At 41.6% G+C, this 57671-nt stretch carries 49 protein-coding genes and 1 pseudogene (1 of these 50 cut by a window edge); 45 read left to right on the plus strand and 5 right to left on the minus strand.

The genetic code is table 11. The annotated features are described in order from the left end of the window. Positions 1-54: 54 nt before the first annotated feature. From ATL39_RS02475 to ATL39_RS02485, 3 genes are all read right to left on the minus strand, one after another. Positions 55-1200, minus strand: coding sequence for a mandelate racemase/muconate lactonizing enzyme family protein (locus ATL39_RS02475; RefSeq protein ID WP_120191703.1), 1146 nt, complete (start codon positions 1198-1200; stop codon positions 55-57). Between the two features lie 69 nt (positions 1201-1269). Beyond that, positions 1270-2325, minus strand: coding sequence for an Ldh family oxidoreductase (locus ATL39_RS02480; RefSeq protein ID WP_120191704.1), 1056 nt, complete (start codon positions 2323-2325; stop codon positions 1270-1272). A 21-nt stretch (positions 2326-2346) separates the two neighbouring features. After that, positions 2347-3009: a GntR family transcriptional regulator gene (locus ATL39_RS02485; protein WP_170146813.1), complete on the minus strand. Its 663-nt coding sequence runs from the start codon at positions 3007-3009 to the stop codon at positions 2347-2349. Positions 3010-3294: 285 nt separating this feature from the next. Between ATL39_RS02485 and ATL39_RS02490 the strand changes: the two genes are divergently transcribed. Next, positions 3295-3624, plus strand: a complete 330-nt coding sequence (locus ATL39_RS02490) for a DUF3870 domain-containing protein (RefSeq protein ID WP_120191706.1) — start codon at positions 3295-3297, stop codon at positions 3622-3624. A 263-nt stretch (positions 3625-3887) separates the two neighbouring features. Next, positions 3888-4823, plus strand: coding sequence for a glutarate dioxygenase GlaH (gene glaH / locus ATL39_RS02495; protein ID WP_120191707.1), 936 nt, complete (start codon positions 3888-3890; stop codon positions 4821-4823). An 83-nt stretch (positions 4824-4906) separates the two neighbouring features. On the opposite strand, the gene ATL39_RS02500 is transcribed toward glaH, so the two are convergent. Continuing rightward, on the minus strand, positions 4907-6724 hold the full coding sequence (locus ATL39_RS02500; RefSeq protein ID WP_170146814.1) for a putative bifunctional diguanylate cyclase/phosphodiesterase: 1818 nt from the start codon (positions 6722-6724) through the stop codon (positions 4907-4909). 262 nt (positions 6725-6986) lie between these two features. Here ATL39_RS02500 and ATL39_RS02505 point away from each other — a divergent pair, with 262 nt between their 5' ends. From ATL39_RS02505 to arfA, 43 genes and pseudogenes are all read left to right on the plus strand, one after another. Continuing rightward, positions 6987-8378 (plus strand): aldehyde dehydrogenase, encoded by a 1392-nt coding sequence (locus tag ATL39_RS02505; protein ID WP_120191709.1) that lies wholly within the window; start codon positions 6987-6989, stop codon positions 8376-8378. 305 nt (positions 8379-8683) lie between these two features. Then, on the plus strand, positions 8684-9457 hold the full coding sequence (locus ATL39_RS02510; protein WP_120191710.1) for a tyrosine-protein phosphatase: 774 nt from the start codon (positions 8684-8686) through the stop codon (positions 9455-9457). A 199-nt stretch (positions 9458-9656) separates the two neighbouring features. Continuing rightward, the gene (locus ATL39_RS02515) at positions 9657-10292 is read left to right on the plus strand and encodes a sugar transferase (protein WP_120191711.1); all 636 of its coding nucleotides are present in this window, start codon (positions 9657-9659) and stop codon (positions 10290-10292) included. Positions 10293-10313: 21 nt separating this feature from the next. Continuing rightward, positions 10314-12098 carry a heparinase II/III family protein gene (locus tag ATL39_RS02520; protein ID WP_170146815.1) on the plus strand — a complete coding sequence of 595 codons (1785 nt, stop codon included), beginning with the start codon at positions 10314-10316 and terminating at the stop codon, positions 12096-12098. After that, on the plus strand, positions 12095-13312 hold the full coding sequence (locus ATL39_RS02525) for a glycosyltransferase family 4 protein (protein WP_120191713.1): 1218 nt from the start codon (positions 12095-12097) through the stop codon (positions 13310-13312). Before ATL39_RS02520 ends, ATL39_RS02525 begins: the two co-directional genes overlap by 4 nt. Before the next feature lie 11 nt (positions 13313-13323). Continuing rightward, positions 13324-14178, plus strand: coding sequence for an SDR family oxidoreductase (locus ATL39_RS02530; RefSeq protein ID WP_120191714.1), 855 nt, complete (start codon positions 13324-13326; stop codon positions 14176-14178). Beyond that, on the plus strand, positions 14162-15418 hold the full coding sequence (locus ATL39_RS02535; protein ID WP_245960895.1) for a nucleotide sugar dehydrogenase: 1257 nt from the start codon (positions 14162-14164) through the stop codon (positions 15416-15418). Before ATL39_RS02530 ends, ATL39_RS02535 begins: the two co-directional genes overlap by 17 nt. Before the next feature lie 42 nt (positions 15419-15460). Further along, entirely contained in the window at positions 15461-16591 is a 1131-nt protein-coding gene (locus tag ATL39_RS02540) for a glycosyltransferase (protein ID WP_170146816.1), read from the plus strand. Between the two features lie 87 nt (positions 16592-16678). Continuing rightward, the gene (wecB, locus tag ATL39_RS02545; protein ID WP_120191716.1) at positions 16679-17785 is read left to right on the plus strand and encodes a non-hydrolyzing UDP-N-acetylglucosamine 2-epimerase; all 1107 of its coding nucleotides are present in this window, start codon (positions 16679-16681) and stop codon (positions 17783-17785) included. 139 nt (positions 17786-17924) lie between these two features. Then, positions 17925-18506, plus strand: a complete 582-nt coding sequence (locus ATL39_RS02550) for an acyltransferase (protein ID WP_120191717.1) — start codon at positions 17925-17927, stop codon at positions 18504-18506. 123 nt (positions 18507-18629) lie between these two features. Further along, on the plus strand, positions 18630-19931 hold the full coding sequence (locus ATL39_RS02555; RefSeq protein ID WP_170146817.1) for an oligosaccharide flippase family protein: 1302 nt from the start codon (positions 18630-18632) through the stop codon (positions 19929-19931). Positions 19932-19984: 53 nt separating this feature from the next. Next, the gene (locus ATL39_RS02560; RefSeq protein ID WP_120191719.1) at positions 19985-21163 is read left to right on the plus strand and encodes a polysaccharide pyruvyl transferase family protein; all 1179 of its coding nucleotides are present in this window, start codon (positions 19985-19987) and stop codon (positions 21161-21163) included. Continuing rightward, positions 21160-22545 (plus strand): hypothetical protein, encoded by a 1386-nt coding sequence (locus ATL39_RS02565; protein ID WP_120191720.1) that lies wholly within the window; start codon positions 21160-21162, stop codon positions 22543-22545. The genes ATL39_RS02560 and ATL39_RS02565 overlap by 4 nt, the downstream gene beginning before the upstream one ends. Positions 22546-22597: 52 nt before the next feature. Next, positions 22598-23680: a glycosyltransferase gene (locus tag ATL39_RS02570; RefSeq protein WP_120191721.1), complete on the plus strand. Its 1083-nt coding sequence runs from the start codon at positions 22598-22600 to the stop codon at positions 23678-23680. Positions 23681-24391: 711 nt separating this feature from the next. Further along, positions 24392-25153 (plus strand): YveK family protein, encoded by a 762-nt coding sequence (locus tag ATL39_RS02575; protein WP_120191722.1) that lies wholly within the window; start codon positions 24392-24394, stop codon positions 25151-25153. A 139-nt stretch (positions 25154-25292) separates the two neighbouring features. Beyond that, on the plus strand, positions 25293-27068 hold the full coding sequence (locus ATL39_RS02580; RefSeq protein WP_342768754.1) for a polysaccharide biosynthesis protein: 1776 nt from the start codon (positions 25293-25295) through the stop codon (positions 27066-27068). 81 nt (positions 27069-27149) lie between these two features. Next, the gene (locus tag ATL39_RS02585; protein WP_120191724.1) at positions 27150-28472 is read left to right on the plus strand and encodes a UDP-glucose dehydrogenase family protein; all 1323 of its coding nucleotides are present in this window, start codon (positions 27150-27152) and stop codon (positions 28470-28472) included. Positions 28473-29031: 559 nt separating this feature from the next. Then, positions 29032-30186: pseudogene (locus ATL39_RS02600) on the plus strand (oligosaccharide flippase family protein). Positions 30187-30621: 435 nt separating this feature from the next. Then, positions 30622-32007, plus strand: coding sequence for a sugar phosphate nucleotidyltransferase (locus ATL39_RS02605; RefSeq protein ID WP_120191728.1), 1386 nt, complete (start codon positions 30622-30624; stop codon positions 32005-32007). A 200-nt stretch (positions 32008-32207) separates the two neighbouring features. Further along, positions 32208-32786, plus strand: a complete 579-nt coding sequence (locus tag ATL39_RS02610; RefSeq protein ID WP_120191729.1) for a CpsB/CapC family capsule biosynthesis tyrosine phosphatase — start codon at positions 32208-32210, stop codon at positions 32784-32786. Positions 32787-32945: 159 nt separating this feature from the next. Further along, the gene (locus ATL39_RS02615; RefSeq protein WP_120191730.1) at positions 32946-33587 is read left to right on the plus strand and encodes a CpsB/CapC family capsule biosynthesis tyrosine phosphatase; all 642 of its coding nucleotides are present in this window, start codon (positions 32946-32948) and stop codon (positions 33585-33587) included. A 291-nt stretch (positions 33588-33878) separates the two neighbouring features. Then, entirely contained in the window at positions 33879-34490 is a 612-nt protein-coding gene (locus ATL39_RS02620) for a CpsB/CapC family capsule biosynthesis tyrosine phosphatase (protein WP_120191731.1), read from the plus strand. Between the two features lie 87 nt (positions 34491-34577). Next, the gene (locus ATL39_RS02625; RefSeq protein ID WP_120191732.1) at positions 34578-34916 is read left to right on the plus strand and encodes a hypothetical protein; all 339 of its coding nucleotides are present in this window, start codon (positions 34578-34580) and stop codon (positions 34914-34916) included. Positions 34917-35273: 357 nt separating this feature from the next. After that, positions 35274-35900 carry a CpsB/CapC family capsule biosynthesis tyrosine phosphatase gene (locus tag ATL39_RS02630; RefSeq protein WP_120191733.1) on the plus strand — a complete coding sequence of 209 codons (627 nt, stop codon included), beginning with the start codon at positions 35274-35276 and terminating at the stop codon, positions 35898-35900. A gap of 117 nt (positions 35901-36017) precedes the next feature. Next, complete coding sequence (locus ATL39_RS02635; RefSeq protein ID WP_120191734.1) at positions 36018-36542, plus strand: 5' nucleotidase, NT5C type; 525 nt, start codon at positions 36018-36020, stop codon at positions 36540-36542. A 190-nt stretch (positions 36543-36732) separates the two neighbouring features. Beyond that, positions 36733-38115, plus strand: a complete 1383-nt coding sequence (locus ATL39_RS02640) for an MATE family efflux transporter (RefSeq protein ID WP_245960896.1) — start codon at positions 36733-36735, stop codon at positions 38113-38115. A 165-nt stretch (positions 38116-38280) separates the two neighbouring features. After that, the gene (locus ATL39_RS02645; protein WP_120191735.1) at positions 38281-38943 is read left to right on the plus strand and encodes a GntR family transcriptional regulator; all 663 of its coding nucleotides are present in this window, start codon (positions 38281-38283) and stop codon (positions 38941-38943) included. Positions 38944-38968: 25 nt separating this feature from the next. Further along, positions 38969-40183 carry a glucuronate isomerase gene (locus tag ATL39_RS02650; protein WP_120191736.1) on the plus strand — a complete coding sequence of 405 codons (1215 nt, stop codon included), beginning with the start codon at positions 38969-38971 and terminating at the stop codon, positions 40181-40183. Positions 40184-40205: 22 nt separating this feature from the next. After that, entirely contained in the window at positions 40206-41219 is a 1014-nt protein-coding gene (locus tag ATL39_RS02655) for a C4-dicarboxylate TRAP transporter substrate-binding protein (protein WP_120191737.1), read from the plus strand. A 22-nt stretch (positions 41220-41241) separates the two neighbouring features. After that, positions 41242-41763: a TRAP transporter small permease gene (locus ATL39_RS02660; RefSeq protein ID WP_120191738.1), complete on the plus strand. Its 522-nt coding sequence runs from the start codon at positions 41242-41244 to the stop codon at positions 41761-41763. Continuing rightward, positions 41760-43040 (plus strand): TRAP transporter large permease, encoded by a 1281-nt coding sequence (locus ATL39_RS02665; protein ID WP_120191739.1) that lies wholly within the window; start codon positions 41760-41762, stop codon positions 43038-43040. The genes ATL39_RS02660 and ATL39_RS02665 overlap by 4 nt, the downstream gene beginning before the upstream one ends. Positions 43041-43109: 69 nt before the next feature. Continuing rightward, positions 43110-44177 (plus strand): mannonate dehydratase, encoded by a 1068-nt coding sequence (gene uxuA, locus ATL39_RS02670; RefSeq protein WP_120191740.1) that lies wholly within the window; start codon positions 43110-43112, stop codon positions 44175-44177. Next, positions 44174-45025, plus strand: a complete 852-nt coding sequence (locus ATL39_RS02675; protein WP_120191741.1) for an SDR family oxidoreductase — start codon at positions 44174-44176, stop codon at positions 45023-45025. The genes uxuA and ATL39_RS02675 overlap by 4 nt, the downstream gene beginning before the upstream one ends. A gap of 24 nt (positions 45026-45049) precedes the next feature. Then, positions 45050-46045, plus strand: a complete 996-nt coding sequence (locus ATL39_RS02680; protein ID WP_120191742.1) for a sugar kinase — start codon at positions 45050-45052, stop codon at positions 46043-46045. A 19-nt stretch (positions 46046-46064) separates the two neighbouring features. Next, positions 46065-46682, plus strand: coding sequence for a bifunctional 2-keto-4-hydroxyglutarate aldolase/2-keto-3-deoxy-6-phosphogluconate aldolase (locus tag ATL39_RS02685; protein ID WP_120191743.1), 618 nt, complete (start codon positions 46065-46067; stop codon positions 46680-46682). Positions 46683-46776: 94 nt separating this feature from the next. Beyond that, positions 46777-47028, plus strand: coding sequence for a type II toxin-antitoxin system Phd/YefM family antitoxin (locus ATL39_RS02690; protein WP_120191744.1), 252 nt, complete (start codon positions 46777-46779; stop codon positions 47026-47028). Continuing rightward, positions 47021-47287, plus strand: coding sequence for a Txe/YoeB family addiction module toxin (locus tag ATL39_RS02695; RefSeq protein WP_120191745.1), 267 nt, complete (start codon positions 47021-47023; stop codon positions 47285-47287). Before ATL39_RS02690 ends, ATL39_RS02695 begins: the two co-directional genes overlap by 8 nt. Before the next feature lie 135 nt (positions 47288-47422). Beyond that, on the plus strand, positions 47423-49702 hold the full coding sequence (locus tag ATL39_RS02700; RefSeq protein ID WP_120191746.1) for a glycoside hydrolase family 3 C-terminal domain-containing protein: 2280 nt from the start codon (positions 47423-47425) through the stop codon (positions 49700-49702). Positions 49703-49922: 220 nt separating this feature from the next. Then, on the plus strand, positions 49923-51509 hold the full coding sequence (locus ATL39_RS02705) for an L-lactate permease (protein WP_120192002.1): 1587 nt from the start codon (positions 49923-49925) through the stop codon (positions 51507-51509). 318 nt (positions 51510-51827) lie between these two features. Beyond that, a complete protein-coding gene (locus ATL39_RS02710) occupies positions 51828-52730 on the plus strand; it encodes a macrolide 2'-phosphotransferase (protein WP_120191747.1) in 903 nt (300 codons plus the stop codon). A 94-nt stretch (positions 52731-52824) separates the two neighbouring features. Then, on the plus strand, positions 52825-54057 hold the full coding sequence (locus tag ATL39_RS02715; RefSeq protein WP_120191748.1) for a hypothetical protein: 1233 nt from the start codon (positions 52825-52827) through the stop codon (positions 54055-54057). Positions 54058-54182: 125 nt separating this feature from the next. Further along, on the plus strand, positions 54183-55895 hold the full coding sequence (locus ATL39_RS02720; RefSeq protein ID WP_120191749.1) for a SulP family inorganic anion transporter: 1713 nt from the start codon (positions 54183-54185) through the stop codon (positions 55893-55895). Positions 55896-56104: 209 nt separating this feature from the next. Then, positions 56105-57616: an arabinosylfuranosidase ArfA gene (gene arfA, locus ATL39_RS02725; RefSeq protein ID WP_120191750.1), complete on the plus strand. Its 1512-nt coding sequence runs from the start codon at positions 56105-56107 to the stop codon at positions 57614-57616. Positions 57617-57664: 48 nt separating this feature from the next. Here arfA and ATL39_RS02730 read toward each other — a convergent pair whose 3' ends face one another. Next, positions 57665-57671, minus strand: the 3' end of a protein-coding gene (locus tag ATL39_RS02730; RefSeq protein WP_120191751.1) for an STAS domain-containing protein. It continues 827 nt past the right edge of the window; only the last 7 of its 834 coding nucleotides appear in the window; the start codon falls outside the window, past its right edge; its stop codon occupies positions 57665-57667.

Genomic DNA, 57671 nt, shown 5'->3' on the forward strand with positions numbered 1-57671 from the left:
GCTTTTATAAAAGGAAAACAAGCGAAGATCAAAGAGAGGCCAGGACGATTGTGGTTAGACGCTGGTGCTCATCGCGTGCTCAATCGTTTCTTCTTCCACGAGATACTCCTGGATGGCTTCTTCGTTCCATTCAATGCCAAGGCCGCTGCCTTCCGGCGGCACGAGGGTGCCATGCGAAGTGACGCTTCTCGGGTTGTTAATAATAAGATCGAAGTTTTTCACGTTCGTGCCGATAAACTTCTCGAGCACGGTGACTTCTCTCGTGGCGCAGGCAAGGTGAACGTGAATGTCCCAGTGGTAGTGGGGCGCAATCGACACGCCCTGCGCACCGGCAAGAGCGGCAATTTTCAGCCATTCCGACACCCCGCCGCACTGGGTGGCGTCCGGCTGCACGTAATCAAGCGATCCGCGGCGCATGAATTCCTGGAACTCCCAGCGGGTGGCGCCGACTTCACCGGAGGCGAGCGGAATCGATGTCTGCTGTTTGAGACGGGCAAAACCTTCCATCATATCAATCGGCAGCGGCTCTTCAAAGAAGGCAATGTCATACTGCTCGACCTTGCGGCAGAAGCTCAGACACTCATTCACATCAAGAAAGGACGCGTTGGCATCGATCATCAGCTTGACGTCGGGTCCGATAATATTGCGGACGACCTTCACCCGTTCCGCTTCTTCCTCCGAAGAAAGCCGGCCGACTTTCATTTTCATCGCTTTAAATCCCTGCTTCACATAGCCGCGGACTTCCTCTTCCAGCTTGGAGAATACCTCCAGCCCGTCATAGTAGTAGCCGCCGGACGCGTAGCACGGCACTTCCTCACGGTAGGCCCCGAGCAGCTTGTAGAGCGGCATGCCGGCAAGCTTGGCCTGATGGTCCCAGAGTGCAATATCCACCGCTGAGAGCGCATGCATCAGGCTGCCTCTTCGTCCGGCCCGGACCGTCTGCCAGTAGAGCTTTTCCCAGATTTTTGCGATGTCGCGCGGGTCCTCGCCGATAATCATCGGCGCCAGCAGCTCATCCACCGCTGCCTTAGCGGCTTTTCCGCTCACGTCCTGCAGGCAGAAGCCGATGCCCTCGACTCCGGCGTCCGAGTGGACGCGTACCAGCAGGTGGTCGCGGTGCGTTAACGTTTTGATCGAAAAGCCGACCGGCCGTTCGAGTGGAATCTGTACCCATTGTGTGACTACTTTTGTAATTTTCATCCTGTCTCTCCTTTTTTGATAGCGCTATCATTTATAAGAAAAAAATAAAATCTTCTGCTTCCAGCCTGATCAGTCCAGCGGATCGACGCCCAGTTCCAGCGCCAGCTCTCTCAGCTCGGCAGCGAGAACCGGGGAGAGCTCCACGCCTTCTGCCTGATGCTTCTGCAGCTTGGCATGCTCCAGTTCGCCCGGCAGAAGCACCCGCTCGATGCCTTCCTGGGTGGAGACGCTCTGGACTTCGGCAGCCAGCTGATCGATACGGTCGTGGAACACGTCCATATCCTCAAACAGGTCGGGGCGGAACGCGAGAAAGAAGTGGCCGTTGTTCTGCTTTTTCTCAAAATCATGGTACAGATCGCCCATGTGCGGGCCGGTTGCGGCACCGCTCAGCGCCGTGGAGAGCATTTCTACGAGAAACGCAATCCCGTATCCTTTCGGACCGCCGACAGGGAGAAGCAGGCCGTCCAGCGCTTCCGCCGGATTGGTCGTCGGTTCTCCGTCTTTCGTAATCGCCCAGCCGAGCGGAATCGACTCCCCGTTGTTTTTGGCGGCAATGATTTTTCCCTTCGCGACAGCGCTTGTCGCCATATCAAACACAATGTTGGGGCTGTCCCTGCGCGGCACGGCGTAGGAAAAGGGGTTCGTGCCGAAGTACTTTTCCAAGCCGCCCCACGGCGCAACAGCGGAAGGGGAGTTCGTAAAGGCGAGCGAAATGCACCCTTGATCGGCTGCGTAATTCGTATAATCGGCAAGCATCCCGCAGTGGTTGGAATTGGTTACGGCTACCATGCCGACGCCGGACTGCTTTGCCTTCTGAACGGCAAGCTTGATACTCTCCGACGCAATAGGAATGCCGAGGCCGTTCCCGCCGTTGACCGTTGCGCTGACAGGCGTTTCCCGTTCAATCGTGAAGCCGTCCTTTTTTTCGACGACTCCTTTAAGTAAGCGCTTAATATAAATGCCGGTGCGAATCACCCCGTGTGACGTGACGCCCCTCATATGCGCGGTAACTAAATGCCGCGATACGAGCGAAGCGGAGTGCTCCTCCACGCCGGCGGAAGTGAACAGTTGCTGCAGAAATGGCTGCAGCTGCTGTTCGGTGTAGCGGACCTGAACGGTTTCCATTATCCTGTCTCCTTTCCGGACCTACAAATTAATATTTTGAATCAGGTCGATCTTGTTTCGTTCAATATGGTATTCCACCATTTTTTTCAAAAGGGTGGCTTCGCCGGAACGGGCGGCGGCTAAAATCTGGCGGTGCTCCATTTTGGCTTTGTCGGTGTAGCGGGTCAAAATCATCGGGCTCTTAATCGCGAGGTAGTGATTGCGGAGAATTTCCGTATTGTGAAGCACCCGCTTCCACGGACATTTCTCCATGAGCTTCTTGTGAAACAGCTGATTGAGGGAGGAATAATGGTCAAAGGTTTCTCCTGTCAAAGGCATCGTTTCCATTTCGGTGAGAATCGCATCCATCTCTTCAAAATCGCTCTCCTCCAGATAAGGCAGAGCCTTTTCCACCGCGATGCTCTCATTCATCGAGCGGAGGGTGTAGATCTCCTCAATATCATTGATAGAAATCGGATACACAATCGCGCCGCGCCGGGGCTCGTTTTTGACGAGGCCTTCAAACTCCAGGCGCTTCAGCGCTTCCCGGATCGGCATCCGGCTCACCTGCAGGCGCTTGGCCCAGTCCTCCTGCACGATACGGTCGCCGCGCTGGAATTCCCCGTCCAGAATGGCGGTCCGCAGCGTTTCCGTGACGAGGTCTTCGCTCGTCTGATTCGTTTTTTTCGTGTCGGTACGTTCCATCGCTTGCCCTTCTCTCTTTAGGTACATCTTTAAATGGGATCCAATATATGATTGTATAGTATCATAAAATAATCCATTTAGTAAGTATAATCTTGATAAATAAAGATATTTTCTATTTTAATTTTCAGATATTTGTTATAATTTATTTATATTGGATCCAATATAAGGTGACCGGATCCTTTTAGAAAAAAATAAGTTGCTCTGAGTGCGTATTCGCCCTACGATAAAAAAGGAACACCAGGGCTGGCTTGATCAGCCTGAATAACAGCTGGGAGGATGAACGACATGAACGGAAAAAACATTATTTTTATTGCAGGCCACTCCAGGCTGCCGGAAGGGATGGCTGCGCAGAGCATGTTCCAGACGCTCACGGTGACCGCTGAAATTGACCGGCAGTATGGGGTGATTCTGCAGTGTTCCTGCACCCTTGCTACTGAACATGGCAGAGAATTTATTAACCAGCTGTTCCGGGGCTACAGCCTGAAAAACGGAATCGAAGAGCCGATCAAGGCGATTCAGTACAGCTATTCCGGCAAAGCCAAGAATGCGATCATTGCGGCATTAAAAGACTTATACACGCAGTTTAATGAGCTGCAGAAACGAGAAAGCAAATAAGTTGCAGCCGTACCGGGTTGACAGAAAAGGAAATACCCGCTATATTATTGGTAACGCTTACCTTGCTTAGGAGCAATCCTTACCAAATCGTAAGTGCATGATAAAAACCAATAAAAGCTGTTTAATAAGGCGTGGACTCCTCCTTTAAGGGAAGAGCCGGTCCGCCTGTTAGAGCCAGCCGTTCACATGAGCTTTTTTACGTGTGCACCGGCTGGCTTTTTGTATGCGCTGGAACTGCATCACCCAATTTAAAGGAGGAATATATGATGAGTATTACAGAAAAGAACGTTACGGATTTTGCCCAGGAAACGAAGCATGTAAATATTAAGAAGCACCCGCAGAACGACCGGATGTACCACATTGATATTAAGGAAGCGGCACTCGATTCCTTTTTCGACAAGGTGAAACAGGTGGAAGTGCAGGAACTGGAATACGTTCCCTACATGCGTTTTATCGCGGCCAATGCGCTCCAGGAAGTGCTCGGGGAAGGATTCACGAAAACGGTACAGTCCATCCTCATGGACCGCAGAACGGGCGGCTTTACGATCGGGCTGAATGAAGAGCGCAAGAACACGGATGAATTTGTACTGTTTTCCACCGCGCTTACGCATTTAATCGGGGAGTGCAATTTTGATGCTATGTCGGGGAAATACTATGCCCGTTTTACCGTGAAGCATACGGATGCGAGTGACTCCTACCTGCGCCAGGCCTACCGCCTGTTTACGATGCACACGGACGGTACGTTTGTGGGTGACCAGACCGACTGGCTGCTGATGATGAAGATGCATGAAGAAAATGCTGTCGGCGGCGAGTCCCGTCTGCTTCACCTGGACGACTGGGCCGAGCTCGATCATTATGCCAACCACCCATTCGCGCAGAAGGAAATTCTGTATAAGTCACCGGCCAGTAAGAACGTGAGTGAAGAAATTAACCGCAAGACGTTCTTCCTGCACAACGGCGAGCCGTGCATCTGCTTTATTGACCAGTTTGCCAACCCGGCCTCGATTGCGGAAGCCAAGTATCTCCGCGATATGTCCGCATCGCTCGAAGCAGATAAAAGCGTGACCGAGCTGAACCTGCCGGTCGGCCACCTCGTGATGGTCAACAACCTGTTCTGGCTGCATGGACGTGCCGCGTTCGAAGAAAACAAAGACCTCGACCGTGAGCTTCTCCGCCAGAGAGGAAGATTTCAGGAATAACATCTCTCGGAGTCGCCGTCTGATACTTTCTTTAAAATAATATGTCATACAAAAAGCCGCCCATCTGGACGGCTTTTTGTCGTTTACATCCCTGCGCCAATCGGCACGTCTTTCGGGATCTGATAATTCCGGAGAGTGCCTTTTAATGCATCGGCGGCAAGGGGGCGTGCGAAATAGTAGCCCTGGTAAATGAGACAGTTAAGCTCTTTGAGCATATGTACCTGCTCGATTGTTTCCACGCCTTCTGCCACCACGTCGAGACCGGTCTGTTCGGCCAGGTAGACGACCGTATGAACGACGTTCAGGGCGGAAGGGCTGACGGCAATATCATCAATAAAGGATTTATCAATCTTCAGCCGGTCAAGCGGCAGGGAATACAGGCGGCTCAGGGAAGAATAGCCGGTGCCGAAGTCATCAAGGGCAATCGTCACGCCAATTTCCTGCAGCTTTTCCAGCACGCCGGTGAGCCGGCTGCTTTCCTGCATGATCGATTCAGTAAGTTCGATTTCCAGGCAGGCTGCATTCACCTGATAGCGGTGAAGAAGCAATTCCAGACGTTCGGCGAAATCGGGCCGCTCGAGCTGAATGAGCGAGACGTTCACTGCGATCTGCTGCAGCGGCGTGTCGTTTGCCTTCAGCTGATGGAACTCGCGCAGGGCTTCTTCGATTACCCACCAGCCGATTGGTACAATTGTTTCTGTCTCTTCGGCAATCGGTATAAATTCGAGCGGCGATATCAGTCCAAGTTCCGGGTGGTTCCAGCGCAGAAGTGCTTCCGCACTCACGATGCTGCGATCCGCCAGATTTACCTGCGGCTGATAGTGCAGCTCCAGCTCCTGCTTACTTAAAGCCATTGGCAGGTCGGCTTCGAGTTGAAACATTCGTTCAATCTGGCTCATCATCGATGCATCAAAATAAGATACCGATGTATCCTTGATTTGCTTGGCCTGCCGCTTGGCAACGTACGCATGCTGCAGAAGCATTTCTGCGTTCTTTCCATCCTGCGGGTAAAAGCAGGTGCCGATGGAAAGTGGGGCAAACAGCTGCAGGCCGTTCACTGAAAAGGGCTGCTTGAGCTTTTGGCGCAGCTGCTCCCAGATGCCGGCAAGCGCCACATCCTCATCCGGCAGAATCAGCGCAAAAACGCAGTCGCTCCAGCGGGCAAGAAAAGCACCCTTTGGCAGGACGGTCTGCAGGCGGTCCGTCATATCAAGCAGTAGTCTCTCCGATGGCTTTCGGCCAAGTGCTTCGGCCAGACGTGGAAAAGAATCAATCGACAGAAACGAAACGGAAAAAGCGAATGTCTTGATCGCTGTCTGCTCCTCCAGATAGGCAAGAAAGGCCGTACGGTTTGGCAGGCCGGTAAGGACGTCTTTATCACCGTGCCACGTCGTTTCTACGGTAACCGGCTTGAACTCATCGAACCGAAGCGTCGCCGTATAGAAGTGGTTATGCGGCTGCAGGGTAAGCAGCAGATTAATCGATCGGCCGTCTTTATGCCGGGCTTTCAGCGGCAGAAGCATTTCCTGCCTGCAGCGGTCCAGCGCATTCTGAATCAGGCGGCGGTCACCGGGGACTAATCTGGCGGAGGGCTGCTGGAGCATCTCTTCTTTGGAATAGCCAAGCAGCTCCTCGGAGGCCCGGTTCCATGATAGTATCGTGCCGCGGCCGTCCAGTATAAGTACCGCATCGGTTGTGCGGTCCATCGCCTGTTCGTAGAGGTCATGCAGGGAAAGCATCCACTTTTTGTGGCGCAGCTGCAGCCACTCCCTGCTGAGAAGCGCGGTTACGCCGGTCAGCAGGGCGGTTAATGCCAGAATACATATGAGAAACAGCCACGGCCGTGCCAATACCTCCTGAAACAGGCCGGTGCCCGTGGAATAAATCAGTTCAACTGTCATACGCTTCGCCCCATATTCTATGTAGAAAATATAATCTTTTTCCATTATATCGTCAGAAGCGGCAGCGCGTGAACTGTTTTTGGAACATTATTCCTTTTATTATAAAAATAGAAGCCGGTCCCCCATGTTGTACTAGTTTCTTCTATTATATAGTGCTCATAAATAGAAAGCGCTCTCTTGAAAATGAAGACTCAAGGTGGTCTGGTTAATGAATCCTTCTTTCGGGTACTAGTACAAAAACAGCAAAAGGAGGCATGCGTTTATGCAGACGATGGAAAAAACGGACGTCCAGGCGATTCTTGATGCCCAGCAGGCGTACTTTTATACAGGGGAAACGAAAAGCACGGATTTTCGACTGCGCCAGCTGAACACTCTCGAACAGGCGATTAAAGCGTATGAAGACCGTATTATCGAAGCAATGAAAGCCGATCTCGGAAAGCCCGCATTTGAGGCTTATCTCACTGAAATCGGCGTGCTCTTGATGAGCCTGAAAGACATGAAGAAAAAACTCCCGAAATGGGCAGAACCGAAAAAAGTGAAAGGCACGATCATGCAGACGGGCTCGAAAAGTATGATCTACCCCGAGCCATACGGCACCGTGCTCGTCATCGGTCCGTTCAACTATCCATTTCAGCTGTTAATCGAGCCGCTTCTCGGCGTCATGGCATCCGGCAACACCGCCGTACTGAAACCCTCAGAATTCACACCGAACGTCGCCGCCGTGGTGCGCGACATGATTGCTGAATACTTTGATCCGGCCTATATCACCGTTGTAGAAGGGGAAAAAGAAACCACCTCCGCGCTCATCCATGCGCCGTTTGACTATATGTTCTTTACCGGCAGCACCCCGGTCGGCAAAATTGTCATGGAAGCCGCCGCCAAGAACCTCACGCCGGTAACACTGGAGCTCGGCGGCAAAAGCCCGGCCATCGTGGATGAAGATGCAGACCTGGATAAAGCAGCCGAGAAAATTATCTGGGGCAAGTGCATGAACAACGGGCAGACGTGCATCGCGCCGGACTATGTACTCGTCGCCGAAGAAATGCAGACCGCGCTTGTGGCCCGGCTGAAAACGAAGATCCGTGACTTCTACGGAGAAAACCCGCAGGTAAGCCCAGATCTGGGGCGCGTCGTGAATGACAAACACTGGCAGCGCCTCGAGAAGCTGCTCGACCCGGAAAAGGTCGTCCACGGTGGACGCAGCGATCAAACAGATCTATATATTGAGCCGACATTGATGACCGGCGTGACGATGGCAGACGCGGTGATGCAGGAGGAAGTGTTCGGACCGATTCTGCCGATCCTGACTTACCGCAACCTGCACGACGCGGTAAATATCGTTCGTTCCTTCGACAAGCCGCTCGCGCTGTACCTGTTTACGAACAATCCGACCGTAGAGGAGCACATTCTCAGCACGCTCTCCTTTGGCGGCGGCAGCGTGAATGATACGATTCTGCATCTCGCCAACCCGAACCTGCCGTTCGGCGGTGTTGGAAACTCAGGTATCGGCGCCTATCACGGGAAGGCAAGCTTTGATACGTTTACCCACTACAAGAGCATTTTGAAAAACAAAAGCTCGTTTTCTCCATCCGTTATGTATCCGCCGTATAAAGAAAGCCGGCTGAATGCGGTCCGGAAATGGTTCTCCAAATAAACAGAAAAGCTGCCTTTACATAAGGCAGCTTTTTTCTGTAAAATCCCATGCCTGCAGGGTATTTGGGATGGATTATCTGAATGTTTCGTTAGATTTGTGAAAAAATAGAAGGTATTAAGTAGCTGGTAATAGTGAAAAAAATGCAGTTACTAGTACAAGTGGCACTTTAAACTGGGTAAAAAGTAGACTATAGTGAATATCAAGCATTTTTGATGCACATTCAAATTCATCTAAACCAAAAACAATAACGGATACTATCATTATGACACAGCACATCTCTACCATATTTAGAGGGGGTCATACGCATGATTGATATTCATACGCACGTACTGGCCGGACTCGACAACGGGCCGGAAACAATAGAACAGAGCATCGCGCTCGTTCAGCAGGCAGAAGCGTCAGGCATTCGTACGATCATAGCGACACCTCATCACAATGACGGAACCAGCTATCATACCGGTGCTGCCGTGCAGCAGCAGGTGAAGGAGCTGAACCGTCGCCTGAAGCAGGAGAACATTCAGGTGGACGTGAAAGCCGGACATGAAATCCGTTTAAACGGAGATACAATGGCCGAATTGACGGAACACCATGCTATTCCTTTATGCGATAGCCGCTATGTGCTTTTGGAATTTCCGGAGCATAGCGTACCGCTTCTCAGCAAAAATGTTCTGTATGACCTGCAGGTGAAAGGCTACCGGCCGATTATTGCCAATCCGGAAAAGGTAATGGAGTTCATCAGTGATCCAGACCAGCTGTACACGCTCGCCACTAACGGCGCGTTAATGCAGCTGAACGCAGGCGCTGTGATCGGAACGCACGGCAGAGACCTGCAGCAGTTCTGCTTTTCTCTATTGGAAGCTGACCTGGCTCATTTTATCGCAACAAGCGCAAGCGATGTGAAAAGCAACCCTTTTATTCTCAAAGAAGCCTATGAACTGATTGAAGAAGAATTCGGCCGCAGCGCCGTGGACACCTTTAAAACAAATGCCCTCGCCGTGATCGAAAACGAAACGGTGCTGGTCGATAAGCCCGAACATATCAACCGGAAGAAGCGCAGAAGACGCTTTGGTTTGATATAATCCCCCAGACAGCCTGGACAGGAGAACATACCGTTCTGCCCCTGTCCGGGTTGTCCGTGCGTGAAAAAAGAACGGCCTATTTCCATATACATCTTGAATAAAGAACAAGAAAATGGGACAATAGCTTGGTGTTTGGATGCAAGAAAAGGAAAATAATTGAAGAATTATACATAAATTCACCAAGGAGTGGGAGAACCTGATGTACGTTAAAATCAAAAGGCTGATTGATGTAAGCCTCTCTTTCTGTGCACTGGCCGTACTATGGCCGTATATACTACTGCTTGCCGTCATGATCAAAAAAGATTCCAAAGGACCTGTCTTCTTTAAACAAAAGCGGGTCGGTCTCCACAAAGAGCATTTCTACATATTGAAATTCAGAACGATGCGTTCAGATACCCCTAAAGACATGCCAACCCATATGCTCCAGGATCCGGAAGCGTTTATTACGAAGAGCGGAAAGTTCCTTCGCAGAACCAGTCTGGACGAACTCCCACAGATTATTAACATACTAAAAGGCGACATGAGCATCATCGGTCCAAGGCCTGCGCTCTGGAATCAGTATGACCTGATTGAAGAACGTGATAAATATGGCGCAAATGACGTGCCGCCGGGGTTGACCGGCTGGGCGCAGATTAACGGCCGTGATGAGCTGCCGATTGACATTAAAGCCGGCCTCGACGGCGAATACGTAAAGAGAATGGGACTATTAATGGATATTCGCTGTTTTCTTGGCACTATTAACAGCGTATTAAAAAGTGACGGTGTTGTCGAAGGCAAAACGAAAGATTTAGAAATTGAGGAAGAAATTACTAGTAATAGTGAAGAAACACGATAGAAGATGAAGAGGTGCTTTCAAATGGATAATAAAATAACACTATATATAAACACTATAAAGCATCTCAAATCTTCACAGATTTATTACAGATTATCTAATAGATTGAAGCGAGAGATGTATAAGAAAAACCTATTGGCGGTGAAGGTACCTAAAGAATTGAAAACCCAAGATTCCTATGATTATCTTCTTCCTGAATTAGACTTTAGCAAAGAGTATTTAGAAAGATTTGATGCTGAAGATATCTTGAACAATCGATTTACATTTATAAACATTACGAATGAAGTTGAACTCTCAAGAGTCTGGAATAATCAAGAATTACAGCACTTATGGAGATATAATTTACATTATTTCGAGTACTTGTACAAACTTGCTAATGAATACTCGAAAGAAGATAATTTAAACCAATATTACAAAAAATATAAGACGTTGATTGATAGTTGGATAAAAAATAATCAATTTGCCTATGGTGATGGATGGCATCCTTATACAATTTCATTAAGAATCACTAATTGGATTTCAACGTATCAAATATTCAAAGAGAGAGTCCTGAATGATAAGGATTTCGATAAAAGGCTTAAGGACTCATTATATTTACAGTATAAATATTTGGAAAACAATTTGGAAAAAGATGTTTTGGGGAATCATTACTTTGAGAATATAAAAGCTCTTATAATCGGAAGTATCTTCTTTGAAGATAAAAGGGTAAAAGAAAAGTTCAAAAAAGAATTATTAGAACAACTAGATGAACAAATTTTGGAAGATGGAATGCACTTTGAGTTAAGTCCCATGTATCACAAAATAATTTTAGAAGATTTGATTAAAATAACCTTTTGGTTAAAAGGTGAGCCTATATACAATAAACTGATTCATGTAATTCAAAAGATGGTAGATGCAACATTTAGTATTGAAGAAGGCGTTGGCAAAACCCCGGCGTTTAATGATAGTACTGATGGAATCAGTAAGAATTACATAAGTCTTTTTGAAGCATGCAAAATTCATTTTGATATAATTCCCCAAAAAAAATTCACTTTTGAGAAAAGTGGTTTTTATATCATTGAAGATAACAATAAAAAGTTGGTATTTAACACGAGTGATGTTTGTCCTACTTATTTACCTGCTCATGCTCACTGCGATGCTTTGAGTTTCGAACTTTCAATTGATGGCTTACCATTGATTGTTAATGCCGGTACATATAGGTATGAAAATGGTGAATGGAGAGATTATTTTAGAAGTACAAAAGCTCATAATACAGTTTTTATATCAGATCAAGAGCAATCTCAATTTTGGGGAAGTTTTAGAGTTGCTAAGCGAATTAAAAAGGTAAGAAGAAAACAATTTGTTTATAAAGGTATTCATTTTTATATAGGTGAATATGTTGCTTATCAAGGAGCAAAACACAAAAGGTATATCGGGCACTTGGATGAAAATACAATTATTGTTTTAGATTATGTAAAAGCAGAATCTATAAGCAAAATTAATAGCTTGTTGCATTTTATTCCTAACACTAAACTAAATATTGATAATAAAACTGTTCATGTTGTAAATGATGAAAAGTCTATTGATATAACTGCAATAGGAACGAGTGGAATTGAAATTGAGAAAGGCTGGTATTCTAAGCAATTTAATCTCAAAGAGGAAAATGAACATTTAGTTCTTCGGAAAAATGAGGACTCAAAATTTTATGGTTATCTAATAGGAATAAGTTCTGACAAAAAAGAAGTAATTCAATTAAAAGATGACCTTAAGATCATCATTAATGGTAAAGAGAAAATCATCAACTTTGATGAGTTGGGAGAATTATTATGAGGATAGTTGTTATATGTCATTATTTCCCTCCTGAAATAGGAGCACCGCCAGCAAGAATATATGAAATGGCCAAACATTGGGTTGAACTGGGGAATGAAGTGCATGTTGTAACTTGTTTTCCTAATCATCCAACAGGAATTATTCCTAAAGAATATAGGGGCAAGAAATACAGTCATGAAGAAATGAACGGGATCCATGTCCATAGGAATTATGTATATGCAACTCCTAATAGAGGATTTATAAAAAAAACGTTAGGACATATTTCTTTTATGTTCTCATCAGTTTTGTTTTCTATGAAGAAAATTAAAAAACCTGATGTGATTATTACGAGTTCACCTACCTTTTTCTCAATTATATCAGGCTATTGGTATAGTATAAGAAAAAAGGTACCTTTTGTTCTTGAGATTAGAGATTTGTGGCCAGCTGCAATGATTGAATTAGGAGTTATGAAAAAAGGTGTAATAACTAACATATTGGAAAAAATGGAACTGTTTTTTTATCACAAAAGCAAGAAGTTAATAATGGTAACGAAAGCTTTCAAAGAAAATGTTGTGAATAGAGGAGTTGATGGTGATAAAGTTCATGTTATTACAAATGGAGTGAATCAAGAATTGTTTTATCCAAAGAAAAAAGACGACACACTTATTCAAGAACATGAGCTGAAAGATAAGTTTATTATTTCTTATGCAGGAGCTCATGGGATTTCACAGAATTTAAGTGTCATTCTAGATGTTGCTAAAGAATTAAAAGATCAAAAAGATATTCAGTTTTTATTCATCGGAGAAGGTGCAGAGAAAGAAAAATTAGAAGAAATGGTTATTGAACAAAATATTAGCAACGTTAAATTTATTGGTTCACAGCCAAAAGAGTCAATGTCTTCTTTTTATAGTAGCTCTGATCTATGTTTAATTCCATTGAGAAATATAGAGCTATTCAAGGCATTTATTCCATCTAAAATGTTCGAGATCATGGCATGTGGTGTTCCTATTGTTGCTAGTTTAGAAGGAGAAGCCGCAGACATATTGAATGAATCAAAGGCTGCTATAGTTGTCCAGCCAGATAATGCCGAAGAAATTAAGCATGCAATCTTAAAACTTAAAAATGATAAATACTTATATAAAAGTATGGAAGAAAACGGACCAAATTTTGTGGAACAGAATTACACTAGAAAGAAGTTGGCAGAAAAATATTTAGAAATAATACGTAATACATAGGGGAGGTTTGTATGATTTTATTGACTGGAGCTACTGGTTTTCTTGGAGAGTTTGTTTTAAAAGAGTTACTAAAAAAAAATTATGATGTTACTTGTTTTGTGAGAAAGACTAGTAATCTTGATCTTATCAATAAACTAAATGTTAAATATGTATATGGAGAGCTGAATGATTATCATTCGATTTGTGAAGCATTAAAGGAAAAAAAAGCTCTCATAAACATTGCATCCCTTGGCTTTGGTCATGCGCCCAATATTATTAATGCATGCGAAGAAATGAATATAACTCGTACAATTTTTGTTAGCACAACAGGAATATTTACAAAGCTAAACCCTGATAGTAAAGGCATTAGATTAGAAGCTGAGAGACTAATTGAAAAAAGTAGTCTAGATTACACTATTATAAGACCTACAATGATCTATGGCACGCCTAAAGATCGCAATATGTGGAGGTTGATTAAATATCTAAAAAAATCAAATGTACTTCCAATATTAGGAGATGGAACTTATTTACAACAGCCCGTTAACGTGAATGACTTAGCTTTCGCTATTGTAAAAGCTTATGAAAACTCAGTGAGTGTAAAGAAAGCTTATAATATATCTGGTGCAAAGGCGCTTACTTTTAATGAAGTAATTGATATTACTGCCAAAGCTTTAGGGAAGAAAGTTATCAAAATACATATACCTATGAAACTGAGCTACAGACTATTAAAGGCCTATGAGAAGATCTCAAAAGATCCAAAGTTAAAAGCAGAGCAAGTTTTAAGACTTAATGAGAATAAAAATTTTTCCCATGAAGAAGCTAAGAAGGATTTAGAATACAATCCTTTGAGTTTTGAAGAAGGAATCAAACATGAAATTAATAATTAACGAAGAAAGGAAGTTTTTAATGATTAATATAGTAGGACTTGGATATATAGGTTTACCTACGGCTTTAATGTTTGCTAAATATGGAGTTGAAGTAGTAGGTACTGACTATAACAAAGAAATAGTAGACTCGTTAAATGAAGGTAACTTAACTTTTGAAGAAGAAGGATTAGAAGACCTTTTTCAAAGTGCTCAAGAAAACAATATTAAATTTTCTACTGAATATATTAGTTCAGATACTTATATACTTGCAGTACCGACTCCTTATATTGAAGAAAGTAAAAAATTAGATCCGAAATATATTATTTCTGCGGTGAATAGTGTATTGGAAGTTTGCAAAAAAGGTGCTGTAATCATAATAGAATCTACTGTTTCCCCTGGAACAATCGATAAATTCATCAGACCTGTAATTGCTCAAAAAGGATATGTGACTGGAGAAGATATACATATTATGCATGCTCCAGAAAGAATTATTCCAGGTAACATGGTACACGAGCTTCAATATAATTCTAGAACTATTGGAACTGATACTCCTGAAGTTGGTAATCAAGTAAAGGAACTTTATTCCAAATTTTGTAAAGAAGATATTGTGGTAACAGATATTCGTTCTGCAGAAATGTCAAAAGTAGTTGAAAATACTTATAGAGATATAAATATAGCTTTTGCTAATGAACTAGCTAAAATTTGTCGTAAAGATAATATGGATGTATATGAAATAACTAGAATAGCTAATAAGCACCCTAGAGTGAACATACTACAGCCAGGGCCGGGAGTGGGAGGTCATTGTATTTCAGTAGATCCATGGTTTTTGGTTGGAGACTATCCGGACTTAACAAATCTGATTTTAACAGCAAGAAAAACCAACGATTCTATGCCAAGTCATGTATTAAGTAGAATTAGAGATATTATGAGGGAACATAATATCAAAGACATATCCAAAGTTGGTTTATATGGACTAGCGTATAAAGAAAATGTCGATGACACTAGAGAAAGTCCAACTTTACAACTTTTAGATAGAATGGATGAGCACCTTGCATTCGGTGTAAAAGTATTTGATCCATATATCAAGAAAAGAACAGTTGATCATCAATTTATGAATTTTGAAGATTTCATAAATGAAATAGAGATAGTGGTTGTAATGGTAGGACATGACCATATCAAAAATAATATGGATGTTATAAAAGATAAGTTAGTTCTTGATACTAAGAATATATGTACTATTGACGATACTTATAAATTATAAGAGAAAGACTATATTGACTAAATTTTCTAGTAGGTGAAAGTATTGAAAAAAGTAGCTGTATTAATATCACATATTCCTAATCCAAGGATTCTTAAAAGGATTAAAGCAGTCGAGAATGACTTTGATGTTGCATTAGTATATTGGGATAGAGGTCAATTAGAAAAAGAGACTTTTGAGATAAATCCCGAACATAATGTTATAAAAAAATATATAAAGGCGCCTCAAGGAAAACCTATCAAAAGATTAATTCCATTGATAAAGTATATGATTACTGTATTAAATACATTAAAGTATGAAAAACCAGATATTATTCATGCTGCAAACTTAGATATGTTGTGTATAGCTTATCTTTATAAAAAGTTTATTAATGTGAATTCAAAAATAATATATGAAGTAGCAGATCTTCCTAAATATACTTTTATCAAAAAAGCTAATTCTACAAAGACTATAGTCGCGAAATTACTACAAAAATTGGAAAAAAGGCTAACAGCTAAGATATCAAAAATAATCTTAACATCTCCATACTTTTGGGATGAGTATTTTTCAGGATTTATCGAGGTGGATAAGTATATATTTATACCAAACGCTCCAGCAAAAAAGTTATTTAAAAAGTATGAAAAAAAACAAAATAGTTATTTTACAATAGGATTTATTGGTTCAGTTAGGTATTTTGAACAACTTAAAATGTTAATAGATGTTGTTGAAGAAATAGACAAACCTATAAAAGTATTTATTGCAGGCAATGGGCCAAACTATAATGAAATTAAGGATTATTCGAAAAATAAAAAATTCGTAGAATTTTACGGACCTTATAATTATGAAAAAGAAATTGTTAGTTTATATGAGAAAATTGATTGTACATATGCTGTGTATAATACTAAGTTAGACAATGTCAAAATTGCTTTACCTAATAGGTTATATGAGTCAATTATTTGTGAGGTGCCTATAATAGGAACAAAAAATACCGCGCTTGGGAATTTTATAGAGCAAAATAAAATCGGAAATAATATAAATGAAGAGAAGGAAGAATTAAGAGAGGTATTATTAAAATTGATTAATTCATATGAATTAATAGGATTATATCAAAAGAATTGTAGGGAAATAAAATCAGACTACTATTACGAGAAAAGTAGTGAAAAACTTCTAAATGAATATTTAAAAATCACCACATAGGTAATGCATGAAACTCACGAGTAACGTTTAATCTATTAAGTTAACGGAGATATAAATAAATTATATAAAAAAAGTAGGTTCTTATTAATGAATAAAAAAATAATGGTGATATTCGGAACTAGACCAGAAGCTATTAAAATGTGTCCATTGGTTAATGAACTAAAAATGCGTGATAAATTGGATCCAATTGTTTGTGTTACAGGTCAGCATAGAGAGATGTTAGATCAGGTTTTAACTGCTTTCAATGTAGTTCCCGATTACGATCTATCAATTATGAAATCGAATCAAACATTATTTGATGTTACTATAAGTATCCTTGAAAAAATGAAAAAGATTTTAGAGGAAGTGAAGCCCGATGTGGTACTAGTTCATGGGGATACCTCTACTACTTTTGTTAGTTCTTTAGCTTGCTTTTATTTACAGATTCCGATTGGGCATGTCGAGGCAGGGCTTAGAACGTATAACATTCACTCACCATATCCAGAAGAATTTAATCGTCAAGCCGTAGGGATCGTAGCTAATTATAATTTTTCACCAACTGAAATGGCAAAAGAGAATTTAATAAAAGAGGGCAAAGACCCTAATTCAATTTATGTGACTGGAAATACAGCCATTGATGCGCTAAATACTACAGTTAGAAATGACTATTCTCATGAACAGTTAGATTGGGCATCTGATAGTAGGCTTATTATGATAACTGCTCACAGGAGAGAGAATATTGGTAAACCTTTAAAAAATATGTTTAAGGCTATAAAGAGAATTGTAGATGAACAACCAAATATTAAGGTCGTATATCCAATTCATATGAATCCAGTTATAAGAGAAGCTGCTAATGAGATTTTAGGTAACTGTGAAAGAATAAGAATTATTGAGCCTTTAGAAGTCTTAGATTTTCATAACTTTCTTTCTAGGTCATATCTAATTCTCACTGATAGTGGGGGCATACAAGAAGAAGCACCTAGTTTGGGTAAGCCTGTTCTTGTTATGCGTGATACGACTGAGCGTCCTGAGGGTATAAAAGCAGGTACATTGAGACTTGTGGGAACAGATGAAAAGCTAATATATGAAACCTTTAAACTACTACTCGAAGATAAAGATGAATATAAAGTAATGAGTCAAGCAAGTAATCCCTATGGTGATGGGTTTGCTAGTAAGAGAATAGCGAATATCTTGGAATTTCATAACTTTGAATAAGCATAGAAATAATAATAAATAACTTATATTCTAGATACAAAATAGCCCAACAATTGACATCTCTTAGACAATTTGAAAATGCCGAATTATAACTTTAGATAAAGATATAGTTTTTCGAATTATCGATGGATACAATGTTATGATAAATATTAAAAGTAAACAAAAAGAATGGAAGTTAAATATGAAGAATTATTTACTAAAGGGAATCAAAAATAATTTTAAAAATCATCTAAATAAAAAAAAATATAAAAATTTAGGTAAGGAAGTATTGATTAAATCCCCTTCTACTATCTTTTCCTCAAAAAATATTTCTTTTTCTGATTTTGTATATATTGGGCCTGATGCCTATTGGGATGCAAAAGGTGGGATAAATATAGAGAAAAATGTAATTATAGGACCCAAAAGCACCATATGGACTTATAATCATAGCTTTAATGAATCATCTGGATATTTGCCATATGGGTTTCAAGATATAATGAAGCCCGTTAATATAGAATCTAATGTTTGGATAGGAATAAATGTTACTATTTGTCCTGGAGTTAGTATTGGTGAAGGAGCTATTATAGGGATGGGATCAGTTGTTACTAAAGATATACCTTCATTAGCAATAGTTGGTGGTAACCCTGCAAAAATTATTCGTTATAGAGAAGAAGGCGAATACACTAAATTGAAAAGTGAAAATAAATACTATCTTGTGGAAAAAAGTAAAAGACAACACTAAGATAGATTAAGCAGGAAAAAATTAAATGATTACCATATTTATCTTCACTATTAATAATACAATTGGCACAAGAATTAGAATTAATGTTATTCAAAAATTTTAATGGTGATGGGAAATGGATATATGACTTCTTTTTTTAAACATAGTTTTAACTATGTTGTATCTAATGGATTTAATCAGGTACTTACTATATTGTTGGTATTTATAATATTAGTATGGCTTAACCCCTCTCAATATGGTTTAGTTATGTTACTATTATCATATTTCCAAATTTTCAATATTATAACATCTTTAAATTTATATCGTGCAATCCCTATATATTTAGGAAAAGGAAAACCAAAAGAGAAAATTGGTAGTATATTTATATTGATGGGGTTTGTTACTATAATTGCGATTTTTTTATTATTAATGTACGGCCTCATTTATAGAGGAGACATTCAACATCTTTATATATATTCTTTATTGATGCTTGCAAGTGGATTTTTTAGTTTTTGGTCTTTATATAAAGAAATATTAATATTTGAGCAAATGAGCTTAAAATATTCAATAATATATAATTTATCAAACCTAATATTATTTGGTAGCTCAATACTCTTAACTTACACTATTTTCTTAATTGACTTTGATGATAATTTCGGAAGAATTTATGGCACTTTAATTCAATGTTTTTTCTTATTTTTAATTGTGTTATTTAATATAAAGCAGTTTAACTTCAAATTTGACAAAACAATAATCAAATACTTTTTAGGAATCTCGTTACCCCTTATACTATTCGCTTCATCTTCAGTAATACTTACGTATGTAGATAGGATTATGATCGAGAGAATTACTGGAGATCTCTCCGCGGTAGGGATATATTCATTTTCTTATAATTTAGGAATGTTAATAAATATTGTATCAATGAGTATTATAAATAATTATAGAGTAGAGTATTTTAAGAATATTAAAGATAATCCACAAAAAATAAATAAAATAATTACTTTCATAGTTCCTATTGTATTTTTATTATATGTATTAATGAGTGTAATTATACCTTGGCTTCTACCAAAGGGTATTGTATTATTTTCGATTTCAAGTGAATATGAATTAGCATCTAGTATAGTACCTCTAATACTAACAGGATATTATTTCTTTTTTCTGCAAGCTATTTTTGTGATGGATTATTACTACAGGGAATCGACCCTAGCTTTGTCATTGCTTACAGCAATAGTTGCTATTACAAACATAATTTTAAATTATTATTTAATTCCCATTTTTTCTTATACGGGAGCAGCTGCATCAACAACAATATCTTATTTTTTACTAATGATATTAATTGTATTTTTTAACAAAAGTAAAAACATCATTAATACGAAAAATATTATTATAATTATTGCAACTACTATAATAGGTAGTTTAATAGCTGTATTTTATCTCACAAATTAATTTCAATAAGTAAAAATTTCAAAGCAGCTTAATATTTTGATAGGAGGAACTTTATGAAAGCAACTAAAGTATTGTTGATAGGCTACTATGGAGTACAAAACATAGGGGATGAGATGTTTCTTCGATTATTAATAAAGCAGTTGAAGCGTAGTGGAGTTGAGAAAGATCAAATAATTTTAATCTCGCCTGAAAAAGAATTCTTAGAAAGTAAATATGATATCAATGTTGTTCATCCGCAAAAAGATAGCAATTTAAAATTATTGAAGATATTATATTCGTTAAAAATATACATAAAAACAATCAAATCAGTAGATATAATCATTTATGGGGGAGGAACACAAATACAAGAATTTGGGAAGAATTCTTATAAGTCTTTAATATTTAAGGTGATATATTTGCTTGCTAACAAATTATTCTACAAAAGGCCAGTTTATCACTTTGCTGTTGGAATTGATAAAATGAAAAGTACAATAGGAAAAAAATGTACAAAGTGGATATATCAACTTTCTGATGGGTTCATATTAAGAGATAAATACTCTTATGAGTATCTTAAAGAAGTTATAAAGGTTACAAAGAAAAGTAAAATGAAAGTTAAAACTGATCTTGCATTTAATAAAGATATGGTTAATCTATTACAAAAAAAATCGGAAGATGTTAAAAGCAACAAAATAAAAATAGGAATTTCATTATTTCCTTACTATGAAAAACAATTACATGACAAAAAAAGACAGCAGGATTTTGATAGTCAGATTATAAAGTTTTTAAAAAGTATAAATACTAGTGATTATGAAATTCACTTTATTCCTTTTCAAGGCAATATGGGAAACAAAGATAATATTTATATGGATGAGTTAACGTATGATTTTGAGAACGCAATACTGCATAACTATAGTGATAATTTTGAAGAAACCTGCAGAGTGATTTCTGAGATGGATATATGTATTGGTATGAGATTGCATTTTGTTATTTTCTCACTAATTGCATCAAAACCAACTATACCAATTGATTATCATGTTAAAGTGGAACAGTTCACAAAAACATTAGGTCTTCAAGACCACATGATAAAGATTGATCAATTAAATTTTGAAGTATTATTAAAAAAATTACTTAGTATTGAAAAAAATTATGAGAAAGTAAGCTCACTTGTTAAAAATAATGTTAGAACTGAAGTAGAAAAAGGGGAAGATATATACAAAGAGTTAGACAACATAATAAGTGTGGTTAAAAAATGATAAATAAAAATTCTATATTATATATAAGTTTGTTATTTTTATATGGTTTTTTACTGCATTCTAATTATTATGTTGTTTCTTTTTTTGTGTTTTTAGTAATAATTACTTTAATTATAGTTAAACCTAAGTATGGATTCATATTATTCTTAATAACTGTAGTAGTATCGCCTGATTTAGTAGTGATTAAAACGTATACAGGAGAAGAAATTATAAATCATTCAATATTTTTGGATTCTTTTGGTGGGTTAACTTTTATTACAATGACCTCAATATTCATTTTATTTATCTCATTTATTAGAAATCCTAATATTGAGATTAATAAATTTGTTTTCTTTTTAATTTTTGTTCCATTAATGATACCTCTTTATGGATTTTTAACTACTAGTAATTTAGGTGAATATGTTTCATCTTCTAGTTATATTATTGTTTTAATAGCAATGTTTTTATTTATTAAATCAGTTGATATTAAACAAGAAACTATTATAGATGTATTATATAAATCTATAATAGTTACTATGTTAATAAATATTATTATTACTTTTTATTCTGGGTTCACATTAATCTTTTGGGGATCTATGGCGTATGCCTTTCCAATTATATTATTAATGAAATACAAAACTAGATCTTTTTTAATGGATATTTTTCTAATAAGTTTATTGTTAACCAACTTAATGATTTTTCCTTCTAGGGGTAGAATAATTGTTTTCCTAATTGTATTGAGTATATATTTTATAATTAAATTAAGTAAGAAAAACTTAATTAAAGTGGTTATTTCTTTATTGGTAATTATATTAATTTTGATACCTACTTATAAATTCATTATTCCGGCTGAGATATTATCGTATGCGGAGTGGAAACTAAGCACTTTTGATGCCTCTGATGAAGAAAATCAATCTGCTAGTATCCGTTTGATTGAATTCAAAAATATAATACTTGGAAGTATTGATAAAATATATCCAATATTTATTGGCGAAGGGTATGGTGGATATTTTGTGGATAAATACGCACCGTTTTATATACCAGATCTTTTAGATGCCAATGCTTTTAAAAATGAATGGATATACGATAGAACATTCTATAGACCTCATACAGTATTAAATATTTTATTACTCAAAGCTGGGATAATTCCTACAGTGATCTTCTTCTCAGGATTATTTTATTTAACCATTTATTATATGAAGAAAGTAAGTAGGTTTGACTCTGCAAATTTATTCATTATAGTTTTGCCATTTTTAGCAGTTGTAATGTACACACAAAAGCTTCAAATAATCTTTGCAATTTGTTTATATATTTTAAATGAAAGCTTAATTAATTATCATAGAGTGAAAGACAACAACGAATATCAGAAAAAGAGTGTTGGTAATATAGATAAACTAGGGTAGAAAGTTTTGATAAAAGCATTTCAAAAACCATTCATTTGTTAGGAGGAAAAAAGTGAAAAAACTTTTAGTCGCTGATCTCATCTCCCCACAAGGCCATTATATTTATAATGAAAATCTACTAACTACACTATCAAAGTTATATGAAATTGATTTTATCGGTGACTATAATCTAATAAACCGGTTGAAACCAATAATAAAATCCGTCAATTTTAATACATTTAATTTCTTGAAAAAAAAAGAAAATAATCTTAGTTTTAAAATAGAACAATTATTTAGAATAAGGGAAATAATAAAACTTAATAAAGATAAAAAATATGATGTAATACTCATATCTTCTTATGACTTAGTGACATTATCTCTTTTCTCAGAAAAACACTTCAAAGCTAAAGTCATCTTGGTTAATCATAATAATTTAAGTCGAATAGATTCTTTAATTAAAAGATTTTGTTTTAAAAAAGTTTATTCCAATTTCTCAGTCCACCTTCTTTTCGAAAACATTTTTAAGATAAACTTAGAAAAAGAACTAAAATCATCTTTAGATAAATGCTATATAATTCCACACTTTTTAATAAGTAATTCACCCTCGGAAAATAATAAAAAAAGTACATCAGATATCACTAAAATACTCTATTTAGGAAATGATCGTGATAATAAGGGGTTAGAAGTTTTGATGAAAGCAGTAAACCGATTTGATAGGAAAGATTGGCTAAACAACTTAGAGATCAATGTAGCAGGTAAATTATCTAAAACTTATAGTTGCGATAAGATCAATTTTTATAATTATAGAACCTCAGATAGTGAATATAAGAAATTTATATTAGAAACAGATTTCATTGTATTACCATATAGAAATACCTTCATGAATAGAGTGAGTGGTATATTTTTTGAATCATTATCTTATGAGAAACCAATAATTGCATCAGACATTGATTTATTTAAACAATATTTTAAAGAATATGGACAAATTGGTTATTTGTTTACTGAAGGAAATCAAGAATCACTCTTTAACTTATTAGTGAAATTGCAAACTCAAAATAGAAATGAATATAAAAAGTTTCTCAAGAATATAAAGCAAATGAAAGAAGATTATTCTATAGAAGTAATACAAGACGCCTATAAAAAGTTAATAGGCTAACTTATATTAGTTTGAATTGCTTAATATAATAAAATTTTGCGATTAACAGCTTATTAGAATATTAGAAGCACATTGTTATAATAAAGTTAAATATTTAATTTAGGCTTCTTCTAATTTATTAAACGGTGCCAGTTTAATAATACTATTTTCGAATTCAAATGAAGTTAAGTATCTTCTAAGCTTATACGGAGCTATCAAAAAATTAAATGAATTAATGGTTCATGCGTATAGTTACTTTTACAATTATTTAATAATAGGGTATTAGTTATTTTATCCTTATTTTGTATTTGCAAGCTATGAGTTGGATAATTGGCAGTTAGTGTTCACTTTAAGTGTAAAAATACAGTGCTATAAGTTAGGAATGTGCTACAATATTTATAGTCGTATTTTTCCTCATCTAATATCTCAACTCATATAAACTTTTAATGTTTCTTTTTAATTGGATTTTTCAATCCATTAACTGGCTAGTTATCTAAAAAATAAAAACTAATGAATAGTAGATATCACTTTTTATTTTTTAACTATTACTAATATCTATTACTAAAAAGCGACTTGAGCATTATTATTAAATGAGCATATGTTTAACACTTGGAGGAATTTGAAACTATTTCATTTGAAAAATTAAGTTTATATATAGGACTTTTTAGAGTGTGCTGATTATAAAGTTTTATCATAAGTCAATTGAATGAATTATATTTTATGGAGGTAACTATGGAAGAAACAATTAGTTTAAAAGAAATAGGACAAATTTTAAAAAAAAGAATGAAACTTATTACAGTATTAACTTTAAGTGCATTAATGCTAGCTGTTATTTTTACTTTCTTCATTGCAACTCCTCAATATCAAGCCTCTACACAAATTCTTGTTAATCAAACTCAACAAAGTGAACAAGACAGAAGTACGATTAACGTACAGACTGATGACCTTGAATTAATTAATACATATAATGTAATAATTACTAGTCCTGCCATTTTAGACTTAGTGTTGGAAGAGACTAACTTAGATACTACAGTAAGTAATTTACAATCAAAAATCACAGTAGCAGCAGAGGAACAATCTCAAGTAGTTTCTTTAACTGTAGAAGATGAAAATCCTCAAATAGCAAGTGAGTTAGCCAATACTATTGCTGAAGTATTTGAGCAAGAAGTGCCAAACATTATGAATATTGATAATGTTAGTATATTGTCAGAAGCACAGGCCGCGGATAGCATGAGTCCGGTTTCCCCACAGCCGTCATTAAATTTTGCGCTTGCGCTTGCGATTGGTTTAATATTTGGCATAATGCTTGCTTTTTTAATAGAATTTCTCGATCAATCTCTTAAAACAGAACAAGATTTGGAGAAATTTCTTAATTTACCTATACTTGGCAGTGTTTCTATAATTAATAAAGAATTAGATAACGAGAAACAAGCTAATAGTAATTTAGTTAATAAAAAAACAGACTCTAATAAAAAAACTAGAAAAACTTCATAGCTTTTCAATAGAAAACTAACTGATATCTTAGTTAGTTTTTGGTTTATAAATATTTTTTAACCTTTTTGAGGAAAGGAATTCTCATATGAGCTATGCTAAAAGATTATTATTATTAATGTCCATAGATACTACTATAGTAATGTTGTCAATTTTTTTTGGTAGTTATTTACTATATAATAATGATTATATAAATTCTAGTATTATTATTGTCAGCTCCGTATTTTTAATAGTTAGCCACCATATTTTTGCATATTTTTTTAAATTATATAAAAAAGTGTGGCAGTATGCTAGTGTTAACGAACTTACAGAAATATTTAAAGCCGTCTCTTTTTCAATTTTGATAGTTGGAATACTTCAAATTCTAGTTTTTGGAGCACTATTTACTAGAACGTTGATTTTAACATGGATGCTGCATATTTTATTGTTAGGAGCGTCACGTTTTGCTTGGCGTATATTAAGAGATCATTATATGTTTCCTAATGAAAACAAAAATAAGAAAAGAACCTTGCTTATAGGAGCAGGTAGCGCTGGGCGCATGGTTGTACGTCAAATTACGATGAGAGGTTCTGATAGTGAACTGCAACCAGTAGCTTTTGTTGATGACGATATCAAAAAAATGAATTTAGAAATACTAGGCGTTCCTGTAGTCGGCCAGGTAAAAGATATAGAAGAACTTGTACAGGAATATGAAATAGAACATATTGTCATCGCTATTCCTTCTTTACAGCGCGGTGAAGTGCAGAAAATCTACCAGGAATGTCAAAAAACCAAAATACATACTCAGATCATGCCAATGATGGAAGATATTCTAAATGGCCGTGTTTCAGTGAGTCAGTTCCGGGAAGTCCAGATTGAAGATCTTCTTGGTCGTGAGACGGTAGAACTGGATACTTCCAGCGTTTCCAGCTATGTGGCATATAAAATTGTGATGGTTACAGGCGCTGGAGGTTCCATTGGCTCGGAAATCTGTAGACAGGTTGTTAAATTCCATCCGAATAAAATTATTTTACTTGGCCATGGTGAAAATAGTATATATGATATTGAAATGGATCTAAGACAGCGTGAGCTTACTTGCGAGATCGTTACCGAAATTTCCGACATTAAAGATAAATTAAAAATCGATGCGATTATGAAACGCCATCAACCGGATGTTATATTTCACGCAGCTGCTCATAAACACGTGCCGTTGATGGAACGTAATCCGGAAGAAGCGGTTAAGAATAACGTTGTCGGTACGAAAAATGTGGCGGAAGTCGCTTCTGATAACAATGTTAAAACATTTGTCATGATATCCAGTGATAAAGCAGTTAACCCAACAAGCGTCATGGGGGCAACCAAACGTGTGGCGGAAATGGTCGTTCAGCACATGGATACGATTAGCGAAACAAACTTTGTGTCGGTTCGTTTTGGAAACGTGCTCGGCAGCCGAGGCAGTGTTGTTCCTCTTTTTAAAAAGCAGATTCAGCAGGGCGGTCCGGTTACGGTAACCGATCCGAAAATGACAAGGTATTTCATGACTATTCCAGAAGCTTCCCGTTTGGTTATCCAGGCCGGTGCTCTGGCTAGAGGCGGCGAAATTTTTGTGCTCGACATGGGTAAGCCTGTGAACATTACCGATCTGGCAAAAAATGTGATTGAATTGTCTGGTCATACCGTAGAAGAAATTGGTATTAAATATACCGGCATGCGACCGGGTGAAAAAATGTATGAAGAACTTCTCGGCGATGAAGAAGTTCACAATGAACAAGTATATCCTCAAATTTATATTGGAAAAACTCTCCCTGTCGATGTAAACTTAATTACAGAGTTAATTAACGATGTAAACTCCCAGGATAAAGAAACATTAAAAGCTCACATTTTTGATACTGCGGATCTGCGGAGACGCACCGTGACGAAAGTGAATTTTAATCAATAGAAGAAGGGGGAAGGGAGCTGCTGCTTTCCTTCTCTTTTTCTTCATTAATGAAAAACCATATCATAAAGGGGTTATTGAACAATGAATATTTCCGTAGTCGGTACTGGATACGTAGGACTTGTTACAGGTGTCTCACTGTCAGAAATAGGGCATCATGTGACCTGCCTGGACATTGATAAAGAGAAAGTGGCAAAACTTCTCCGCGGCGAATCGCCTATTTATGAACCGGGCATTGAAGAAATGATGAGGCAGAATATTGAAAACGGCCATCTTCATTTCACGAGTGATTATAAAGAAGCCTGCGAAAAAGTAGAAGCTTTATACATTGCGGTCGGCACGCCGGAAAAAGAAGATGGCACGGCTGACCTTCGTTTCGTAGAAGCCGTAGTTCAGTCCGTTGCTTCCAACATTAAAGCACCACTTACCGTTATTACGAAAAGCACGGTTCCAGTAGGAACAAATGATAAAATTCAGGCTCTGTTTTATGAACAAGCGGAAGTTCCGGTGCATGTCGTATCAAACCCTGAGTTTTTAAGAGAAGGATCTGCTATTCATGATACGTTTTACGGCGATCGCATTATTATAGGAGCAGACAATGAAGAAGCCGGAGATGTGGTTGCACTGATTAATAAGGCTTTCGGTATTCCTATTTTCCGTACCGACTGCCGCAGCGCTGAAATGATCAAATATGCTTCCAACGCTTTCCTGGCTACCAAGATCAGCTATATTAACGAGATATCCAACTTATGCGAATTTACTAACGCTAACGTAGAAGATGTAGCCAAAGGAATGGGTATGGACAAGCGTATCGGCGCTAATTTCCTGAATGCTGGTATTGGCTATGGTGGCTCTTGCTTTCCTAAAGATACATCTGCACTGTTAAGGCAGGCAGAAAATCAAGGTATGGCCTTTCCATTAATGAACTCTATTATTACCACCAATGCGATGCAGCAGCTTAAACTGATTGATAAAGCAGAAGCACGTTTCGGAAGTTTAAAAGATAAAAAAGTAGCGGTACTCGGACTGGCTTTCAAGCCTAATACGGATGATATGCGTGCAGCGCCTTCTATTCCCGTTACTGAAAGATTAGTGCTGGATGGGGCAACGGTAAACGTATATGATCCGATTGCCATGGACGCAGCAAAGAACGTACTTCCTAAGGCAATTACGTATACAAATACGATGAAAGAGTGTATAGAAAACGCAGAAATTATTTTCATTTTGACGGAATGGAAAGATATTGTAGCGGATCTTCTTCCTCTTATTAAAGAGAATGGAAAAAGAGTGGCTCTCTTTGATGGAAGAAACTGCTATGGCTATCAGGAACTAAAAGACGTTGATATGGAATACTATTCCATCGGCCGTCCAGGACTTACTGCAAAACTGGAAACGGTGCATCAGTAAAATAATTCAGACCCGACGAGACCACTCGCCGGGTCTTTTTTTAGCTGATATGCTTGTTTTTATGAACAAAGAAAAAGTAGCATTCGTTGTGGTAAAAGGCTTTTCGGTAATAGTGGGCCCGTTCGCTTTCGGTAGTGCTTTTATTCGCCAAGTGGAGGAAATGGTTGCTGGAATAGTTGTGGTATTTGATGTAGGCGTTGTCCTTGAGTTTAGTGAACAATTGGAACACCTCTTTCTTATAAAGAATCTTCTGTTCGTTAATAAGAATTACTGTTAGTATACACGCATTCCGACGAGATGAAACCTATAACTGTTTAAATGAAAATAAGTTTTTATTTTTAATATCCGGAAAATTTACTTAGTTTTTCTTAAATTCAAAGATTTTTTTTATATAAGGACGAAAATGAATCGGCTGTGACAATAGAAAGCTATAGTAGTTTTGATACTTAATTTATTTGCATTATAATTATTGAAAAATATCGTGGTTTTCATAAATCTTTGGTTATGCTAAGCTTATAAATGGTAAATATGGCTTATGTTAGTAAAAGTGTTTTGTGATATGAAAACAATTGAACCTCAAAACATAAATAAAGTTACGTCTTCCGGTGTAAAATGGATCAGTGTCTTTACTTTGCTTAATATTATCGTGAATCCAGTCATGCTAATTTTTTTATCTGGATTTTTAGAACCAGGGGAATTTGGGCTGCATTCTATTCTAGCAGTAATTATTACATTAGCTAATGCCTTGTCTCAATTTGGTATAGCTCAGGCTATTATTCAAAAAGAAGAAGTAACCAACAAGGAATTAAGCAGTCTTTTCTGGGGAAACTGCAATGATTAGTGTAATTATTTTTTTATGGCATCTCCAATTGCTTCTTTTTATGATAGTGAAGCATTAGTTCCACTCATACATATTATTGCTTTTTTGTTTATCGTTGAGCCGTCATCTATGCTTTTTATAGCTATGCTCGAGAAAGAATTTAAATTTAAACAGGTTACTATTTTTAGTTTAATTAAATTGTTTACTACGACAGGGATTACTGTTGGTTTGGTGTATAACGGGTTTGGGGCTTTCAGTATTGTATGGGTACATTTGTTGGGAGCTCTATTATTTGGAATCGTGCTGTTTCTTTATTTTCGTACAATTTGGTGGCCTTCCTTATGTTTTTCGGTGGCAGCAGTTAAGCCATTTCTTCATTTTGGTATTTATATATCTGGTGAAAATGCGCTTAATGAATTTGGAAAAAGTATCGATGAAATTATATTGGGACGCGTAATCGGTCTGGAAGCTCTTAATACCTATCATTTAGCTAAACAGGTGATTGAGAAAATTATTACGTTAATTACATCTACAATTAATAAAGTGTTTTATCCAATTTATAGTAAAATACGCAAACAAAACGAAGGAAAAGTGTTTAAACAGACCTATTTACAGACGACAAATATTGTAGCTACATTGGGATATCCAGCTTTTTCTATTTTGATATTGATGCTTTCGGTAGTGATTACTACTTTCTTTGGACAGGAGTGGCATAATTCGATCATTATTATGCGGGTTCTCTGTGTGAAAGGAATGTTCGATATCATATTGAATGAATTTGCATCAAGTTCTCTTTATGTACACAATAAGCCCAAAACTGTATTTCAAGTTGATTTAGTGATCACCCCTATTAGAGTAGTCTTTATTTATTTAAGTGCTTTAGTAAGTGTATAGCTTGTTGCAGTTACTTGTACGCTAATCATTGTCATGAAAGTATTTATACTGCAGAAGAAACTAAATGATATTACGTTATTGAATTTCAAGGAGTACAGCTTAATGATTACACGTCCTTTCCTATTAAATAGTGTGTGGTTAGTTGCCATTTTATTTATAGTGAATAATCAAGTGCCATAGAATCCTATTTTATGAAGCGTTATATTTGCGGTCTTGTATGTTGGAAGTTTGTATTTAGTAAACAAAGACAATGTTATTATTAATAGACATCAAATAATTGATCTAAAGATGAGATAGCATGTTCATGCATACAACCAGATCAACTTATCCTGCGAAGTGCAGAAGAAGGACTGACACTTCAGCAGGAAAACGGTAAAAGAGCATTGTGATGAAATATTTGGAATAGAGTAACTAGATAGAAGGGAGATGAATTATATGGAAATAATATTACTATCGGGTGGATCGGGGAAGCGTCTCTGGCCTTTATCGAACGATGCCAGAGCCAAGCAATTTCTGCGTGTATTGGAAGATGAGAATGGAGCACGCATATCTATGCTGGAAAGAGTCTGGAATCAGCTACGAGAGGTAAATCTTGATGATTCGGCTATTGTAGCAACAAGCAGTATGCAGGCAGAAGTACTGGAAAGCCAAATCGGAAGAGAAGTTCCTTTAATCGTGGAGCCGGAAAAAAGGGACACTTTTCCGGCCATAGCTCTAGCAGCTACCTATTTATATTCTGAAAAGCATATATCAGAAGATGAGATAGTAGCTATTTTACCTGTAGACCCTTACGTAGATACTGCTTTTTTTGAAAAAATTAAAGAAATGGAAACCGTTATTGAACAAACCGGTGCAGAACTTGCTCTTATCGGTGTTACGCCTACTTTTCCTTCTTCAAAATATGGCTATATCGTACCGGAAGACAATCAAACTGATTCCCATATAGAAGTAGCTAGGTTCCAAGAAAAGCCGGAAGAAAAGCAGGCGGAAAGTTTAATAGAGCAGGGGGCTCTTTGGAACACTGGAGTATTTGCTTTCAAACTGAAAACAGTACTGGATATTCTCAGAAATAAAAATTTCCCTATAAAATATCATCAACTGCTCCATCATTATGAAGATCTGCCTAAAATAAGCTTTGACTATGAAGTGGTTGAAAGACTTCAACGAATTGTAGCCCTTTCATACGACGGATATTGGAAAGATCTCGGGACATGGAATACATTGACCGAAGAAATGAACCATACTCAAATTGGGGTAGGAAATATAAGTGAAGATTCAACAAATACGCATCTTATTAATGAATTAGATATTCCAGTTAATATATTAGGAATATCCAATGCAGTAGTGGCTGTAAGTCCGGATGGTATTTTAATATCAGATAAACAAGCGAGTCCGAGAATTAAAGAACTTCTTGATAAAGAAGAACAGCGCCCGATGTATGAAGAAACTAAATGGGGCTGGTACAAAATATTTGATTACACTTTTGACAAAGACGACATTGAGTCATTAACAAGAAGAATTCATATAAATAAAGGGGAAAATCTTCCCTTTGAATATCACCGCCATCGTAAAGAAACATGGATAGTAGTAAAAGGAAGCGGACATTTAATAAAAGGCTCGGATATATTCGAAGTGGATTCGGGTCAAGTAATAGATATTCCGGCTAATACTGCACACAGCATCAAAGCAGTAACTGAATTAGAGATAGTGGAAATTCAATATGGAAGTCATTTAGTGGAATCAGAAACTGAAGTAATATCAAAAAATTGGGTAGAAATTATTAAAAAATGCACCAATAATGAGCAAAATCCAGCCTTGTAAGATAGATTATCAGATTGTCCAGTAGCAAAAACATAATAGAGAAAGTTACTCGACAATCTGGGTCACCGAAGGTGGATTTATGTATGGCAATACTGGATCTATAAAAGAATAACTATGGATTTTCAATGGTTTATCCACCTATGATTAGTTCTGAATTTTCTGATAAAAATTCCATTTTCTTGTCTGAGCGGCAAAAACGTTTGCAAGAAACGCTGTCCCGGCCTTTCTCTTACAAAGCTGTTCATCATCCCGGTATTGGTTCAATGGTGTATACGATCGTCTACGAGGACCATACCGTGTACATTAACGATACGAGATACGCTTATATAGATATTGCCTCCATCCACCGTTTATCTTCCATTGATTCGCTTCTCTATGATCTGGAACTGGCCGGTTATTATCCGGTGATTCTATACCCGGAGCTGTCTGATGCGTTATTAACGCATGACACGCCGTTCTATCGTCTCGTAAGGAAAGGCTGCCTTGGTATGATCAGTGCGTCATCCCTTCTCGGGCGTAATCCTGGTAAAGCGCAGGTGATTGCGTATAATATGGCGAGGGGCAATCTGGCTCATTTTATCGGCTCTGAGAGGGACGAGATGAGAGAAGATGATATAAAAGCAGCTTATGCAAAGGTAGAAAGCAAAATAGGGAGTGAAGCAGCAGAGACGCTGCGCAGTAACCGGGAACGTGTAAGCGCTGATGATCATGTGGAAGTGGATTTGCCTGTTAAGATGGATTATATGAAGCGGCCAAAGCGGCGTTTCTTTTCACAATAAATATACTTCATACAGAAGTCCGGCAGCCCAGTTGTCGGGCTTTTTATGATGCTTGTTAGAAAAGAACTATAAAATTTCCTTATTTCAGTTGAATTGTTCCTATTTATTGTGCTATTATGTTCTTTATAACGAATATAAATCAGCGTGGGGGTATATTCAATGGACAACGTAACAGAGCATCGAAACAATAGAAATAAGCTGTCAAACCGGGAAAAGAAAGCCTATGGCGTATTTGAAAACAGACTGGAAAGCACACACCAAATGGCAGAAAAGCCTTTAGTGCAGGTTCTGTATATCGAAGAAGAGCGCTGTGAGCTGCGCTTCGATCATACGAGGTACGTCTATGTGGATATACGGGCCATGCAAACGCTCGGTGCGGCCCGGCAGGTACTGTATCAGCTGCAGATGGCCGGCTACTATCCGATCATTATGTATCCGGAGCAATGCGACGTGCTGCTTTCAAACAACTCACCTTTTTACCGGATTGCACGCCGCGGTGGCATTGGTATGGTGGACGCTGCCTCTGTTACGGGAGCATATGGCAAGCGCACCCGGGACATTGCTTTGAATTTGCTGCAGGGCAGCCTTTCTCCGTTGATAGGATCGTCAGCAGAGGAAGCATTCCAGGAAGACAGCTTGAAGAACGCCTACATGGAAATTGAAAAATGGATGGGAACACAGAACGCGGATATGATACGGGAGAACCGCCGGCGGGTAGAGAACGATGAGTATATTCAGCTGGATCAGCCGTCCAGGTCCAACTATATGAAACGCAGAAGCAGCTGGTCGCTGCTGTCTTAAAATAATAAAACACGGGCAGTCCTAAAAAGGGGCTGCCTGTTTTATTGCTGCAAACAGAAATGGTGTATTAGTTGTTCTATATATATAACGGCTATTCATATTGATTGATTATCATTCTCAGTAAAGAACACGTAAATGATAAAATGATAAACAGATGACATAGACTTTATTTCCAATGATTAACTGGTTACTTTTTTACATAAATAGAAGATATTATATTGAATATAGGTATATTATATGGTAAAATCCATTCTATATAGAGAAAAGATTACATATACACGGGGGTAAAGTATGAACTATTTGGATGTTTCCAGCTCATACAACACAGAAAACGCAGGGGGAAGTAACATCATAGAAAGCAGTATTTATTCAGATATTATTCCGCACGACCAATTTATTCGTTATAAAGAAAACGACTGCGTTCTTTATAGCGGTGAATCCCGGTACGCCTATGTGGATATCCGCGAAGAAACTAGTGTCAAAACGGTAGCAGGCGTACTGTACGATCTGCAGCTGGGAGGTCATGTGCCGGTTATTCTCCATCCGGAACAAAGTGACGTGTTGCTGGAGGAGGATCTTCCGCTGTATCGTTTTATTAGAAACGGGGGCCTCAGCTTAGTCGACGCGGCCTCAGTGACAGGGGAGAACGGAAAACATGCGCAGACGATAGCTTTAAATATGCTGCGCTATAACCTTGCTCATTTTATTGGGGACAAAGACACGAATACCGGAGAAAGCAGCCTGGCAGCGGCCTATACTAAAATTCAGTCACAGCTGTCCAATTTATCCGTCGATACATTGAAAGAAAATAAAAGCATGCTTTTACAGGGGCTGCCTATTGAAATAGATTCTCCGATTAAGAAGAACTACCTGAAAAAACAAAGAAGCTGGTTTTCTTTTTAATCATTAATCAATACGATATCTTTTTTCTGCCCGCAGGAAAAGGATATTTTATTGCATGTGAACGCTTGAAACGAAAGGACAAGCAACATGACCGGATATGCTTTTTACATTGAGTACAGACATAAGGGGAAATGGAAGAAACTATTTCAGCATGCCTTGATCAGCGGGGAAGAAGCGAGATGGGTGGGAAACAACTATATCTTTATTCCCTATTATAAGAACTGGGAATGGCCCGGGTGCGCCATCGAAAAGATCAATGAATTCAAGAGCCAGCTGCTCCGGGTTACGAAAGTGATCGTCTTCCACCATGCCCCGCATAAGCCGAAATCAGTCGGTATTCTGGAATTGAAAAAATGGGATATCTTACAGGATGGGATTATGGCGAAAGAGTACCGCCTCATCCATATGGAGCATTTAATGCTGTGAAAAAATTATCTGCATGCCAAAGACAGCCGTTCTTTAGAGAATGGCTGTTTTTCATGTTACGCAGAAAAACTCCCTGCTCTATAAAAGAACAGGGAGGTCGTGAAAGACAAACACGTAAGGTGAAACATTTATCACGGGGGTGATAGTAACCCCATTACCTTTTACGTAGTTCCTAAAACATCTTTTTTCATTTTATAAGACGGTAAATGATCTGTATAATTATCTGCCGCCGCAGTCAGGTCGTCTGTAAATAGGTTTACCGGAAGTATGCAGGGGAATAATAATGTAACAGTATAAAGATGATTACGCTTCCTGCTTTTCTTCTCCACCACGTCTATTAGAAAAGGATGGATGCATATGGCAGGCTCAGATTCTTCCCATAACGGTGTGTCATTAACGGAACGGCAGAAACGATTAAAAGAAACGCTCGGAAAGCCGCTTTCCGAGGAAGCGGTGTATCATCCCGGCATTGGAACCAACGTATATAAGGTGGATTTTGAAGATTATGCGGTATACGTAAATGAAACGAGGTATGCGTATATTGATATTGCTTCCACGGAAATGGTCTCCGGCATGGAAAAAGTGCTGTATGACCTGGAGCTTGCCGGCTACTATCCGGTCATTATGTATCCGGAGCTTGCGGAGGTGCTGCTCAGTCATGAGACGCCGTTATATCGGCTTGTCCGTAAGGGCTGCCTCGGAATGATAAGCGCGGCTTCCATTGCCGGGCGGAACCGCAGCAAAACCCAAATGGTGGCGATGAATATGATCCGCGGCAATCTGGCGCATTTTATGCATTCACCTGAAGGCAAAGAAGACGAGCTGGAAGCGGCCTATGCGAAAGTGGAAAGCAAGATTGGAAAAGAAACGGCCGCGTCGCTGCGGGATAACCGCGGCCGGGTGCTGGCCGATGACCACGTAGAAGTTGACCTGCCGGGCAAGATCGACTACATGAAAAAACCGAAATGGCGTTTGTTTGGATAACCCCATCACTACCAGAAACAGCCGGTTATCCGGCTGTTTTTTTTAGATAAGGCTTTAGCTTTTCTCCGGAGCGCGCTAGAATGAAAGAAACGTACATAAATTCAGGAGGAGAGAGCAATGAAACGAATTGCAATTGATATGGATGAAGTCATGGCCGACCTCATCCCGAAGCATTTACAGCTGTACAATGAGAATTTCGGGGAAGCGCTGACGCTCGAGGACCTGCATGGCAGAAAGCTCCGGGAAGTCCGTCCCCATGCAGTCGAAGAGCTGCGCGGCTACCTGAGTGATCCCGGTTTCTTCCGTGATCTGGACGTGATGGAAGGCGCCCAGGATGTGATACAGGAGCTGCACGAAGACCACGAAATTTTTATCACAACCGCGGCAATGGAGTTTCCAACCTCATTTACCGCCAAATATGAATGGCTTAAAGAACACTTTTCGTTTTTAAACGACCTGAATTTTGTCTTCTGCGGGGATAAAGGCATCATCAACGCCGATTACCTGATTGATGACAACGCCCGCCATTTTAAACGCTTTGAAGGCACGGGGCTTTTGTTTACCTCCCCGCATAACGTGCACGTCACCGGCTATGAACGGGTGGACAGCTGGGGAGACGTACGGGAGTATTTTTTGAAATAAGGTGATCGTATAAATAAAAAGCCCAATGTCAGAGTTGTTCTGGCATTGGGCTTTATTTCACCGCACTAAGTTTATTCGATAAATAAAGATTGTTATTGGTATTTAACATAACTATACTGATAGTAATGAAATCAAACATACATAAGTGGGGAACGTCTCCCCATATATAGAAGCAGGGAGGATATCTGCCTTGATAAAGAAAACCAGGGAACCGCTGCCTGGTAAGAAACTGTCGCTGTTTCTTATTACATGGCCTATTTTTATTGAAGTGTTTTTACAGATTGCGATGCAGTTTGTGGATGTTTTCATGATCAGCTTTATTTCGGATGATGCGGTCGCTTCCATAGGGGTCGTCAATCAGATTTTCCTGCTGACGTTTGTCCTGTTTAATTTTACCGCTTTAGGTGCAGGGGTGGTGATCTCGCAGTATACGGGTGCCCGCAAAACAGAAGATATCAGTAAAATTGTCTCGCATGCGATTATTATAAACTTAGCCTTCGGCCTGTTTATCAGTGCTGTGGTGGTCTTGTTTCGTCTTCCCCTGTTGGAATTATTTAATCTGGCACCGGAATTAGTTACATATGCGGATACGTTTATGCTCATTGTCGGCGGCACGCTTTTTACCCAGGCGCTGGTGATGACGCTCTCTGCTCTGCTGCAGGGAAAAGGATATACAAAAGACGTCATGTACGTCGTGCTTGGCATGAACGTATTAAATGTGTTCGGGAACTATGCGTTTATTTTCGGGGCTTTCGGCTTCCCGGAATGGGGAGTGGCCGGGGTAGCGCTGTCCACGGTGATATCAAGGGTACTCGCTATGACTGTCTTAGCCGTCCTTTTGTATATCCGCTTGGACGTCTCGCTGAAATGGAGTGATTTTTACAAGTGGGAGCGGCGCCATGCCGGAAAAATTCTTAATATCGGTATTCCGTCCGCCGGCGAGCAGCTCTCCTATAATGGGAGCCAGCTCGCTATAACGATATTTATCACCACGCTTGGAGCTGCCGCTCTTTCTACAAGAGTCTACGCTTTGAACTTAATGGCCCTGATGATGATATTTTCGCTGTCCGTAGGAAAGGGCATGCAGATTTATGTAGGGCAGCTTATCGGGGCAGGAGAAAGAGAAGTAGCGTATCATCAAATGTTCCGGGGCCTTAAAATAGCATTGCTGATCGTACTGCTTGTCGGTATGGTACTGGCTTTTTCGGGCGAAGCATTATTTCAGTTGTTTACGTCCAACCCGGATATTATAGCCACAGGAACGATTCTTCTTTTTATCGGTATTATTCTGGAGCCGGGAAAAGCCGGTAATCTTATTATCATCAGCGCGCTCCGGGCGACAGGCGATGCACGCTATCCTGTTCTGATGGGAATGCTGTTCATGTGGGGCGTGACTGTGCCGCTTGCCTATGTACTCGGAATTTATTTAGAATTTGGGCTGATCGGCATTTGGATCGCGATGACGATAGACGAATGGGGAAGAGCCAGCCTGATGTATATACGCTGGCGGAGCAGGAAATGGGAAAGCAAGGCCCTGGTGGAAGAATACAAAGAAACGGCACCGGTGCCGTGAGTATGAACAGTAAATTATTTCTAAAAGCAGCGATACGATCCGAATAATATGGTGACAAAAGCTGATCTCACACGTTGAGATCAGCTTTTTATTATAAAAGTAAAAAAAGAACTGGATTAATAAATTGTGTTCTAGTATACTAGTATACAAGTTAGGGGTGAGAAAATGCAGACATCGGTTGGAAGCAATGCGTACAGTGTCATTAAAGAACAAATTATTAATCTGGAGCTGGAGCCGGGAGAAAAAATTTCAGAAAGTGAATTAGGATCAAGGCTTCAGGTCAGTAGAACCCCGATAAGGGAAGCGTTCAAACGTCTGGCCCAGGAAGGATTAATCGACATATATCCCCAGAGGGGCTCTTTTGTGTCCCAGATTGATGAAAGCTATGTAGAAGAAGGACGTTTCATGAGGGAGCATATGGAGCTGGCTGTAATAGAACTGGCATGTCAGAAAATACCTGATCATTACTTAGTAGATTTAGAAGAAAGTATATTACTACAGGAAAAAAGTGTAGAGGCTAAAAATTACAAACGCTTGTTTCAGCTGGATGAGTATTTTCACCAAGTGTTTTTCCTGGGGTGCGACAAAGAAAGAACGTGGACAGCTGTTCAAAACATGATGGCCAACTTAAATAGAACAAGGATGCTGAGCCTTGCTTCTGAATTCAACTGGGAAATGATCGTAATGCAGCATAAGCAAATTCTAGAGGCAGTTGCCAAGAACGACCCTGATCAAGCGAAAGCAGTAATGAAAGAACATTTAACGATGGTCAATGTAGATATTGCCAATTTAAAGCAGCAGTATGGGTCATATTTTAAAGATAAGTAATATGTTTTGGTAAAAGGAGGCACTTATGCGTATTGCGGAGATAGTTAAAGAGGCTTTAGAGCAAACAGAAGTAACAGATATGCATACTCATTTATTCCCGGGGGAGTTCAATGACTTATGTTTAACGGGAATGGACGAGCTGCTGACGTTTCATTATTTAATTGCTGAAACATTTCTTTGGCTGGAAGAAGACTATGATTCTTTTTTTCAACGGCCTAAATCAGAACAGGCAGATCTGGTGTGGAAAACGCTGTTCGTCGACAGAACACCTACAAGCGAAGCTGCTGTTGGAGTATTAACCGTTCTGCAGTCACTAAACATTTCGTTCGATCACGATTTAAATGTGATAAGAAGCAGGCTTTCTCAAATGGAAGGTTCAGATTATGTGCAGGCGATGATGAAAAGAGCAGGCGTTTCTGCTGTCGTGATGACAAATAATCCTTTTGATCCACAAGAACGCAGGCATTATGAAAAGGAGACACCTTTTAATCGGGATCAATTTATACCAGCTCTTCGAGTAGATCCTCTCCTGAATGGGTGGGAAAATGCCCGGACGATTATTAATGAGGATGGGTACCAGGTATCAGAGGAACTAACGGAACACACCCTGGAGCAGACAAAAGCTTTCTTAAGGCATTGGGTGAAAAAAATGGATCCGATTTATGTAGCCGCTTCTCTACCATGGGATTTTCCAAGGGATAAAAATGAAAGCGCTTTACTTGAAAAGTGTGTCCTTCCTGTCTGTGAGGAGACTGGTCTTTCCCTTTCTCTAATGATCGGACCGAAACGAGCATTGAATCCTGATCTGCATCTGGCAGGTGATGGAGTGGGAATATTTGATCTTTCGTATATTGAATACTTATGTAAAACCTATCCGCAGCAGAAGTTTTTAATCACCATGCTCTCAAGGGAAGGACAGTATGAACTAACGGTTTTAGCTCAGAAATTTAGAAATGTAATGTTATTTGGCTGTTGGTGGTTCTTGAATACCCCCCAGCTTATTACCGAGATAACAACCATGCGGTTTGATCAACTGGGCATGAAATTTATTCCTCAGCATTCAGACTGCCGGGTAATGGAGCAGCTTCTTTACAAGTGGAAGCACTCCAGAGAAGTGATTGCCGAAATATTGGTCGAACGTTACCAAACGCTTGAAGATAAAGGCCTTGTAATAGAAAAAGATACGATCCACCGGGACATAGACTTGATGTTTAACGTTAATTTCAGGAATTTCACTTAAAAAAAGAAAAGGGGAAATTACAATGAAAAAGTTTTTACCACTGGTAGCACTGGGAAGCACATTGGTTATTGCGGGATGCGGAGGAGGAGAGTCCGAATCAAGCGGATCAGAAGAGGGGGGAGGATCTCCATCACATGAGCTGCAGGTAGGGATCGTAGTGTCGGAAAGCGACCCAATGTATGAAGGGCTGGAAAGCTTTAAAGAAAACGTGGAAGAGCGCACGGACGGCGATCTGGCTATTGAAATCTTCCCTGATTCTTCTTTAGGGGATACAGCGGAAATACAGGAACAGGCTATCGCCGGAGCAAATGTAGGGACACTCGCTGACGCAGGAATCATGGCAGACTACAGTCCGGAAATTGGTATTCTGCAAGGACCATACTTATTTGAGAATTATGAAGATATTCAAAAGGTAACGGACTCCGATCTGTTTGCCGGATGGGAAGAAGATCTTTCCTCCAGCCAGAACCTGCAGATATTGTCTTTTAATTGGTATCAGGGCGCGCGTCATATGGTAACGAATAATGCTATTAATACACCGGAGGATATGAACGGCCAAAGTATTAGAACAATTGGTGCCGATGTTTTTCTGGAAACAATAGAAGCAATGGGAGCGAACCCAACCGGCTTGGATTGGGCGGAAGTATATCCAGGTATTCAGCAGGGAGTTATTGACGGGGCTGAGGCTCAGCATTCTGCAACATATGGAGCCAGCCTTTATGAGGTTGCAGATCATATTTCCAAAACAAACCACATTCAATTAATTACCGGCCTGGTTGTCGGTGCGGAATGGTTCAGCAATCTGCCGGAAGACTATCAAACGATCGTAACAGAAGAAGCGGAAGCAGCTGGAATTGAAGCGTCCAACACCGTTATTGAAGGTGAAGAGGAGTATGAAGGAATGATGGAAGAAGAAGGAATGACAATTGTAGAGCCGGACCTCGAGCCATTCCAGGAAGCCACGGAAGGCGTCTATGAGAAGTTTGAAAACTATCCGGAAATAAGAGAAGAAATTATGACGATTACAGAAAATTAATATTTCTTGAGGAGGCTTTAAGGTGCCACATTTAGCATCTTCACTTATTAAGATAGAAGAGGTTCTTACGAAACTGCTGCTTGCAGGGATTGTTATTCTGGTATTTTACTCTGCTATGGTCAGGTGGGCCGGCGTGCCGGTCGCCTGGTCGGTGGAAATGGCCCAGCTTTTATTCATCTGGCTTGTATTTCTTGGGGCGAATCAGTCGCTGAGGAATAACCGGCATATTGGCATTGACTATTTTGTAGAAAAACTGCCGTTTAAAGGAAAGCTGGTTATTACGATTATCACGAACACAGTCGTGGCTGTTTTTCTTATGATCTGTATTTATTATGGATTCATCTATGCCTCAGAGCAGACATTGAGAAGCATACAAAACCTGCCGTTCAGTTATTCTTATATAACATTTTCTATACCGGTGGGATGCACGTTAATGCTGATTACCCTGCTTACTAAATGGATTGCTTTCATAAGAGGGTCAAAAGAGGAATTCAGCCTTCCTGACAACACAAGTAAAGAAAAGGAAAGGGAGGCCTTGTCATGATCTGGGTATTGATAGCGTTTGTGGTATTTATCTTAATTAATGTCCCTATTGCTTTTGCTATCGGCGCAGCCGGCCTGGTTTATTTTCTACTGGATCCAAACCTTCCTACAGAGCTTGCCATTCAGCGGTTTGCATCAGGCACCCAGTCGTTTCCGCTCCTGGCTGTTCCGTTCTTTGTTCTTGCCGGAAATTTACTGAATGAAACAGGTATTACGAAACGGCTGATCGATTTTGCGGATGCGTTAATTGGTCATATTGTCGGCGGACTGGCTCATGTGTCTATTCTTTTGAGTGCCATGATGGGAGGGATTTCCGGTTCAGCTAATGCGGATGCTGCGATGCAGAGCCGGATCCTGGCTCCTCAGATGATTGCGAAAGGATATTCCGGCGGCTTTTCTGTTTCTGTTATTGCGTTAAGTGCTTTAATTACGGCGACGATTCCTCCCAGTATTGGTCTGATCTTGTTCGGGTTTGTAGGAGAGGTGTCCATCGGGCAGCTTTTCATGGCAGGCATTATACCTGGTATTTTGATGACGCTTACTTTATTGATTACGTCTACGATTATCGCTAAGAAAAGAAAATATGTACCTTCCAGAGTGAAGCGTGCGTCGTTTAAGGAAGTTGTCGTTACATTTAGAAGAAGCTTCTGGGGACTGCTGTTTCCTGTCATTTTAATTGTAGGTATTCGGTTCGGTGTCTTTACTGCATCAGAAGCAGGAGCTTTCGCTGTTGTATATGCATTTGTAGTAGGGGCTTTTATATACAAGGAATTGAACTGGGCTAAATTGAATAAAGTATTAAAAAATACGGTGGAAGATAATGCAGTCATTATGCTTATTATTGCCGCTGCAGCCATTTTAGGGCATGTTATCACTTCGGCCAGACTCCCGCAGGAAGCAACGCAGGGCATGCTGTCATTAACGGAAAATCCCATTCTTATTATGGTGATTATTTTAACGTTCCTGCTGGTCGCCGGGATGTTTATGGAAAGTACCGTAAACACGCTTCTGCTTACTCCTATTCTTCTTCCTATTGTTGTAAGTATAGGAATGGATCCGGTACATTTTGGGATTGTGATGATGACCATTGTTACGATGGGCGGGATGACTCCGCCAATTGGAGTAACCATGTATACAGCATGTTCTTTAGCAAATGTTCCTGTCATTGATTACATGAAAGAATCAGTACCGTTTATTCTTTCTATCATTGTTTTTATCATTCTATTGGTTGTATTTCCTCAAATCACTTTATTCCTGCCTGAACTGCTTATGCGTTAAGCCATACGCGTATAGAGACAGGAATAGCTTACAGCAGCAATAAATTTCTGAAAGAACGGAGACAAAAATATGAACATGGGCTTCCGGTGGTATGGAGAAGACGACGACGCAATAACGCTGTCACATATCAAACAAATACCCGGCGTATCGGGCATTATATGGGCTCTGCATAACAAGAGTCCGGGCGAAGTATGGGAACCGCAGGAAATTCAGGTAGAGAAAAAAAAGATCGAGCAGCACGGCTTTCGTATCGACGTAGTGGAAAGCGTGAACGTACATGAAGATATTAAACTGGGTCTGGATTCAAGAGACCATTACATTGCAAATTATATAGAAACGATCCGGAACTTAGCCGAAGCGGGGGTCAAAGTAATCTGCTACAATTTCATGCCGGTTTTCGATTGGATCCGGACCGAATTGAAAAAAAACATGGATGACGGCTCTACTACGATGTTCTATGAAAAAGAACGAGTAGAAAATAGTTCGCCGGCTGAATTAGTGCAGCGGATGACGGCCGATCCGGACATGATCATGTCTGGATGGGAACCAGAGCGTCTTAAACAATTAAAAAAAGTGATGGAGGCCTATGCCGGCGTTTCTAAAGAAGACCTGCGTGAGAACCTGCGGTACTTTTTAGAAAAAGTTCTTCCTGTTTGCGAAGAGACAGGCGTAAAGCTGGCCATTCATCCAGACGATCCGCCCTGGTCGGTGTTTAGTCTGCCAAGAATCATATCAACTCAGGAGGATCTGCGGACTTTTATGCAGCTTATACCAAATGAGCACAGCGGAATTACTTACTGCACCGGTTCTTTAGGAGCCAGAGAAGATAATGATCTGTTGGAAATACTCGACGAGTTCAAAGATAGAATCTATTTTGCCCACATTCGTAATATTAAGAGGTATGAAAATGGAGACTTTATTGAAACATCCCATTTAGAAAAAGATGGATCACTGCCTATTACAGAAATTATGAAAAAGTTATTTGAGATGCGTTTTGAAGGATATATCAGGCCGGATCACGGCAGACTGTTGTGGAAAGAAGACGGGCGGCCGGGATACGGTTTATATGATAGAGCTCTTGGAATAATGTACTTAAATGGGATTTGGGATGCAAATGAAGAAAGGAGCATCACATGATCACAATAAACGATAATCTAAAAGGAAAAACAGCGGTAGTAACGGGCGGAGGGGGCGTTCTCTGCGGCGCTATGTCCATGGAGCTTGCCAGGCACGGGGTAAAAGTTGCTGTTCTCAGCCGGAAAGAAGAAAATGCTCAAGAAGTTGTGAATGAGATCAAGAAAGACGGCGGAGAAGCTTTTGCTTTAAGCTGTGACGTGCTCGAGCAGGCAAGTATTACGAAAGCCGCCGAAGCCGTGAAACAACAATTTCCCGACGGATTGGATATCCTCATTAACGGAGCAGGGGGAAACCACCCGGATGCGTCCACTTCAGAAGAGTACTTTATGCAGGAGCATTTGGAAGACCCTGATGTAAAAACGTTTTTTGATCTGACAGAAGAAGGCTTAAAGCACGTATTCAATCTGAATTACGTAGGAACCGTCATGGCAACGCAGGAGTTTATGAAGCAGATGGTCGGACGGGACAATGGCATCGTCATAAATATTTCCTCCATGAGTGCGCCGAGCCCGATGACAAAGGTGCTTTCCTACAGCTCTGCAAAAGCAGGAATTGATAACTTTACCCAGTGGCTGGCGGTTCATATGGCCAAAGAAAATATACGATGCAACGCAATTGCCCCCGGATTCTTTTTAACTTCGCAGAACCGGGCTCTACTGCTGAAAGAAGACGGCAGCCATACCGCACGCTCCGGCAAAATTATCAGTCAGACACCGATGGAGCGCTTTGGAAAACCGGAGGATCTGCTCGGCACTTTATTGTGGTTAACCGATGAGAAGATGTCTGGATTTGTGACAGGGATTACCGTACCTGTCGACGGCGGCTTTATGGCGTATTCCGGTGTATAAAAGTGATAGAAGGAGGAGAGCATAATGGATCGTATCGTCACACTCGGAGAAATCATGTTGCGGCTTTCTCCTCCCGCCCCTTATAAAATGAAGCAAAGTGAAACGCTGTGTGCATTTTATGGAGGGGCGGAAGCAAACGTAGCGGTGGCTTTCCGGAACCTTGGAAATTCGTCCACTTTTCTCACCGCCCTGCCAGACAATACGCCCGGGGACGCGGCGATAGCTTATCTGAACAGAGAAGGAGTGGATACGAGCTTGATTGAACGTACCGGCAGACGGCTGGGCATTTATTATATTGAAGAAGGCACGGCGCAGAGGCCGGCAAGCGTTACCTACGACCGGGCTTATTCCTCCTTTTCGGAATGGATACCCGGCCCGCTCGACTGGGACAGTATCTTTGCCGAAGTGGACGTACTGCACACAACCGGCATCACGCTTGCACTCGGTGAAGCGGGCTTTGAAACCGCGGAGCTCGTGATCAAAGAAGCGAAAAAACGCGGCGTGCAGGTAAGCTTTGATTTTAATTACCGCAGCAAGCTATGGACAAAAGAGCAGGCGAAATCAGCCTACGAGCAGATTCTGCCTTATGTGGACATTTGCTTTGGGAGTGCTCTCGATTTAACTCTGACGCTTCAATGGCCGGAAGAAGAGGAGCAGCGTCTTTTCGCGTCTTTTATGAAAAAATATGACATCACCTGGTTTGTGACGTCCCGGCGTACCACGCTCACTAACACGCATCATCAGCTGGAAGGCACCATTCAGCATAAAAACGGGAAAACAGCCCGGTCAGGTGTGTTTGAGGTGAATGTGGTGGACCGTATCGGAGGCGGCGATGCTTTTGCGGCGGGCTTTCTGGATCAGTTGTCTAATCAGACGGAGTCTGCGATGGAAGAGGCGGTTGTGTTTGCCACAGCGACAGGGGTTCTCCAGCATACGATTAAAGGCGATGCCTTTCTGTTGGCCAGGCAGGAAGTTAAAAATTTCATGAACAGTCAACGAGGAAGCGGTGTTCTTCGTTAAGACAGGAAGGATCAGATAGATGAACAATAAATTACAAACTATGCAGAAGCTCTATGAGAAAAAGGTAGTAGCCGTTGTGCGCGGAGAAACGGCAGATCAGGCAGAGATGGTGGCAAAAGGCGCTCACAGCGGCGGTATTCAGCTAATGGAAATAACGTATACCGTGCCCGGCGCCTCTGGATTAATCGAAAAGCTGCAGCGGGAAGACCGCGACTGGATTATCGGAGCGGGCACTGTGCTCGATGACGTAACGGCCCGGCTTGCCATTCTAGCCGGAGCCCGATTTATTGTATCTCCGTCTTTTAACAAAGATACGGCCCTGCTCTGCAATAGATATCAGATTCCTTACATACCAGGCTGCTTTTCCGTAAAAGAAGTAGTGGGGGCGATGGAGGCAGGAGCAGAAGTAATTAAAATCTTCCCGGGAAACGTGAGCGGACCGGACGGGTTGAAGGCTATCAATGGCCCGCTGCCGCAGGCGAACCTTATGCCTTCCGGCGGAGTCAGCGAAGAGAACGTGCAGGACTGGCTGCAAAAAGGAGCCGCAGCGGTCAGCATTGGAAGCAGCCTGTACAAGAACACCGAAGCAGAAGTAGCAGCGGCGGCAAAATCGTTTGTGCAGAAGGCAGGGTATTAAAGAGGAAGAATATTTATTAGCTGCTATCTCCTAAAATTGTTTGTTTGTACGTGATTTTGTACAATGTTGATAAGCAAATACAAGGGGTGATACTATGTCTTTTATTACTTACAGCGATGCCCGTAAAAACTTCAAACGTATTCTGGATCAAGTGAACGATAATAAAGAAGCTATTGTTATTGCAAGAAAAAACGGAAACGCCGTACTATTAGCAGAAGACGAATATAACAATTTGATGGAAACGATATATCTTTTAAAAAGTCCGGAGAATTCAAAGCGTCTGCTGGAATCCATTGAGCAATTGAAAAACAGGCAGTCAACGGAGCGGGATCTGCTAGATGAGTAAAAAGCGTCTGCTGTTTACAGATTATGCCTGGGAAGAGTATTTGTATTGGCAGAGGGAAGATAAAAAGAAACTTAAACGAATAAATACGTTGATCGAAGATATAAAGCGGCACGGCAATCTGGAAGGAATAGGAAAACTCGAAGCTTTAAAGGGAAATCTTCATGGTTATTTCAGTAGACGTATAGACTCAGAGCATAGACTTATATATCGGTCAGACGATGAAAAAATAGAAATCGTGCAGTGCCGTTATCAGTATTAAAATATTTTGATGACAGAAAATACTATTTGAAACGAAAAGCGGGCGCAGAGGCGGCTGCTTTTTTTCTGTTCTGAAGTGTAACTATATGGAAAAAAGGGGACAGTACCAAAGTATTAAAAAGTGGAGGAGATAATCATGGCAGCATACAGCGAACTGGTCAAAAAGCTGACTCTTGCAGAGAAAGCAAGCCTTTGTTCCGGAAAGAATTTCTGGAACACGCAGAACATAGAAGAACATCAAATTCCAGGTTTTATGGTAACCGACGGTCCGCACGGCCTTCGCAAACAGGGGGGCAGTGCTGATCACCTGGGTCTGTCCGACAGCGTCCCGGCTACGTGTTTTCCGACCGCGGCAGGACTTGCTGCCAGCTGGAACAGAGAGCTGATGGAAGGCGTCGGACGCCGTCTGGCTCATGAAGCCGGAGCAGAAGACGTGGCGGTGCTGCTGGGACCGGGGATTAACATCAAGCGTTCTCCGTTGTGCGGACGTAATTTCGAATATTTTTCAGAAGATCCGTATATCTCCTCTGAAATGGCTTCGGCCTATATTCATGCGGTTCAGCAGGAAGGGATTGGCACCTCTCTGAAGCACTTTGCCGTCAATAATCAGGAGTATCACCGGCTTACTGTGGATGCCCGGGTGGATGAGCGTACGCTTCATGAAATATATCTGGCCGCTTTTGAAGCGACGGTGCAAAACAGCCAGCCCTGGTCTGTGATGTGCTCCTATAATAAAGTAAACGGCGTCTTTGCTTCGGAAAATCATAAACTGCTGACGGAGCTTCTTCGGGACACATGGGGATTTGAAGGATTTGTAGTTTCGGACTGGGGTGCTGTGAATGAGCGAGTGGCCGGTCTGAAAGCCGGAATGGATCTGGAAATGCCGTCCAGCGGCGGTGTGGGCGACAAAGCGATTCAGGATGCGATCGAAAACGGTACGCTGGATGAAGCGGTGCTTGACCGCACCGTAGAGCGGATGCTTGCTTTTGCAGAGAAAGCCGAAAAAGGCTTATTCCGAAAGCAAAGCGTGGATAAAAAGGAGCATCACGACTTTGCGGTGAAAACCGCCGCAGAAAGCATGGTTCTTTTAAAAAATGAAGGCGTGCTGCCGCTGCAGCCCTCGGAGTCGGTTGCAGTGATCGGAGAATTTGCTGAACAGCCGAGATTTCAGGGCGGGGGAAGCTCCAAGGTAAATCCGGCCTATTTGGATATTCCGCTCGAACAGATCAAAAAGACAGCGTCCGCAGATCAGCAGATTACGTATGCGCGAGGGTTTCATATCGACCGCAATGACATAGATGCGGCTTTAGTGGAAGAAGCACTCGCGGCTGCGAAGGCCGCTGATAAAGTCGTCTTGTACGCAGGGCTTCCGGATCGGTATGAATCGGAAGGATATGACCGTACGCATCTACAGATGCCGGCGAATCAGGCAGCGCTGATCGAAGAACTGGGACGTGTTCATGATAACGTGACAGTAATGCTCAGCAACGGGGCGCCGATCGAAATGCCGTGGTTGGAAAGCGTAAAAGGCGTCGTGGAATGCTACCTTGGCGGCCAGGGAATGGGGCAGGCGTCAGCTGATATTCTATTTGGTAAGGTGAATCCGTCCGGGAAGCTCGCAGAAACCTTTCCTATGACGCTGCAGCAGAACCCGTCCTACCTGCATTTTCCCGGCAATAAAGACAGCGTGATGTACGGCGAGGGGCTGTACGTTGGTTACCGTTATTACGATGCCAAAGAAGAGACGCCGCTGTTTCCATTCGGCTACGGGCTGAGCTATACGACCTTCTCCTACAGCAATCTTCGGATCGAGCAGCCGGAAGCGGGCAGTACGAATGTAACTGTTACCTGTACGATCACGAATACCGGTTCCACAGCAGGCAAAGAAACGGCTCAGTTGTATGTTAAGGATCAGGAAAGCAGCCTCGAACGACCGGAAAGAGAACTGAAAGGATTTACGAAAGTCCATTTGGAACCCGGTGAATCCAAAGACGTGACATTTGAATTGAATGAGCGCAGTTTTGCATACTACCATGACGGCTTCAGCCAATGGATCGTTGAACCCGGCATGTTTACAATAGCCGTCGGTGCTTCCTCCCGTGATCTGCGTCTGCATGAAGAGGTAGATGTTACAGAAGACACACGGCCGGTTACCCGGATACACCGCAACTCCCGGCTGGAAGAATTAGCGCAGCATCCGGATTTAAACCCGGTACTTGAAAAGCACCTTGCTCCGCTTGCTTCAAACAATCTGTTTGCGCAGCAGATGACAGAGGAAGGCGGTGCCGCGGATCCAATGATGGCAGCAATGATGAAGGAAATGCCGCTCCGCGGATTGATTAATTTCAGCAGCGGACATTTCACTGAACAGAACCTTACTGATCTTATAGAAGCATGCAACGCCAAAATAAAATAATTGAGAGAAGAATCCGTGAGCAGGCGGGTTCTTCTTTTTTAATGGACACAAGAAAGACAAAAATGAAATTGAAAGCGATTTCCTCGCATGGTAAAATAAAGGTAAGTAAGCTAGTCATCAGATGACCTGATCTTAAGAGGTGAATGCTGGAATGACATACAGGCATTCATCCGTTCCCAAAAATGAGAACGCATTTTTATCTGCTGAAGGAGATACCGCTATGCTAATGCTGACCGCTTTGAGCGCCGTTATTTTTCCGTTTCTTTTTCTTGTACTGCTCCGTATGCCCGCGATTAAGGGTATGTCGCTGAGTGCCGCTATTGTGATTTTTCTGGCGGTGTTATTCTGGGGCATGGAAAGCCGGGTGATTCTGTCTTCTATTCTGCAGGGAGCTCATAAAACGTTGACGATCCTGCTGATTTTATTCGGAGCTCTCGTGCTGCTGAACACGCTGCGTAAAAACGGAGCGGTTGACCGGATCAACCAGGGATTTCAGAGTATATCAGCCGATATGAGAGTCCAGCTGATTCTCGTTGCATTTTTGTTCGGCTCGTTAATTGAAGGTGTTGCCGGTTTTGGAACGCCTGCGATGATTACGGCACCCTTAATGGTAGCGCTCGGATTCAAGCCGCTTGCCGCGGTGGCGACGGCTTTGATTGCCGACAGTTCGGCGGTTGCTTTTGGAGCGGTTGGCACGCCGGTTATTGTCGGTCTCAGCACGCTTGACGAAGCTACGCCGGCCTTTTTTCAGGATGTGGGGGTGACCGTGACGCTCATTGATTTGTTCGGCGGCACCTTTGTACCAGCCATCCTTATTTTCGTGCTCGTGCTGTTTTTCGGAAAAGGAAAAGGCCTGAAGGACGTATGGCCGATGATCCCCTGGACGTTGATGATTGGTGCGGTATATACGAGCTCCGCGCTCTTATATGCGTTTCTTTTCGGACCGGAATTTGTAGCGATTCTCGGCTCTCTTACCGGCCTTACGGTCGCCACGATTACGGCGAAAAAAGGGTTGCTGCTGCCAAAAGAAACGTGGACGGATGCTCTGCAGGATGACTTTACGATCGATACGGAAAAATCAGATATGAGCCTGCTTACGGCTTGGTCTCCTTACGTTATCGTCGTAATTCTGCTGCTGTTGACGAGAACCGTGCCCTGGCTTGAGGAATTTACCAATACAGCGATTAACTTGTCCTGGATGAATATTCTGGGAGTAGAGAGGGTTAACTCCGAGTGGGCGTTTCTGTATTCGCCCGGGGCTATTTTAACGCTGACGGCCATTCTCGCAGTGCTGATTCACCGCCGTTCTTTCCGTAACTTTACAGCGTCTGCGCTGGATGCGCTGTCTACGATCAAAATCACCGGCATTACGCTGTTTGCGACACTTGCGATGGTGCATGTGTTCAGTAATTCCGGAATGAATGCCAATGACATTATCAGCATGCCCGAGTACATTGCAGAAAGCATGGCGGCAGTCTTTGGGCCGATGTGGATCTTTGCCGCTCCATTTCTCGGGATGCTCGGCTCATTTATTACCGGAAGTGCAACTGTATCAACACTAACGTTTTCTCCGATTCAGTACAGCATCGCCACCGCAACCGGGGTGGATGTTAATACTGTACTGGGTGCGCAGCTCGTTGGCTCCGGTGCCGGCAATATGATCTGCATTCATAACGTGGTTGCCGCGAGTGCCGTTGTCGGTATGGAAGGCAAAGAAGGCAGCGTCATCCGGAAAACACTTGCTCCTGCCTTGATTTACGGTGTGCTTGCAGGCATCGGCGGATTTATCGTGATGAACGTGTTTTGACTTCCTTCTTTTCTCTCTCTATAATGAGCAGTATTAAAGGAAAAGGAGGGGTATTAAAAATGACTGCAGCGATTAGATTGCGCCACCCGGCTTTGAACAAGTAATTTGATATGTTCAAAGGCTCTGTTTTCGGAAAACAGAGTAAACGGTAGCAGTCTGCACATTTTTAATACTCTTCACGGGCCACAGCGGTTCAGGGAAGAAGGGCAGATTTTTCTGCCTTTCTTTTTTTATGACTGGATTCAGCAGAACCTGTACTTTCGTTTGCTCTGGTATGTACTGGTACGGAAAAAATCATGAGAAGGAACGGTGAATGGAATGAACAAACAGGAAGTCAAACAGCTCGCCGCACAAAACGAGCTGGATATAGTGGAAGATACGCTGCTGGGGAACGAATCAGGACTCGATTTTCAGGTGTTTCACGCCGAGGATAAAGCGGGGGATAAATGGATTCTTCGCCTGCCCCGCAGAAGCGATTCGATGGCAAAGGCAGGGCAGGAAAAAGCCGTACTTGATGCGGTGAACCGCCATACGTGGATAGAGGCGCCGGACTGGCGGATTTTTACCGAGGAGCTGATTGCGTATAAGCAGCTTGGCGGCGTCCCTGCCGGAACCATTGATCCAGCTGTCCAAAACTATGTGTGGCAGTTTGATATCGAAAACAGTCCGGACACCTATCATTCTTCTTTAGGACGATTGCTGGCGGAACTGCATCAAATGCTTGCAGCACATGTGAAAGAGGCCGGAATCGCCATGCATAATAGTATCGAAGCGAGACGCTCGATGGCTGAAAGAATGGAAAAGGTAAAGCAAACCTTCAGCGTGGAACAGAAGCTGTGGGAGCGCTGGCAGGCGTGGATAGCCAATGACGCCTTGTGGCCGGATCATACCGGGCTGACGCACGGCGACGTGCACCCGGGGCATATTCTCATTAACCCGCAGGCAGAAGCGACCGGCTTGATCGACTGGACCGAAGCGGCGGTAACCGACGTGTCCCGCGATTTTGCGGCACACTACCTTATTTTTGGGGATAGCGGTCTGGACAAAGTGATGGCTGCTTATGAAAACGCAGGCGGCAGAACCTGGCCGCACATGAAAGAGCATATTATTGAACTAAGAGCCGCAGAAGCGGTGGTAGTGGCTGAGTTTGCCGTATCGTCCGGCCTGAAAGATATGGAAGACATGACCAGGCAGATGCTCGGAATGGCGGATGAGGCATAATCTTGAAAGATGGTATCATGATGATAAAGGAACATGAAAGCAGCGAGGTTGGAGCTGTCATTATGTCACATTATTAAAATACGAGGGGGAAAGCATGGACAACAACAGCCGCACGGTCAAAGAGCAGGATCCAACGGGTGATACAGTGAGTATCGGCCTGATAGCCAGCCCGGAAATGGCTTCTTCTATAGCGCAGGCAATAGAGCCGGATTTCCCTTTCTTTCTTGAGTTATACGTTGAAGATAACGTGTCGTGGAAAGTAGAAGTAGTTACCGATGCGTTTGCCGGTTCTGCGGAAAAAGCCTCGGATATAATGAAGGAAGCGGAAGCCGTAAAAGAAGCTCACGGCTGGGATTACGCCGTTTGCCTTACCGATCTTCCCTTTTTCCGGGAAGGTAATTTTCTTGTCGCAGAAGTAAACGGAAAGCGGAAGATCTCCCAGCTGTCGATTCCCGCGCTGGGGGCTGTTCCTATGAAAAAAAGGGTGCGGGAAGCCTCGCTTCAATTAATTAGTGAAATGTACCATGGCAGTTCAAAGGAAGTAAGAGACAGGGAACAGGAAAAGATGGACCGAATCCAACGCCGAAATGAGCAGCATATTCCTAAAAAGAACGCCCGGGACCTGGTTAGAAAAGGGTGGTTTGAGCGGATGGCTCCTATTGATCGTGCCCAGCCCAAAGAAAGCAGCAGTGAATCCGACGTTCGGTTTATGGCCCGAGCGAAATGGAACGGGTACGTTCGTCTGATCACGGGGATGATTCAGGCCAATAACCCGTGGACCATTTTTTCTGCATTTAAAAATGTAATTGCACTGGCTTTTGCTTCAGGAGCCTACGCGATGATTTTCCCTACCCTCTGGCAGCTCGGGGAAGCCTATGACTGGCAGCGTTCTCTTTTATTAATGGCCGCTTCTTTTACTGCTTTGACGAGCTGGATTATTATTTCACACGGCCTGTGGGAACGTCGGTCAAAAACAGAGTCAGCTACGATGGTGAAGCTCCATAATACGACGACTATTCTGACGCTGAGTATGGGCGTACTTGGATATTATGTGGTTCTTTTCTGCCTCTTCTTTTTCGCTGTATTTCTATTTATTCCCGTTTCGCTGCTGGAATCGAGTACCGGCTTGGACAGGGAAGTCGGCTTTGCTTATTACCTTTCCCTTACATGGCTGGTCACGTCGCTTGCGACATGTATCGGAGCACTCGGAGCGGGTCTGGAGGATGAAGAAGCCGTTTTAAACGGCACCTACGGCTACCGCCAGCGCCAGCGTAAAAAACAGGCAAAAAAAGAGCAGGAACAAAAAGAGTACGAGGGGAAAACATAGGAAATACTTTATAATCGTGAATGAATAGAAAGAGGAGTATTCGTTATCAAGCGGAGCCTCCTCTTTTTATGTTTTAATAGAAGAAGACATTCACTGGACGAGTGGATAGAAAGAAGGGAACGCACGTGAACCGCATCTATAAAGAACGTCCTACATACAATAAAGGTCTGCTGAAACAGGATAGTATCGCAAGCCTGACGCTTCTTGTAATGATTATTCCACAGGGGATGGCGTATGCACTGCTTGCCGGTGTACCGCCGGTGATGGGGCTGTATGCTGCCACCATTCCGATGCTCGTCTATGCGCTGCTCGGATCGTCCCGGCATCTGTCAGTCGGTCCGGTCGCCATTACGTCCTTGCTCGTGTTTACCGCCGTATCGGCTTATGCACCGGCGGATACGGGTGAATACATTCAGTACGTGATCGTACTGGCCGCGATGGTCGGGCTGATTCAGCTGCTGCTTGGGTTTGGAAAAGCTGGATTTATTGTGAAATTTATTCCCCATTCGGTTTTCAGCGCCTACACGTCCGCCGTCGCGATTATCATTGGACTGAGCCAGCTCAATCATCTGCTGGGGGTTACGTCAGAAGGAAACCTGCGGGCCCATACGATTTTGTACAACCTGGGCAGCCAGTGGAACAGCTTTAACGGCTACACCGTGCTGCTCGGCAGTCTCAGCCTTGTGCTGATACTCTGGCTGAAAAATAGGTGGCCGCGGCTTCCGGCTCCTCTTATAGCACTGTGTTTGGCTATCGCGGCCGTGGTGTTTTTAGGACTTGATGACGCGGGAGTTGCCATTGTCGGGCAGATTCCGGCCGGTCTTCCCGGATTTACCCTGCCGGAAGTAACGGGCAGTATGGTCGTTAATCTCCTTCCGATGGCCGTCGTTATTGCCTTGATGGGCTTTATGGAATCCCTTTCGATTGGACGCGCGATCAGCAAAAAGGAACACTATGCGGTGCGTCCGAATCAGGAGCTCAAAGCGCTCGGCATGTCGAACCTTGTCGGTTCCTTTTTCCAGGGGTTTCCGGTAAACGGCAGCTTTTCACGGACTGCGGTGAACCACGAAGCAGGCGGCCGGACAAAAGCCGCTTCTGTTCTGACAGCAGGCGGGGTGCTTGTTGTTTTATTGTTTTTCACATCGCTGTTTTATTACCTGCCGAACGCCGTGCTTGCCGCGATTATTATTTCCGCCGTGTACAAGCTGGTCGACATTCAGCAGGCAAGGCACTTGTTTGACGTTCGTCCGCTCGAAGGCTGGGTGTGGGTGCTGACATTTCTGTCTACGTTGATTGTCGGCATTCAGTGGGGGATTATTATCGGTGCCGTCTTTACGCTCCTGTTTATTATCCGGCAGAGCATGCAGCCTAATATCGCCGAGCTTGGCTACTTAAGCGAGCAGGGCGAATTCCGGGACCGGCGCCGGTTTCCGGAAGCGCTGCTGTTTCGGAACGGCATGCTGATGCGGATTGATTCCAACATTCATTTTGCCAACTACTCCTACGTGGAAGAACATATCCGCGAACATGCCGGCAAACGGCCGGATATTTACTGGATGGTAATCGACATGTCCGGTGTTAATGACATCGACACTTCTTCGGTGGAGCAGCTGGAGGAATTTCTGCTGCAGCTCCAGCAGGAAACCGGCATGTCTTTCTATCTGGCCAACGTCAAAGGCTACGTGCGGGACACGATTGCCAAAGCCGAATGGAAAAAAGACCTGCAGCAGCGCGTCAGCTACCAGAGCATCGAGCACATTCTCGAACAGATGAACGTCCGCCTGCCGTCCCCCGACAAAAAGCAGACAGCTAAAGGACCGAATGATTTTATGATCTAAACACAACAGCTGCCGCTTCTCCAATAAAGGAGGAGCGGTTTTTTATGTTATCAAAAGATAACTTGTCATAATAAGTAAATTTTAGTACAGTTTACTTAGTTGTACGCATAAATTAAGTGATGGGAAAAGAATGTCGGAACGATAGTTTATATACGTAAAAATGTAAACGGTATCAATAAACGTAAAACAAAATAGGGAGTGAAGGACACATGGTGAGCAGGCAGCCCGGAGCATCCGTCATTATTGATAAGGACTTTGTGATTTCTGAGATAGATAAACGAATATACGGTTCTTTTATTGAACAGCTGGGACGGGCCGTGTATGGAGGAATTTATGAGCCGGACCATCCCGAGGCAGATGAACAGGGGTTCCGCAAAGATGTGATGAAGCTAGTGAAAGACCTGCAGGTTCCTATTATCCGTTACCCGGGAGGCAATATGGTGTCAGCCTACAACTGGGAAGATGGAGTGGGGCCGAAAGAAGACCGACCCCGGCGGCTGGAGCTTGCCTGGCAGACGATTGAAACAAATCACGTAGGAACCAATGAGTTTGCCGACTGGGCGGCCAAAGCCGGAAGTGACGTGATGATGGCGGTAAACCTGGGAACAAGGGGAATTGATGCAGCCAGAAATCTGCTGGAATACTGCAATCATGCCGTTGGTACCTATTACAGCGATTTAAGAAAACAGCACGGCTATGATAAACCGCATGATATCAAAACGTGGTGTCTCGGAAATGAAATGGACGGGTCATGGCAGCTTGGCGGAAAAACGGCGGAAGAATACGGACGTATAGCGTATGAAACAGCAAAAGCAATGAAGCAGGTGGACTCTTCGATTGAACTGGTAAGCTGCGGCAGTTCAGGTGCCGCGATGCCTACATTCCCGGAATGGGAAGCAGTGACGCTTTCCCATACGTATGAATTTGCCGATCATGTATCGCTGCACCAGTACTATGGCAACGACGAGAATGACACAGCGAACTTTTTAGCTAAATCATTGGATATGGATCAGTTCATCCGTACCGTCATTTCCACCTGCGATTACATTAAATCAAAAAAACGCAGCAAAAAAACGATGACCCTCAGCTTTGACGAATGGAACGTCTGGTTTCATTCCAGTGAAGCCGATCAACAGCTGGAGCCATGGCAGATTGCGCCGCCCCAGCTTGAAGATGTGTACACCTTTGAAGACGCCCTGTTGGTGGCCAATATGCTTCACACCCTGATTAACCACGCCGACCGCGTAAAGATTGCCTGCATGGCGCAGCTCGTTAACGTAATTGCGCCGATTATGACGGAAAATCAGGGCAGAGCCTGGAAGCAGACGATTTATTACCCGTACTACTATTTATCTGTGTACGGACGGGGAAAGGCGCTGCAGCCGATTATCCATTCGGATAAGTACGATTCCAAAGAATTTACGGATGTGCCGTATTTGGACAGCGCGGTTGTTTTAAACGAAAGCAAAAATGAACTGGTTTTGTTTATGACCAACAGGCATCTCGAAGAGGGCTTGTCTGTCAGCTGTGACCTGCGTTCTTTTGAAAAAGCTGCAATTATTGAGCATGTGGTGCTGGAACATGACGATCCAAAAGCGTCGAATACGAAAGACAAAGAAGACGTAACACCTCACAGCAGGGGAAATGCAGTTATTGAGGAGACGATGCTGCAGGCAGAGCTGCCCCGTATGTCCTGGAGCATGATACGGGTGAAAGTGTAAAAATTAAAAAGGAAAGACCGACAGCTTTTACAGCTGCCGGCCTTTCTTTTATTTG

Origin of the sequence: Sinobaca qinghaiensis (assembly GCF_003610495.1) — a bacterium.
In the GTDB taxonomy this organism is placed as follows: domain Bacteria; phylum Bacillota; class Bacilli; order Bacillales; family Marinococcaceae; genus Sinobaca; species Sinobaca qinghaiensis.

Excerpts from the sequence above, each read along its gene's own strand:
- ATL39_RS02475 (WP_120191703.1), bottom strand. The coding sequence starts at position 1,200 with ATGAAAATTACAAAAGTAGTCACACAATGGGTACAGATTCCACTCGAA.
- ATL39_RS02715 (WP_120191748.1), top strand. The coding sequence starts at position 52,825 with ATGGACAACAACAGCCGCACGGTCAAAGAGCAGGATCCAACGGGTGAT.
- ATL39_RS02615 (WP_120191730.1), top strand. The coding sequence starts at position 32,946 with ATGGACAACGTAACAGAGCATCGAAACAATAGAAATAAGCTGTCAAAC.
- ATL39_RS02705 (WP_120192002.1), top strand. The coding sequence starts at position 49,923 with ATGCTAATGCTGACCGCTTTGAGCGCCGTTATTTTTCCGTTTCTTTTT.
- ATL39_RS02560 (WP_120191719.1), top strand. The coding sequence starts at position 19,985 with ATGAAAGCAACTAAAGTATTGTTGATAGGCTACTATGGAGTACAAAAC.
- ATL39_RS02675 (WP_120191741.1), top strand. The coding sequence starts at position 44,174 with ATGATCACAATAAACGATAATCTAAAAGGAAAAACAGCGGTAGTAACG.
- ATL39_RS02485 (WP_170146813.1), bottom strand. The coding sequence starts at position 3,009 with ATGGAACGTACCGACACGAAAAAAACGAATCAGACGAGCGAAGACCTC.
- ATL39_RS02635 (WP_120191734.1), top strand. The coding sequence starts at position 36,018 with ATGAAACGAATTGCAATTGATATGGATGAAGTCATGGCCGACCTCATC.
- ATL39_RS02655 (WP_120191737.1), top strand. The coding sequence starts at position 40,206 with ATGAAAAAGTTTTTACCACTGGTAGCACTGGGAAGCACATTGGTTATT.
- ATL39_RS02695 (WP_120191745.1), top strand. The coding sequence starts at position 47,021 with ATGAGTAAAAAGCGTCTGCTGTTTACAGATTATGCCTGGGAAGAGTAT.
- ATL39_RS02505 (WP_120191709.1), top strand. The coding sequence starts at position 6,987 with ATGCAGACGATGGAAAAAACGGACGTCCAGGCGATTCTTGATGCCCAG.
- ATL39_RS02490 (WP_120191706.1), top strand. The coding sequence starts at position 3,295 with ATGAACGGAAAAAACATTATTTTTATTGCAGGCCACTCCAGGCTGCCG.
- ATL39_RS02700 (WP_120191746.1), top strand. The coding sequence starts at position 47,423 with ATGGCAGCATACAGCGAACTGGTCAAAAAGCTGACTCTTGCAGAGAAA.
- wecB (WP_120191716.1), top strand. The coding sequence starts at position 16,679 with ATGAATAAAAAAATAATGGTGATATTCGGAACTAGACCAGAAGCTATT.
- ATL39_RS02535 (WP_245960895.1), top strand. The coding sequence starts at position 14,162 with ATGAAATTAATAATTAACGAAGAAAGGAAGTTTTTAATGATTAATATA.
- ATL39_RS02690 (WP_120191744.1), top strand. The coding sequence starts at position 46,777 with ATGTCTTTTATTACTTACAGCGATGCCCGTAAAAACTTCAAACGTATT.
- ATL39_RS02510 (WP_120191710.1), top strand. The coding sequence starts at position 8,684 with ATGATTGATATTCATACGCACGTACTGGCCGGACTCGACAACGGGCCG.
- ATL39_RS02620 (WP_120191731.1), top strand. The coding sequence starts at position 33,879 with ATGAACTATTTGGATGTTTCCAGCTCATACAACACAGAAAACGCAGGG.
- ATL39_RS02585 (WP_120191724.1), top strand. The coding sequence starts at position 27,150 with ATGAATATTTCCGTAGTCGGTACTGGATACGTAGGACTTGTTACAGGT.
- ATL39_RS02530 (WP_120191714.1), top strand. The coding sequence starts at position 13,324 with ATGATTTTATTGACTGGAGCTACTGGTTTTCTTGGAGAGTTTGTTTTA.
- ATL39_RS02680 (WP_120191742.1), top strand. The coding sequence starts at position 45,050 with ATGGATCGTATCGTCACACTCGGAGAAATCATGTTGCGGCTTTCTCCT.
- ATL39_RS02500 (WP_170146814.1), bottom strand. The coding sequence starts at position 6,724 with ATGACAGTTGAACTGATTTATTCCACGGGCACCGGCCTGTTTCAGGAG.
- arfA (WP_120191750.1), top strand. The coding sequence starts at position 56,105 with ATGGTGAGCAGGCAGCCCGGAGCATCCGTCATTATTGATAAGGACTTT.
- ATL39_RS02565 (WP_120191720.1), top strand. The coding sequence starts at position 21,160 with ATGATAAATAAAAATTCTATATTATATATAAGTTTGTTATTTTTATAT.
- glaH (WP_120191707.1), top strand. The coding sequence starts at position 3,888 with ATGATGAGTATTACAGAAAAGAACGTTACGGATTTTGCCCAGGAAACG.
- ATL39_RS02605 (WP_120191728.1), top strand. The coding sequence starts at position 30,622 with ATGGAAATAATATTACTATCGGGTGGATCGGGGAAGCGTCTCTGGCCT.
- ATL39_RS02685 (WP_120191743.1), top strand. The coding sequence starts at position 46,065 with ATGAACAATAAATTACAAACTATGCAGAAGCTCTATGAGAAAAAGGTA.
- ATL39_RS02710 (WP_120191747.1), top strand. The coding sequence starts at position 51,828 with ATGAACAAACAGGAAGTCAAACAGCTCGCCGCACAAAACGAGCTGGAT.
- ATL39_RS02525 (WP_120191713.1), top strand. The coding sequence starts at position 12,095 with ATGAGGATAGTTGTTATATGTCATTATTTCCCTCCTGAAATAGGAGCA.
- ATL39_RS02645 (WP_120191735.1), top strand. The coding sequence starts at position 38,281 with ATGCAGACATCGGTTGGAAGCAATGCGTACAGTGTCATTAAAGAACAA.
- uxuA (WP_120191740.1), top strand. The coding sequence starts at position 43,110 with ATGAACATGGGCTTCCGGTGGTATGGAGAAGACGACGACGCAATAACG.
- ATL39_RS02555 (WP_170146817.1), top strand. The coding sequence starts at position 18,630 with ATGACTTCTTTTTTTAAACATAGTTTTAACTATGTTGTATCTAATGGA.
- ATL39_RS02650 (WP_120191736.1), top strand. The coding sequence starts at position 38,969 with ATGCGTATTGCGGAGATAGTTAAAGAGGCTTTAGAGCAAACAGAAGTA.
- ATL39_RS02575 (WP_120191722.1), top strand. The coding sequence starts at position 24,392 with ATGGAAGAAACAATTAGTTTAAAAGAAATAGGACAAATTTTAAAAAAA.
- ATL39_RS02630 (WP_120191733.1), top strand. The coding sequence starts at position 35,274 with ATGGCAGGCTCAGATTCTTCCCATAACGGTGTGTCATTAACGGAACGG.
- ATL39_RS02625 (WP_120191732.1), top strand. The coding sequence starts at position 34,578 with ATGACCGGATATGCTTTTTACATTGAGTACAGACATAAGGGGAAATGG.
- ATL39_RS02665 (WP_120191739.1), top strand. The coding sequence starts at position 41,760 with ATGATCTGGGTATTGATAGCGTTTGTGGTATTTATCTTAATTAATGTC.
- ATL39_RS02550 (WP_120191717.1), top strand. The coding sequence starts at position 17,925 with ATGATAAATATTAAAAGTAAACAAAAAGAATGGAAGTTAAATATGAAG.
- ATL39_RS02515 (WP_120191711.1), top strand. The coding sequence starts at position 9,657 with ATGTACGTTAAAATCAAAAGGCTGATTGATGTAAGCCTCTCTTTCTGT.
- ATL39_RS02580 (WP_342768754.1), top strand. The coding sequence starts at position 25,293 with ATGTTGTCAATTTTTTTTGGTAGTTATTTACTATATAATAATGATTAT.
- ATL39_RS02480 (WP_120191704.1), bottom strand. The coding sequence starts at position 2,325 with ATGGAAACCGTTCAGGTCCGCTACACCGAACAGCAGCTGCAGCCATTT.
- ATL39_RS02520 (WP_170146815.1), top strand. The coding sequence starts at position 10,314 with ATGGATAATAAAATAACACTATATATAAACACTATAAAGCATCTCAAA.